Annotated in this window: 48 protein-coding genes (1 of these 48 only partly in view); 28 read left to right on the top strand and 20 right to left on the bottom strand. The window is 66.7% G+C overall.

The window, feature by feature from the left end; genetic code table 11:
* Positions 1-548, top strand: partial view of an OmpA family protein gene (locus GBZ48_RS08895; RefSeq protein WP_174470705.1) — the 3' portion only. 496 nt of this gene lie to the left of the window's left edge; only the last 548 of its 1,044 coding nucleotides appear in the window; the start codon falls outside the window, past its left edge; the stop codon is at positions 546-548.
* 169 nt (positions 549-717) lie between these two features.
* Positions 718-1,386 carry a response regulator transcription factor gene (locus tag GBZ48_RS08890; RefSeq protein WP_174470704.1) on the top strand — a complete coding sequence of 223 codons (669 nt, stop codon included), beginning with the start codon at positions 718-720 and terminating at the stop codon, positions 1,384-1,386.
* Between the two features lie 12 nt (positions 1,387-1,398).
* Here GBZ48_RS08890 and GBZ48_RS08885 read toward each other — a convergent pair whose 3' ends face one another.
* Positions 1,399-2,118 carry a hypothetical protein gene (locus GBZ48_RS08885; protein WP_174470703.1) on the bottom strand — a complete coding sequence of 240 codons (720 nt, stop codon included), beginning with the start codon at positions 2,116-2,118 and terminating at the stop codon, positions 1,399-1,401.
* Between the two features lie 194 nt (positions 2,119-2,312).
* The gene (locus GBZ48_RS08880) at positions 2,313-3,719 is read right to left on the bottom strand and encodes an aminotransferase-like domain-containing protein (RefSeq protein WP_174470702.1); all 1,407 of its coding nucleotides are present in this window, start codon (positions 3,717-3,719) and stop codon (positions 2,313-2,315) included.
* A gap of 204 nt (positions 3,720-3,923) precedes the next feature.
* Here GBZ48_RS08880 and GBZ48_RS08875 point away from each other — a divergent pair, with 204 nt between their 5' ends.
* Positions 3,924-4,619, top strand: coding sequence for a response regulator (locus GBZ48_RS08875; protein WP_174470701.1), 696 nt, complete (start codon positions 3,924-3,926; stop codon positions 4,617-4,619).
* Here the strand turns inward: GBZ48_RS08875 and GBZ48_RS08870 are convergent, their stop codons facing one another.
* The 4 genes from GBZ48_RS08870 to msrB form a co-directional block, all read right to left on the bottom strand.
* Positions 4,620-5,450, bottom strand: coding sequence for an alpha/beta hydrolase (locus GBZ48_RS08870; protein ID WP_174470700.1), 831 nt, complete (start codon positions 5,448-5,450; stop codon positions 4,620-4,622).
* Positions 5,451-5,590: 140 nt separating this feature from the next.
* On the bottom strand, positions 5,591-6,220 hold the full coding sequence (locus tag GBZ48_RS08865) for a hypothetical protein (RefSeq protein ID WP_109491109.1): 630 nt from the start codon (positions 6,218-6,220) through the stop codon (positions 5,591-5,593).
* A gap of 28 nt (positions 6,221-6,248) precedes the next feature.
* On the bottom strand, positions 6,249-6,812 hold the full coding sequence (locus GBZ48_RS08860) for a hypothetical protein (RefSeq protein WP_174470699.1): 564 nt from the start codon (positions 6,810-6,812) through the stop codon (positions 6,249-6,251).
* Positions 6,813-7,053: 241 nt separating this feature from the next.
* Positions 7,054-7,470: a peptide-methionine (R)-S-oxide reductase MsrB gene (msrB, locus tag GBZ48_RS08855; RefSeq protein WP_174470698.1), complete on the bottom strand. Its 417-nt coding sequence runs from the start codon at positions 7,468-7,470 to the stop codon at positions 7,054-7,056.
* 280 nt (positions 7,471-7,750) lie between these two features.
* Here msrB and GBZ48_RS08850 point away from each other — a divergent pair, with 280 nt between their 5' ends.
* Complete coding sequence (locus GBZ48_RS08850) at positions 7,751-8,944, top strand: pentapeptide repeat-containing protein (protein ID WP_174470697.1); 1,194 nt, start codon at positions 7,751-7,753, stop codon at positions 8,942-8,944.
* A gap of 7 nt (positions 8,945-8,951) precedes the next feature.
* Here the strand turns inward: GBZ48_RS08850 and GBZ48_RS08845 are convergent, their stop codons facing one another.
* Positions 8,952-9,947, bottom strand: coding sequence for a BMP family lipoprotein (locus tag GBZ48_RS08845; RefSeq protein WP_174470696.1), 996 nt, complete (start codon positions 9,945-9,947; stop codon positions 8,952-8,954).
* Between the two features lie 259 nt (positions 9,948-10,206).
* Between GBZ48_RS08845 and GBZ48_RS08840 the strand changes: the two genes are divergently transcribed.
* From GBZ48_RS08840 to GBZ48_RS08830, 3 genes are all read left to right on the top strand, one after another.
* Positions 10,207-11,433 carry a Bcr/CflA family multidrug efflux MFS transporter gene (locus tag GBZ48_RS08840; RefSeq protein ID WP_174470695.1) on the top strand — a complete coding sequence of 409 codons (1,227 nt, stop codon included), beginning with the start codon at positions 10,207-10,209 and terminating at the stop codon, positions 11,431-11,433.
* Positions 11,434-11,542: 109 nt separating this feature from the next.
* On the top strand, positions 11,543-12,625 hold the full coding sequence (locus GBZ48_RS08835) for an ABC transporter substrate-binding protein (protein ID WP_174470694.1): 1,083 nt from the start codon (positions 11,543-11,545) through the stop codon (positions 12,623-12,625).
* 5 nt (positions 12,626-12,630) lie between these two features.
* A complete protein-coding gene (locus tag GBZ48_RS08830; protein WP_211105681.1) occupies positions 12,631-12,933 on the top strand; it encodes a DsrE family protein in 303 nt (100 codons plus the stop codon).
* A gap of 52 nt (positions 12,934-12,985) precedes the next feature.
* Here GBZ48_RS08830 and GBZ48_RS08825 read toward each other — a convergent pair whose 3' ends face one another.
* Positions 12,986-14,026: a 4-(cytidine 5'-diphospho)-2-C-methyl-D-erythritol kinase gene (locus GBZ48_RS08825; protein ID WP_174470692.1), complete on the bottom strand. Its 1,041-nt coding sequence runs from the start codon at positions 14,024-14,026 to the stop codon at positions 12,986-12,988.
* A 74-nt stretch (positions 14,027-14,100) separates the two neighbouring features.
* Positions 14,101-14,619 (bottom strand): RBBP9/YdeN family alpha/beta hydrolase, encoded by a 519-nt coding sequence (locus GBZ48_RS08820; RefSeq protein ID WP_174470691.1) that lies wholly within the window; start codon positions 14,617-14,619, stop codon positions 14,101-14,103.
* A 167-nt stretch (positions 14,620-14,786) separates the two neighbouring features.
* Between GBZ48_RS08820 and GBZ48_RS08815 the strand changes: the two genes are divergently transcribed.
* On the top strand, positions 14,787-16,013 hold the full coding sequence (locus tag GBZ48_RS08815) for a methyl-accepting chemotaxis protein (protein WP_174470690.1): 1,227 nt from the start codon (positions 14,787-14,789) through the stop codon (positions 16,011-16,013).
* Here the strand turns inward: GBZ48_RS08815 and GBZ48_RS08810 are convergent, their stop codons facing one another.
* Positions 16,014-16,823 carry a methyltransferase domain-containing protein gene (locus GBZ48_RS08810; RefSeq protein WP_174470689.1) on the bottom strand — a complete coding sequence of 270 codons (810 nt, stop codon included), beginning with the start codon at positions 16,821-16,823 and terminating at the stop codon, positions 16,014-16,016.
* 54 nt (positions 16,824-16,877) lie between these two features.
* Here GBZ48_RS08810 and gloB point away from each other — a divergent pair, with 54 nt between their 5' ends.
* From gloB to GBZ48_RS08760, 10 genes are all read left to right on the top strand, one after another.
* On the top strand, positions 16,878-17,645 hold the full coding sequence (gene gloB / locus GBZ48_RS08805; RefSeq protein ID WP_174470688.1) for a hydroxyacylglutathione hydrolase: 768 nt from the start codon (positions 16,878-16,880) through the stop codon (positions 17,643-17,645).
* Positions 17,646-17,733: 88 nt separating this feature from the next.
* Positions 17,734-18,339: a glutathione S-transferase N-terminal domain-containing protein gene (locus tag GBZ48_RS08800; RefSeq protein ID WP_174470687.1), complete on the top strand. Its 606-nt coding sequence runs from the start codon at positions 17,734-17,736 to the stop codon at positions 18,337-18,339.
* 283 nt (positions 18,340-18,622) lie between these two features.
* On the top strand, positions 18,623-21,220 hold the full coding sequence (locus GBZ48_RS08795; RefSeq protein ID WP_246307076.1) for a methyl-accepting chemotaxis protein: 2,598 nt from the start codon (positions 18,623-18,625) through the stop codon (positions 21,218-21,220).
* Positions 21,221-21,420: 200 nt separating this feature from the next.
* The gene (gene pstS / locus GBZ48_RS08790) at positions 21,421-22,488 is read left to right on the top strand and encodes a phosphate ABC transporter substrate-binding protein PstS (protein ID WP_174470721.1); all 1,068 of its coding nucleotides are present in this window, start codon (positions 21,421-21,423) and stop codon (positions 22,486-22,488) included.
* A gap of 108 nt (positions 22,489-22,596) precedes the next feature.
* Entirely contained in the window at positions 22,597-23,580 is a 984-nt protein-coding gene (pstC, locus tag GBZ48_RS08785; protein ID WP_174470685.1) for a phosphate ABC transporter permease subunit PstC, read from the top strand.
* Positions 23,581-23,585: 5 nt separating this feature from the next.
* Positions 23,586-24,467 (top strand): phosphate ABC transporter permease PstA, encoded by an 882-nt coding sequence (pstA, locus tag GBZ48_RS08780; protein ID WP_098735252.1) that lies wholly within the window; start codon positions 23,586-23,588, stop codon positions 24,465-24,467.
* A gap of 2 nt (positions 24,468-24,469) precedes the next feature.
* The gene (gene pstB / locus GBZ48_RS08775) at positions 24,470-25,345 is read left to right on the top strand and encodes a phosphate ABC transporter ATP-binding protein PstB (RefSeq protein WP_281362387.1); all 876 of its coding nucleotides are present in this window, start codon (positions 24,470-24,472) and stop codon (positions 25,343-25,345) included.
* Positions 25,346-25,721: 376 nt separating this feature from the next.
* A complete protein-coding gene (locus GBZ48_RS08770; protein ID WP_174470684.1) occupies positions 25,722-26,966 on the top strand; it encodes a TCR/Tet family MFS transporter in 1,245 nt (414 codons plus the stop codon).
* A 217-nt stretch (positions 26,967-27,183) separates the two neighbouring features.
* Positions 27,184-29,298, top strand: a complete 2,115-nt coding sequence (locus GBZ48_RS08765) for a YgiQ family radical SAM protein (RefSeq protein WP_174470683.1) — start codon at positions 27,184-27,186, stop codon at positions 29,296-29,298.
* 187 nt (positions 29,299-29,485) lie between these two features.
* Positions 29,486-31,294, top strand: coding sequence for an ABC transporter ATP-binding protein (locus GBZ48_RS08760; protein ID WP_174470682.1), 1,809 nt, complete (start codon positions 29,486-29,488; stop codon positions 31,292-31,294).
* A 10-nt stretch (positions 31,295-31,304) separates the two neighbouring features.
* Here GBZ48_RS08760 and GBZ48_RS08755 read toward each other — a convergent pair whose 3' ends face one another.
* Genes GBZ48_RS08755 through GBZ48_RS08745 form a run of 3 tightly spaced genes read right to left on the bottom strand, consistent with a single transcriptional unit; the run spans position 31,305 to position 34,259 of the window.
* On the bottom strand, positions 31,305-31,706 hold the full coding sequence (locus GBZ48_RS08755) for a response regulator (RefSeq protein WP_174470681.1): 402 nt from the start codon (positions 31,704-31,706) through the stop codon (positions 31,305-31,307).
* Positions 31,703-33,598, bottom strand: a complete 1,896-nt coding sequence (locus GBZ48_RS08750) for a sensor histidine kinase (RefSeq protein ID WP_174470680.1) — start codon at positions 33,596-33,598, stop codon at positions 31,703-31,705. The genes GBZ48_RS08755 and GBZ48_RS08750 overlap by 4 nt, the downstream gene beginning before the upstream one ends.
* Positions 33,579-34,259 carry a chemotaxis protein CheC gene (locus GBZ48_RS08745; RefSeq protein WP_246307075.1) on the bottom strand — a complete coding sequence of 227 codons (681 nt, stop codon included), beginning with the start codon at positions 34,257-34,259 and terminating at the stop codon, positions 33,579-33,581. The genes GBZ48_RS08750 and GBZ48_RS08745 overlap by 20 nt, the downstream gene beginning before the upstream one ends.
* Before the next feature lie 377 nt (positions 34,260-34,636).
* Here GBZ48_RS08745 and GBZ48_RS08740 point away from each other — a divergent pair, with 377 nt between their 5' ends.
* Both GBZ48_RS08740 and GBZ48_RS08735 read left to right on the top strand, forming a co-directional pair.
* Positions 34,637-35,449, top strand: coding sequence for a DUF2076 domain-containing protein (locus GBZ48_RS08740; RefSeq protein WP_174470679.1), 813 nt, complete (start codon positions 34,637-34,639; stop codon positions 35,447-35,449).
* Between the two features lie 281 nt (positions 35,450-35,730).
* Positions 35,731-35,928: a hypothetical protein gene (locus tag GBZ48_RS08735; protein ID WP_174470678.1), complete on the top strand. Its 198-nt coding sequence runs from the start codon at positions 35,731-35,733 to the stop codon at positions 35,926-35,928.
* Between the two features lie 27 nt (positions 35,929-35,955).
* Here the strand turns inward: GBZ48_RS08735 and GBZ48_RS08730 are convergent, their stop codons facing one another.
* The 3 genes from GBZ48_RS08730 to GBZ48_RS08720 are packed head-to-tail and all read right to left on the bottom strand — an operon-like array spanning position 35,956 to position 41,289.
* A complete protein-coding gene (locus tag GBZ48_RS08730) occupies positions 35,956-37,086 on the bottom strand; it encodes an HD-GYP domain-containing protein (protein ID WP_174470677.1) in 1,131 nt (376 codons plus the stop codon).
* A complete protein-coding gene (locus GBZ48_RS08725; RefSeq protein WP_174470676.1) occupies positions 37,083-41,018 on the bottom strand; it encodes a PAS domain S-box protein in 3,936 nt (1,311 codons plus the stop codon). Before GBZ48_RS08725 ends, GBZ48_RS08730 begins: the two co-directional genes overlap by 4 nt.
* A 4-nt stretch (positions 41,019-41,022) precedes the next feature.
* A complete protein-coding gene (locus GBZ48_RS08720) occupies positions 41,023-41,289 on the bottom strand; it encodes an FIST N-terminal domain-containing protein (RefSeq protein WP_174470675.1) in 267 nt (88 codons plus the stop codon).
* Positions 41,290-41,624: 335 nt separating this feature from the next.
* Here GBZ48_RS08720 and GBZ48_RS08715 point away from each other — a divergent pair, with 335 nt between their 5' ends.
* On the top strand, positions 41,625-44,261 hold the full coding sequence (locus GBZ48_RS08715; protein WP_174470674.1) for a methyl-accepting chemotaxis protein: 2,637 nt from the start codon (positions 41,625-41,627) through the stop codon (positions 44,259-44,261).
* Positions 44,262-44,354: 93 nt separating this feature from the next.
* Here the strand turns inward: GBZ48_RS08715 and GBZ48_RS08710 are convergent, their stop codons facing one another.
* Positions 44,355-44,546, bottom strand: a complete 192-nt coding sequence (locus GBZ48_RS08710) for a hypothetical protein (RefSeq protein ID WP_109096229.1) — start codon at positions 44,544-44,546, stop codon at positions 44,355-44,357.
* A gap of 294 nt (positions 44,547-44,840) precedes the next feature.
* Positions 44,841-47,612, bottom strand: coding sequence for a phosphoenolpyruvate carboxylase (ppc, locus tag GBZ48_RS08705; RefSeq protein WP_174470673.1), 2,772 nt, complete (start codon positions 47,610-47,612; stop codon positions 44,841-44,843).
* On the opposite strand from ppc, the gene GBZ48_RS08700 reads away from it, so the two are divergent.
* Both GBZ48_RS08700 and GBZ48_RS08695 read left to right on the top strand, forming a co-directional pair.
* Positions 47,611-47,802, top strand: coding sequence for a hypothetical protein (locus GBZ48_RS08700; RefSeq protein ID WP_174470672.1), 192 nt, complete (start codon positions 47,611-47,613; stop codon positions 47,800-47,802). The genes ppc and GBZ48_RS08700 overlap by 2 nt on opposite strands.
* A 72-nt stretch (positions 47,803-47,874) precedes the next feature.
* Positions 47,875-48,819: a hypothetical protein gene (locus GBZ48_RS08695; RefSeq protein ID WP_174470671.1), complete on the top strand. Its 945-nt coding sequence runs from the start codon at positions 47,875-47,877 to the stop codon at positions 48,817-48,819.
* A gap of 330 nt (positions 48,820-49,149) precedes the next feature.
* Here GBZ48_RS08695 and GBZ48_RS08690 read toward each other — a convergent pair whose 3' ends face one another.
* Both GBZ48_RS08690 and GBZ48_RS08685 read right to left on the bottom strand, forming a co-directional pair.
* Complete coding sequence (locus GBZ48_RS08690; RefSeq protein ID WP_174470670.1) at positions 49,150-50,034, bottom strand: hypothetical protein; 885 nt, start codon at positions 50,032-50,034, stop codon at positions 49,150-49,152.
* A 148-nt stretch (positions 50,035-50,182) separates the two neighbouring features.
* Complete coding sequence (locus tag GBZ48_RS08685; protein WP_174470669.1) at positions 50,183-51,244, bottom strand: hypothetical protein; 1,062 nt, start codon at positions 51,242-51,244, stop codon at positions 50,183-50,185.
* Between the two features lie 630 nt (positions 51,245-51,874).
* Between GBZ48_RS08685 and GBZ48_RS08680 the strand changes: the two genes are divergently transcribed.
* The 5 genes from GBZ48_RS08680 to GBZ48_RS08660 all read left to right on the top strand — a co-directional run bounded on the left by GBZ48_RS08680 (position 51,875) and on the right by GBZ48_RS08660 (position 57,031).
* Positions 51,875-53,065 (top strand): extracellular solute-binding protein, encoded by a 1,191-nt coding sequence (locus GBZ48_RS08680; protein ID WP_174470668.1) that lies wholly within the window; start codon positions 51,875-51,877, stop codon positions 53,063-53,065.
* Positions 53,066-53,177: 112 nt separating this feature from the next.
* A complete protein-coding gene (locus GBZ48_RS08675) occupies positions 53,178-54,245 on the top strand; it encodes an ABC transporter ATP-binding protein (protein ID WP_174470667.1) in 1,068 nt (355 codons plus the stop codon).
* Positions 54,242-55,144, top strand: a complete 903-nt coding sequence (locus tag GBZ48_RS08670; RefSeq protein ID WP_098735235.1) for an ABC transporter permease — start codon at positions 54,242-54,244, stop codon at positions 55,142-55,144. Before GBZ48_RS08675 ends, GBZ48_RS08670 begins: the two co-directional genes overlap by 4 nt.
* 12 nt (positions 55,145-55,156) lie before the next feature.
* Positions 55,157-55,990 (top strand): ABC transporter permease, encoded by an 834-nt coding sequence (locus GBZ48_RS08665; RefSeq protein ID WP_174470666.1) that lies wholly within the window; start codon positions 55,157-55,159, stop codon positions 55,988-55,990.
* Positions 55,991-56,272: 282 nt separating this feature from the next.
* Positions 56,273-57,031, top strand: coding sequence for a GntR family transcriptional regulator (locus GBZ48_RS08660; protein WP_174470665.1), 759 nt, complete (start codon positions 56,273-56,275; stop codon positions 57,029-57,031).
* Positions 57,032-57,040 lie beyond the last annotated feature (9 nt).

Below are 57,040 nucleotides of genomic sequence, written 5' to 3'. Positions count from 1 at the left end.
CCTATGCGATCAACGACAATGTCGCGCTGACGCTGGATTACCGGTATTTCGCCACCGTCGATCCGGAGTTCGAACTGGGCCCGGTGACCTCCAAGGGCGAGTACCGCAACCACACCATCCTGGCCGGCCTGCGCTACACCTTCGGCGGTCCCGAGCGTGCGACGCCGATCGCCGCCCCGGCCCCGGCTGCCCCGCCGATGGCCGCCCAGCCGCAGAGCGAGTATCAGGTATTCTTCGACTGGGACAAGGCGGTCATCACGCCGAATTCCGACAAGATCATCGCCGATGCCGCCGACGGAGCCAGCCGGGCACGCGCCGTCCGCATCCAGGTGATCGGCCACACCGACACCTCGGGCGCGCCGTCCTACAACCAGAAGCTCTCGCTCCGCCGCGCCGAGGCGGTGCGGCAGGCCATGATCAAGCATGGCACGCCGGCCAACATCATCACCATCGAAGGTGTCGGCGAGAACCAGCTGATGGTCCCGACCGGTCCGAACGTGCGCGAGCCGTCGAACCGCCGTGCCCAGATCATGATCAAGATCTCCTGAACGGCAGAAGGGGGGAGGGGCGACCGCCTCTCCCCCGCGGGCGCCTGCAATCCTTCCAGGCATCGCGGCAATGGAACAAAGGTGCCGGATGTGCGAAGGAGGTAGCGCGGACCGTTGCGTCAGCGTATGACGATACGGTACCCAAGGCATCTTCGGTCCGAGACGTTACATGCAGGTTCTGATCGCCGACGATCATTCCATCGTCCGCAGCGGCTTGACCCATCTGGTGGGTGAACTGGACGAGCAGGCCACTGTGGTGGCCGCCACCAGCTTCAGCCAATTGAACGCCATCCTCGATGGCGCGATGCAGGACGGCGGGACCGCGTTCGACCTCATCGTGATGGATCTGCGCATGCCGGGTCTCGGCGGGCTGGAGGATGTCGAGGCGCTGGTCAAGCGCGTGGCGCCTGTTCCGGTCGCCATCTTCTCGATGATCGAGTCGCCCGATGAAATGCGCGCGGTGCTGTCGCGCGGCGTCCGTGCCTTCATTCCGAAATCGACCGACGATGTCCTGGTGGTGAACATCCTGCGGCTGGTGATGGCAGGCGGATCCTATGTGCCGCCGGTCTTGGGCATGCCGGGCGCACCGTCCCACGCGGCTGCCGGGACCCCGCGCGCCGTGGCTCCCAGCATCTTCGACGGGCTGACCCGCCGCCAGCTGGAGGTTCTGGACCTGCTGGCCCAGGGCCTGTCCAACCAGGAGATCGGCGGGCGGCTTGGCCTGAACCTGTCCACCGTGAAGACCCACGTGACCGGCGTGCTCAAGGCGCTGGGCGTCGGCAGCCGCACCCAGGCGGTTCTGCTGGTCAAGGAATCGGGGCGCGACCGTCTGGTCTGAGGCGCGCGGCGATCACAGGAGCGCGTTCAGCAGCGACCCGCGCCCGCCATAGCTGCCGCCGGACCCGCCCAGCAGCATCGCCGACGGGTTGAGCGAGGCGCTGCCCGCTCCCAGGATCGAGGCCAGACTTTGAAGTTTGGTGTTGCCGCCGAAGGGGTTGTCGCCCTTGGCCGGCTGCTTGGCGATGGTGTCGTAGTCCTTGCTGTAGTTGCCCATGCGCAGCTGGACGCCGTAGCTCTTGGCATCCTTGACCGGGACATCCTTGTCGCGGGCGACACGCAGGGTGTAGTCGCCCTTGTCCAGCGTCATCTGGCCGGATTTCAGCTTCTGGAAGGCGTCATAGCTAGCGCCGGCATCCTTGTTGCTGTCGGCGACGACCTTGCCGCTACGGTCCATCAGCTGAAGCCGGACGCCGGCATCGCCCACCGTCCCCAACGTCACGGCGCCGGAGGTGGGCACGTTGAACTTGTAGAAATCGGCCGGATCGTTGGAGGCCAGCGAACTGAAGACGTTCAGCCGGCTGGTGTCCTTAATCAGAGTGCCGATGCTTGTCGCGAAGGGTGCGGCATTCATCGCCGACTTGTTGACGGTCTGCTCGTACTCCTGGACCTTGCCGGTCGCGCCACCATTGCCCGTTGCCTGCTGCTGCACGCGCTTGACCGCGGCGTCGATCGACTGCTGCAGGCTCTGGGCCATGCTGCCGACATCGGCGTAACTGGACAGGCTGACCATGGTGCGCTCCCCTCGTTCCACATTCCCGTCAGGAAATGACAATCAAGGGGTGTGCAGGATGCGGGCCAGAGCTAAGTCATTGACTTGAAAGGGTCTATGACAGGCTCATCGGTGCCGGGCGGCAGGTTTGGACCGGCGGGGCGGCAGGATTTACCCAGCGGCGCTCACATATCGCCGCCGTGCCCGCGCCCCCGTCAGACGATGGACAGCATCGCAGCTGCAGGCGCGTCGATCGCATCGGCGAGGGCGCGCAGGCCGCGGGCGGCCTCGTCGCGGCTGCGCGGCATGCACAGGCCGATACGCACCGCATGGGGGGCACTGGCGCGGCCGACGGCGAAGGCGTCGGCACCGGTGACGATCACCCCGCGGCGGCGTGCTTCTCCGATGAAGTCCTCGCGCCGCCAGGGTTCGGGCAGGACCAGCCACAGATGCTGAGCCGCCGGGTGGCCATAGACGGTCTCGGCCGGCAGGATGGAGCGGGCGAGCCGCTGGCGCGCCAGATCCTCTTCCCGCTGGGTGGCGACGATGCGGTCGGCGGTGCCGTCCTGGATCCAGCGCGTGGCCACCTCCGCCGGCAGGGCGGGAGCGGAATATTGCAGGGCCCGGATGGCGGTCTCGACACGGGTGCGCAGTTCCGCCGGAGCCACGACGAAGCCCAGCCGCAGGCCGGCGGCGAGGCTCTTCGACACGCTGGACACATAGAGCGTGATGTCGGGGGCCATGGTCTGGATCGGCACGGCATCCGGCACCATGAAACCGAACACGTCGTCCTCGATCAGGATCACGCCATAGCGGCGAGCGATCTCGACGATCTCGCGCCGGCGGGCGGCGGGCATGACGACCGCCGTCGGATTCTGCAGGGTCGGCACCAGATAGGCCGCCTTCGGCCCCAGCCGGCGGCAGGCGCTGTCGAAGGCGTCCGGCACCAGACCATGCTCGTCGATGGCGACGCCTTCCAGATGATAGCCCTGGGTGGCGGCCAGCGCCTTGGTGCCGATGTTGGTCAGCCGCTCTGCCAGGATGACGTCGCCGGGACGGGCAACGGCGGCCAGTGCCACCGCCAGCGCGTTCTGCGCCCCGGTGGTCAGCAGCACCGACTCAGGCGTCGCCTTTACCCGGTGCTGGCGCTCCAGCCAGGACGCCGCGGCGGCACGGTGGTCGGGCAGGCCGGCATGAGGGCCATAGCCGATCAGTTTCGCCGCATGTCCCGATGCCGCGATGGCGGACAGCGTCTGGCCGAAGGTCTGCACCGCCACGGCATGTTCGGGATGGACCGTGGTCATGTTGACGATGGCGGGACCCGCCGAGATCTCTCCGGCAGGGGGCCAGCCGAGCGGCAGGGGGGTGGTTGGCGGACGTTGTCCCTGGACGAAGGTCCCGCGGCCGACCTCGCCGCCGATCAGCCCACGCTTCTCGGCCTCCGTATAGGCGCGCGTCACCGTTCCCACCGTCACGCCGAGGCGGAAGGCGAGGTCACGGTGCGTCGGCAGCCGCGTGCCGGTGGGCAGCACGCCCTCCGCGATGTCGTCGGCCAGCGCGTCGGCGATGACGCGATAAAGCGGGCCGGGACGGCCCTCCAGGTTCGGAGTCCAGTTTGTCATGGGGACAAATGTGGCATTGTCCCGACCTGCTGGCAAGATCGTCTGCGATTGTCCCTATCGGCCACTGTGGCGGGGTGGAACAATCCGCCAATGTCTGTCGCAGTTCCGTTACACTCCAGCTTGTGTCAAATTGCCGGAACCGATAGCTTCGGTGCTGGGTGTGGCAGACAATCCGCCACCCGTCTCAATCCGGTACGGGGGACAATGCACACCATCGCGGTGGTCGACGACGATCCCATCACCCGCGAGACCCTGAAGGCCTACCTGGAAGGGGAGGGCTATCGGGTGATGCTGGCGCGGGACGGCGACCAGCTGTCGGCGCTGCTGGCGCGTGGGCGGGTCGATCTGCTGCTGCTGGACATCCGGCTGCCCGGCAAGGACGGTCTGGCGGTGACGCGGGAACTGCGGGCGACCTCCAACATCGGCATCATCCTGATCACCGGACGGTCCGACCGCATGGACCGGCTGATTGGGCTGGAACTGGGCGCCGACGACTACATCACCAAGCCGTTCGAACCCCGCGAGATCCTGGCGCGCACCCGCAGCCTGCTGCGCCGCATTGTCAAGCCGACCAGGCCGGCCGGCGGGCGGGTGAAGCGGTTCGACGGGTGGGAGCTTCATCTGGACAAGCGCCGGCTGCGCGGTCCCGATGGGGAGGACGCGCGTCTCACCTCCGCCGAATTCGAGCTGCTCGCCGCCTTCGTCGAGAATCCGGGTCGGGTGCTGAGCCGCGACGACCTTCTCGACCTGACCTTGCGCGGCGATTCGGTGCCGTACGACCGCTCCATCGACCGGCTGGTCCGCCGCCTGCGCCGGGTGGTGGAGCACGACCCTGCCGACCCCACCCGCATCGTCACCGTCCATGGCATGGGATACATGTTCCAGGCTGTCGTGGATTGATCAGCTTCCGATTTGCGGCAGCGATTTCAGGAAACCATCGACATCGTCCAGCACCGGATTCAGCCAGCGCAAGGGCGCGGCCAGGGCGGCGACGATGCGGATGTGGCCGATATCGTCATACTCCACCGTGCGCACGCTTCCGCCGACCTCGCGGGCCTTGGCCGCCAGATTGCGGCTGTTGCGGGGCAGGACCGTCTCGTCGGCGGTGCCGGTGGCGAGGAGCAGGGGCGGCAGCGGGGCGGCGACATGGGTGATCGGCTGGGTGTCCGGCCGCGTCTTCTCCGGGCCGAACAGGTCCTTCAGCATGCCGCTCTGCAGGGGCAGGAAGTCGTAGGGCCCCGCCAGCCCCACCGCGGCGCGCAGGTCGCGGGCGGGGTCGAGCCCCTGTTCGGCAAGCCAGCGCCGGTCCACCGCCAACATCAGGGCGTTGTAGGCGCCTGCCGAATGGCCCATCACCGCAACCGGTCCGGGCTGGGCGCCGTGTTCCGCGCCGTGGCGCCGGACCCAGGCCACCGCTGCGGCGGAATCGCGCAGGAACTCCGGGTAGCGCACCTGCGGATAGAGCCGGTAGTCGGGGATGGCGACGCTGTAGCCGCGGCTGGTCAGCGCCTGGGCGACGAAGCGGTACATGCCCTTGTCGCCGGTCTCCCAATTGCCGCCATAGAAGAACACCACCGTCGGCGCCCCCGGCGCCGGCCGGTCGGGCCGGTAGAGATCCAGCCGCAGGCGCGGATCGTCGGCGAAAGGCAGGTCGGTAGTGACGGTGTAGCCTGACCGAGGGGTGAGCGCATCGACGATCTGCGGGCCGGAGCAGGCGCCCAGAAGCGGCATGAACAGGAGAGGGGCGAAAACCCAAGGGTTCGGTCTTGGTCGTTTCAGGGCACGTCTTGGCATGGCCCGACAGCAGATAGGGCGCAGCCGGCGACGGGAAAGGGCAACGAAAAAGGGAACGTTGGAAAGGGGAGACGGATTCAGGACTGGGCGGGCGAGGTCCGGCGTTGCGGGCGGGCGGCTGCTGCGCCGTCCTCCTCCGGCTTGGTCGGTTTGCGGAAGGTGCTGAGTTCGGAAATGCGGTTGACGGTCAGGCCGTTCAGGCGGCAGCCGGCGACCTCGACGATTTCGAAACCGGCCTTGCGGGGATAGCGGGCGGCGACCCGTTCGCGGGCCTCGCGCTCGCCGTCGGCGATCAGCAGGAAGCGGCGCACCCCGGTCCAGCCGCGATATCCGCGCTGGTCGGACAGGCTGACGCCGATAGGGTGGCAGCGCACCGCGACCTCCCAGAAACGGCCGGGGCGCGGCTCGTTCCGGTCGAAGACGACATAGCGCTGCATCGGGGCCGACTTCTTCTGGTCCAGTTCCAGAATGGCGGCCTGCATGTCGATCTCCGCCTTCTGGACGCGCTTTTCCATGTCCGCATAGTGGTGCGCCAGCTGGGCATAGTCGGAGGCGACGTCGGCGACCTCCTTGGTCACGTCCTCCACCTTCTCCTTCAGCTTGGACATGGCGATCCGCGTCACGACCAGCTGGCGGCGCCAGTAGCGGTTGGACAGGACGGTCAGCACCATCAGGCCCAGCGCGAAATACAACATCATGCCGGTCATGGCGCCGTCCCCCTCCTGCATCCCTCGATCATGCCGCGTCAGCCTCGACCTCGGGGTCGGGAGCGAGTGCCAGGGGGACCACGGGAGAGCAGATCACGCCGTTGCGCTGGGAAAAGCTGGTCCGCACCGTGCCATGGGCCAGTTCGGCGGACGGAGCGGTGATGTGGGCGACGTTGCGGTATTCCCAGATCTGGCGCGAGAAGACGATGTCCTTGCGATCCAACTCGTTGAAATTGGGACCGACCGCCAGCTGCGCCCAATAGATGTCGCCGTCGCTGTCCTGGTCGCCCAGTTCGTGGACCAGTTCGATCTTGGAGAATTCCAGGGCGCGCAGCTCGGTCAACGCCTTCTGGCGCCGGCCGTTGAATTCGGTCAGGCGGGCTTGCAGGGTCGTCAGATCGACGCGCTTGCGCTCCGTCTTCTGGCGCCATTCGGCGAGTGCGGCGCGTTTCTTGTCGTACTGGCGCTGGTTCATCGCCTCGCGGGTCTTTTCCGCGCTGACGCGGCCGACATCGACGACGATGGAAAGTCCGAGCGCGGCGGCGCTGGCGATCAGAAGCAGCATCCCCAGGAATTCGGCCGAAATGACCATTCGCCCTCCGCCAGCCGCACCGAATGCCTGCGCCGGTCCGTCGACGCATGGTGCCACGACCGGCGAAGGGCGGCGACGCCCTCGCGACAACCCGTCGCACGGAGCGGATCATACCATCGCGCTCCGTGCCGGGGTTGTCATTTTTAGCCGAAATAGGGGCAAACCCGCCTTTTTTATTAGGGTTTATGACCGGACGCCGAACAGGCGAAGGAAAGCCGGCGGCCGGTCATAGTTCTGCCGGTCAGCCGGACTTTTCTTCGGGCTCGAAGCTCATGGCGACGCCATTCATGCAATAGCGCTTGCCTGTCGGCCGCGGCCCGTCGTCGAAGACATGGCCGAGATGGCCTTTGCAGGATGCGCAATGAACTTCGGTGCGCGGATAGGCCAGCTTGTAGTCGGTGGAGGTTTCGACCGCTCCCGGCAGCGGCTCCCAGAAGCTGGGCCAGCCCGACCCGCTTTCGTATTTGGTGTCGCTGGCGTACAGCGGCTGGCCGCAGCCGGCACAGCGGTAAACGCCCTGGCGCTTCTCGTCATTCAGCGGGCTGGTGCCCGGATATTCGGTGGCGTGCTCGCGCAGAACCTTGAACTGGTTGGGCGACAGGTCCTGCTTCCACTCCTGTTCGCTTTTGGTCGATGCTGTCTTGTCCGATTCGGGCATGCCGCCGGTCTCCCATGCAGATGGTCGGTGTTCTGAGCCCACTATATTGGGTCGCCATTTCTCCTACCCAAGCCGTAGGGTGATCCGATCACGCGGTCGTGACCGGCGGGCCGGCCTATGTCGGACCGGAAATATCCCTGCAACCAAAGATTCTTGCCGATCCAGCGAAGGTGCGACGGCTGGCACCTTCCGGAATTCAACCGATTTCGGTAACATCCAGCACGCCAACAGTCCGGGACAGCGTGTCCGGGACGGGAATGCCGGGGCAACGACGCGCCGCATGATGGATGAACGCTACCTCCGGGCGGTTCGCGATGCGCTGGTGCGCCACCAGCAGTGGCTTCTGCGCGACCCGGCCGGGAAGGGGCGGCGCGCCAACCTCAGCTTCTACGATCTGGCCGGACTCGGCCTCAACCGCGTCAACCTGTCGGGCGCCAAACTGACCGGCGCCAGCCTCACACGGGCGCGGTTGGTCGGTACCCTGCTGTCCAAGGCGGATCTGTATGGCGCCGACCTGTCGAAGGCCGACCTGACCGGGGCGCAGTTGCAGGGGGCGGATTTGCGCGGCGCCAGGGTGGATGGCGCCAGGCTGCAGAACGCCAACCTCCAGGGCGCCGACCTCCGTCGCGGCATGGTTCTGGACAGCGGCGAGTTCCGGGCCGCCGGCAACACCGACGGCACCACCACCTTCGTCGGCTGCACCCTGTCCGAGGCGGTGCTGACCGATTGCCGGATGGCGCAGTGCGATTTCAGCGGCAGCGACCTGTCCGGCGCCGACCTCACCGGCAGCGACCTCAGCGGCGCCATCCTGATCGGGGCCGACCTGACCGGGGCGACCATGCGCAAGACGACGCTGGACGGCGTGCTGATGTGCGGCGCCCGGCTGAACGATGAACTGCGTACGGCGCTGGAGCGGCACGGCATCGATGTTGACGGCACCGGCCTGACCACCACCGCGGCGCGGATGAGCGAGCTGATCGCCGAGCATCAGATCTGGGTCGACAAACTCGGCAAGGGCGGCGACCGCATCCAGCTCCAGCGGGTCGATCTGCGCGGCTACAACTTTGCCAACCAGCTGCTGTGCGGGGCGGTGATGCGGTTCTGCGGGTTGCGCGGGGCCGATTTCTCAGGCGCCAAGCTGATGATGGCCGATCTGTCCTATAGCGACCTGCGCGACGCCGACTTCACCAGTGCCGACCTGTCTGGCTGCAATCTGGAAGGTGCCAATCTGGCCGGAGCGAAGCTGTGGCGCGCCAAATTCCGCAAGGTGGACCTCAGTGGCGACGGCAGCCGGCTGTGGCCGACCAGCTTCGCCAAGGCACGGCTGAACGGCGCCGACCTGCGCGACGCCAGCCTAGCCGGCGTGGTGCTGCGCGGCACCGACCTGACCGCGATCAAGACCAGCTTCGCCACGCTGAAGGGCGCCGACCTGACCGGCGCCCGCGGCTGGCAGCCGTTCGAGGCGCCGGCATAATCGTGGTTCAGCTTCCGTCGGCCACCGGGATGCGGCCGGAGACGATGCCGCGGCGGGCGGCCTCCACCGCCTCCACCATCGCGGTCGTCACCAGATCGCGGTTGTTTTCGTCGAGCGCGTAATCGACCGCGGACTCGGCAAGGCCGAGCGCAACCGTGCCGGCGGTCCATCGGCCCTGGCGGGCGGCCTCGAAGCTCGATTCCACGGCCAGATCGACCCGCTTCAGCATCGAGGTCAGGATCGAGCCGGGATAGAGGTAGTTCTGGTTGCTGTCGACGCCGATGGCCAGCCGCCTTGCCTCGTTCGCCGCGGCGAAGATACCGAAGTTGGAGACGCCGGCCCCGGCGAACACCACGTCGGCGCCGCGCTGGAACTGGCTGCGCGCCACCTCGGCCCCGCTGGCCGGATCGTTGAAGGCGGCCGGCGTGGTGCCGACGAAATTCACCAGCACCTTGATGTCGCCGCGGGCATGGCGGGCGCCCTGCTCGTAACCGGCGATGAATTTGCGGATCAGGGGGATGTCGAGTGCGCCGATGAACCCGACGGTCCCGCTTTTCGACGCCAGCGCCGCCAGCACGCCGACCAGGAACGATCCCTCCTGCTCCTTGAAGGTGACGCAGCGGATGTTCGGCCCCTCCGCCACCGCATCGATCAGCGTAAAGCGGACCGCCGGGTGCGCCGGGGCCAACCGCGCCAGCGGTGTCGCGTAATAGAAGCCGATGGCGACCAAGTCGGTCACCCCGCGCCGCAGCAGCGAGGCCGCCGCCTGATCGAACTGTACGGGCGTGGCGGGCAGATATTCGCTGACGGCGATGCCGGTGGCGTTCCTGAACCGCTCCGCCCCGGTGAAGGCGCCCTCGTTGAAGCTCTTGTCGAATTTCTGCCCGGCGGCATAGACGAGTCCGGGCTGGATGGCCGCGGCATGCGCGTGGTGCGGAAACAGCGCCAGGGCGGTGCCGGCGGCACCGAGGGACAGGACCGACCGGCGGGTGGGGTGCGGCATGGCGCGGCCTCTGGCTGAGTGGAAGCCTGTGATCCGGTTTCAATGTTAGGCATGGATCACAGGGGCGAACCAGAATTTTATTGCGCTGTGACTTCGGTGATTCGACCAGAACCCAGATTGTCGCGGCGTCGTTACGTCGCGGCTTACTCAAGGCTGCCATGCCGAGACAGAACTTTGCGTCGAGCAATGAAGGGATCAGCTTAAAAGCTGCGGATTCCGTCCGGCCGACTCCCCCATTCATTCATATCCGGATTTCCCGATGCTCGCGCGCCTTGCCGCCGTCCGTTCCCGTTCGCCTGCCGAAAGCCCGTTCTTCATCGCCGCGCTGGGCGTGCTGATGTCCTTCGGGCCGATGGGCACCGACATGTATCTGCCCGGCATGCCGGCGATCGGCCGGGACCTGCATGCGGCGCAGGATCAGGTGCAGTGGACCCTGTCGGCCTTTTTCCTGGGGTTCGGCGTCGGGCAGTTGCTGTGGGGGGCCTTGAGCGACCGGTTCGGACGGCGGATTCCGGTGGCGACCGGCATCCTGCTTTACGCCATCGGCTGCGTCGGCTGTTCGCTGACCGTCGATGTCGGCCATCTGGCGGCATGGCGCTTCGTGCAGGCGGTGGGGGCCTGTGCCGGGCCAGTGCTGGTCCGCGCCATGATCCGCGACGTCTTCGAGCGCGACCGGGCGGCCAGCGTGCTGTCGATGATGATGCTGGTGATGGGTGCCGCCCCGATCATCGCGCCGCTGATCGGCGGCCAGATCCTGGTGTGGGCGAACTGGCGCTGGATCTTCTGGGCCCAGGCCGCCTTCGGCATCGTCGCTTTGCTGGCGCTTGCCAGCCTGCCGGAAACCCATCCCGACTCGCGGCGCACCAGCCTGCGCCCGATGGTGCTGGGAGAAGCCTACCGCAAGCTGCTGACCGACCGCCGTTACCTGGGCTATGCGGTGGGATCGTCCTTCATCTATGCGGGGATGTTCGCCTTCATCTCCGGCTCGCCCTTCGTTTACATCGAGCTGTTCGGCGTGCGGCCGGAGAATTACGGCTTCCTGTTCGGGCTGAACATCGTCGGCATGATTATCGTCAACACGCTGAACAGCCGCGCCGTGATGCGCTTCGGCTCGGACGTGATGCTGCGGATCGGCGTCTGGCTGGCCGCCGCCACCGGCATCCTGCTCGTCGCCTGCGTGCTGGGCGGCTGGGGCGGGCTGTGGGGGCTGGTCGGTTGCCTGTTCCTGTTCATGTCGGTGACCGGGTTCTGCTTCGCCAACTCCATGGCCGGAGCGCTGCAGTCCTTCCCGCAGATGGCCGGCACCGCGTCGGCGCTTGCCGGCATGCTGCAATTCAGCACCGGTGCGCTGTCGGGCTGGGCGGTCGGGTTGATGGCCGATGGCACCGCCATGCCGATGGCTGGGGTGATCGGTGGTGCTGCGCTGGTCAGTCTGGCGCTGAACCTGTGGCTGATCCGCCCGGTCCGTCGCCGGTTGCCCGCCTGACGGTAAAACAAATGTGCAGTGTTGAATCGGGGTTCTTCCTGTCGGGACTGGCCGTGAATTGAAATTTGCGGCCGGTCCCACTAGGCTGGCGCGGCAAAAGGAGACCGTGATGCCGCAGATCCCGCCGAGCCAGTTTATCGATTCCGACCGTCCGACCGCCCCCGACGTCAGCCGGCGCGAGCTTCTGCTGGGTGCGGCGGCCTTGGGCATCGCCACCGTTGCAGCGTCGCTGCCGCTACCGGCCTTCGCGGCCACGGGGCTGCGGGTCGGCTACATCCCGATCATCCCGATGACGCAGCTTTATGTGCTGACGGGCGAGGGCTGGGCCGCGGATGCCGGGCTTGCTCTGCAAACCACCAGCTTCCAGTCGGGGCCGGCGATGATCCAGGCGCTCGCGTCCGGGACGCTGGACGTCGCCTATGTCGGCATCGGCCCGGCGATGATCGCCCGCTCGAAGGGGGTGAAGCTGAAGGTCGTCGCCGCCAACGTCATCGATCAGGTGGCGCTGATCGGCCGTGGCCCGCTGGTGAAGGCGATGGCCGGCGTCGCCAGCCCGGCCGAGGGGGTCAAAGCCTTCCGCGCCGCCAACGGCCGGCGGCCGAAGATCGGCTCGCTGCCCGCCGGATCGGTGCCGGACACGGTGCTGCGCTATTGGATGGCGGAAATCGCCCGCATCCCCGCGGAAGACATCGAGATCGTCGGCATGGGCGAACAGCCCTTGCAGCAGGCGCTGCTGACCGGTGCCATCGACGGCGCTTCGATCCTGGAGCCGATCCTGACGCTGGTGCAGTCGCGTCTTCAGGATGCCGCCATCATCGCCAAGGCCGGCAGCATGTTTCCCAAGCAGCCGGGTGCGGTGCTGGTGGTGACGGAGGACGCCATCGCCAAAAACCGCGACGCGGTGGCCGAGCTGGTCAAGCTGCACATCCGCGCCACTGCCTTCGCCAAATCCAACCCGGACCGCACGGCGGAACTGGTGACCGACATCATCGGCAAGGGGCTGGTCGAACGCGACGTGATGCGGGCGGCGCTGACCTCGGACGCGACGACCTTCGTCGACGACCCGCGGGTGATCCTGGACTCCACCAAGCAGATGCAGGCCTTCCAGCAGACGCTGGCCCAGATCACCGAACCGGTGGATGTCGATGCGCTGTTCGACTTCACCTTCCATGATGCGGCGAAGAGGAAGTGACGGACATGACGTCTCCCCTGCGGCTGGTCATCCATGCTCCCACCCCGGCCGCGCTGGAGCGGGCGCGGAACAATGCCCGCAACCTGCTGAAGGCGCGGCCCGATGCGGAGGTGCGCATCGTCGTCAATGCCGGTGCGGTCGCCGCGGCCCTCGACAGCCCGGATGATGAGACCGACCGGCTCCTGCGGGTCTGCGGCAACACGCTGGCGAAGACCGGCCGGAGCGCGGAGGGGCTGACGGTGGTCGCCGCCGGCGTCCTCGACGTCGCCGAGGCGCAGGCGGACGGCTGGGGCTACATGCGGGCGTAAGCCCTCGGGAGCCCTGGGGGGAGCCCTGGGGGGAGCCCTGGGGGAGCCCTCCTCAGCCCACGCCCCAGCCGCCGGTGTCCGGAAAGGGGACTGGGGGCGGCGGGACGGCTGCCGCCGGATCGGCGACGATGCCGCTCGGCAAGGCGGGGGCGCCGGCCGGGGTCGGGAGCAGGCGGGTCGGCTTGACCCACCAGCCGGGCGATGCCACGGCGATGGACTTGGCCGCGGAGTTGGCGGCTTCCGCCGTAGCGTAGAGGCCGAAGCAGGTCGCGCCGCTGCCGGACAGGCGGGACAGCAGGCAGCCGGCGCTGTGCTCCAGCGCCACCAGAACGTCGGCAATCACCGGCGCCACCGTCAGGGCCGGGGCGGTCAGGTCGTTGTTCCGCTCCAGCAGCAAGGCCGCGAGGTCGGCCGCGTCGGCCGGTTTGCGGGTGAAGCGGGCAGGGGCGGAGAAGGCGCCGCCGCTTTCGGCGCGGGCGGCGGCCATCGCCTTGAACACCGCCGGGGTCGGCACCGGGACATTCGGATTGACCAGGACCACATGGGTTTCCGGCAGGTCCGGCGCCTCGTCCAGCTCATCGCCGATGCCGCCGAAATAGCAGCTTCGCCCGGCGACGCAGACCGGCACGTCGGCGCCCAGCCCGGCGGCCACCGCGAACAGCGCCGCGTCGTCCGGCGGTACTCCCCACAGCCGGGCGAGCGCCCGCAGGCAGGCGGCGGCGTCCGCCGATCCGCCGCCGATTCCCGATGCGACCGGCAGCGCCTTGGTCAGGGCGATCATCACGTCGGCCTCGCGCCCCAGCCGGACGGCCAGGGCATGGGCGGCGCGCATCACCAGATTGGTGGCGGGGTTCTCGCCCATCAGGGCCGGGCCGAAAGGACCGGCGATGGCCAGACGCGGGCCGGCCGGCGGCAGGTCGGCACCGCGCAGGGCGACCCGGGCCGCAGCCGGCGTCAGGGCGATGCTGTCGCCGAACTCGGCGAAGGCGACGAGACTGTCCAACTCGTGATAGCCATCGGCGCGCCGGCCGGTGACATGCAGGTAGAGGTTCAGCTTGGCCGGGGCGGCCTCGACGATGGGAAGACCGGTCATAAGCTCCAATCCGCTGGCGGGCGCGCGACGACGCCCCTGTGTCGCACCCTTTCGCCCGCAGCGGCAAGGGGAGGTTAGATCTGGGCCAGCATGTCCTTCAGCAGCGTTTCTCCCATCGGCCACGGACCATGGCCGCTGGCACCGTTGATGTGGCCGACCTCGCCCGCGTCGATGAAGTCGGCCCCCCACAGCGCGGCGAAGCCGCAGGCGCGGGCGGCGGTGCAGTAGGGATCGCTGCGGCTGCCGACCACCACCGCCGGGAAGGGCAGGGGATCGGTCGGCACGGTCCGGGGCGATTCGACGTCGGGCGGGGCGACCAGCAGGGCGGCGGCGACCGTCTCCGTCCTGCCTTCGGTGGCGGCCCAGCGGACGACGAGGATGCAGGCAAGGCTGTGTGCGACCAGCACCACCGGACCGGGGGCGGCACGGACCGCGGCGTCGAGCCGCTCCACCCAGCGGTCCGGCTCCGGCGCGTCCCAGTCGCCCAGATCGACGCGGGTCAGGGCCGGCAGACGGCCTTCCAGCCAGCTTTGCCAGTGATCGGGGCCGGAGTTGCCCAGACCGGGAAGCACCAGAACGGTCGGCTGCGTCATTCTTTCAACTCTTCGTTCGTAAGTGTTGTGTGTACTGTCTGGAGATTGCGTGTGGGCGGAGCGGTGCTCTCCACGCGGTAGTCGGACGGCCGGCATATCCCGTCATGGCGGGGCGTGCCGTAAGAATCCAATTGAAAACCATAATCGGGAAGAAGGGGAGAAGCGTCTTGGACATCAGCGCCACCATCGCACAGGATCTCTGCGACTCCATCGGCCGGGAACTGGACTCCGTCGTCTCCATCGCCGGCAGGAGCGGTGCCGTCATCGCCTCAACCGCGCGGGAGCGGATCGGCACCAGCCATCCGGTCGCCGGCGACATCGTGGCCCGCCGGCTGGACGAGCGCGCCGTCACCCGCGATGAGGCCGCCAAGTCGGGCGGCACGATGCGCGAAGGCTATGCCATTGCCATCGACCTGGACGGAGAGCGGGTCGGGGCGCTCGCCATCGCGGCGCCGGCCGATCAGGCCCGCCGGTTCGCCCGCCTCGCCCGCCATTGGGTGCTGGCGACCCTGCGGGCCGAAACGGCGGAAACGCGCCGGGTCGCCCTGATGCGTGAGTTGACGGAGCGGGTCGAGCGCGAAGTCGGCGGGTTCGCCACCGAGCTGGCCGATGCCGGCCGCAAGCTGGAATCGGCGGTCGCGGCCGTCCGCTCCGCCGGGACGGATGGGTTGCGGCAGGCCGCCGACGCCGCAGGGGCGGCACGTGCCGTGGATGGCTCGGTCAGCGCCATCGCCGGCATGCTCGACAGGTTGGCCTCCACCTCCGATCAGATTTCGGGGGACACCAGCAAGGCGCGGGAGATCAGCCTTGCCGCGGCGTCGGACAGCGACCGCGCCACCACGGTGATGAACTCGCTGCGCTCCGCCGCGGAACAGATCGCCAGTGTGGTCAAGCTGATCAACGCCATCGCCAGCCAGACCAACCTGCTGGCGCTGAACGCCACCATCGAGGCGGCGCGGGCGGGGGAGGCAGGGCGGGGCTTCGCCGTCGTCGCCAACGAGGTGAAAGCGCTGTCGCGCCAGACCGCCGACGCGACCAAGCAGATCGCCGATCAGGTCGCCAATCTGCAAAAGGAAACCGCTGCGGTGGACGAGGCGCTGGGCCGCATCCATTCCACCATTGGCTCGATCCAGGCGATCAACGGTACCGTCGCCGCCGCCATCGACGAGCAGGCAACCCTGACCTCGGACGTTGCGCGGTCGCTGGACCGCTCGCGTCAGGACGCCATGGCGGCGGAACAGCGGATCGGCGACGCCGAACAGACGCTGGGGGGCGTGACCCGCAATCTGGAGGAACTGACGGCGCTGAGCCGCAGCATCGCGGAGCGGGCCGGCAGCTTGGGCAGCGGTCTTGCCGGCCGCGTCACCGACGTGCTGCGTCAGGTTCGTAATTAATCAGGTCCGGGGATAAGGCTGCTGGCAATCGACGGAGTCGCCGCCGACAATGGTGGTGCGGGGACTGCCGCTTCGGGCGGCGGGGGCCGCACCACCCGGCAGCGGCACGATCAGCCGGCGCTTCACCGGCTGTTGCGCCGCCCGGCGCGACACGCCGGCGAAGATCTGTTTCGATGCCTCGATCATCGTCACCCCGGCAAAGGCCTTGAACCAGCGCCCGCCGACCTCTTCCCAGGCGGGTGCCGTCTTTTGCAGGAAGTGCGAGCGCAGGGGCGGCATGAACAGGGCGTGGCGGGTGCGTTCCGGCACGAACATGGTGTCGCGCAGCACCTGCTTCAGCTGCGAGGCGGAATAGGGGAAACCGTGGCCGAAGGGCGTCCAGTCGGCGCGCGCCCACAGGCCGCGGCGGTTCGGCACCACCGCCAGCACCCGTCCGCCGCCGGCCAGCACCCGCCAGATCTCTCGCATCATCGGGCGCAGCTGCTCGGTGCCCTCGAGCCCATGGACCAGAAGCACGCGGTCGATGGTGTTGTCGCCGAAAGGCAGGTCGGCCTCGTCGCCCAGCGCGACCATGCCCGGTCCTTCCGCCGGCCAGAAGCTGACGCCCTGGCTGGCCGGCATCACCGCCACAACCCGGTCGGCCTCGCCCATGAAGGGGCGCAGATAGGGTGTGGTGTAGCCGACGCCCAGCACGATCTGGTCGCGCACGTCCGGCCAGATCGTGCGGATGCGGCGGCGGATCATCCGCTGGGCGGTGCGCCCCAATCCGGACTCGTAGAACTCCCTCAAATCGACGATATCTGTGTACATGGTATCCCAAGCGTAACACGGGTTTCGTATCGCAACAGCAGGGAGTCCGCTGCCGTGGAGGTCATTCTCGTTCCGGCTTTCGCCGACAACTATATCTATGTGCTGCGCGACGCGGCATCCGGCAAGGTCGGTGTGGTCGATCCCGGCGACGCAGCCCCGGTGCAGGCCGAACTGGACCGGCGCGGCTGGTCCCTGACCCACATTTTCCTGACCCACCATCACGACGACCATATCGGCGGAGCGGCGGCGCTGAAGGAGCGCTATCGCGCCAGCGTGGTCGGTGCCCGCGCCGACGCCCACCGCATTCCCGGCATGGACGTGGCGCTCAGCGACGGCGACCGGACGGTGTTCGGCGAGCAGACGGCCCGCGTCTTCGCCGTGCCCGGCCACACCAGCGGCCACATCGCCTTCTGGTTCGAGGCGGCGGAAACCCTGTTCAGCGGCGATACGCTGTTCTCGCTGGGCTGCGGCCGGCTGTTCGAAGGCACGGCGGCACAGATGTGGGACTCGCTGCAAAGCCTGCGGGCGCTGACCGACCAGACCCGCGTCTATTGCGGCCACGAATACACCCAGTCGAATGGCCGCTTCGCCCTGACCGTCGATCCCGCCAATGCCGCCCTGCACCAGCGGATGGAGGAGGTTGCGGAGCTGCGCGAGCGGAACCGGCCGACGCTTCCCACCACCATCGGCATGGAGCGGCGCACCAACCCCTTCCTGCGCGCCGACGATCCCGGAGTCCAGGCCGCCATCGGCATGGACGGCGCTCCGCCGGTGGAGGTGTTCGCCGAACTGCGCCGGCGCAAGGACCATTTCCGCGGGTGAGCGGTGCAGGCCGGCCGGCGACCTGGACCGACGCTGGCCTGTCCTGGACTGTTCGGAAGCGGCCAATCAGACGTAAAAAGGAAAGCCCATGTTGAAGCTGCGCTGGAGCCCCACCTCGCCCTACGTGCGCAAGGTGATGATGGTCCTGATCGAACGCGGGCTGGAGGATCGGGTGGAGCGGGTGACGACCGATCCCTGGTCGGCCGACACCGACCTGCCGACGGACAATCCGCTGGGCAAGGTGCCAGCATTGACGCTGGAGGACGGCACCACGCTGTTCGACAGCCCGGTGATCGTCGAGTATCTCGATTCGCTGGACGGCCGGGCGCCGCTGTTCCCGCCGGCCGGCCCGGCGCGCTGGACGGCGCTGCGCCAGCAGGCGATTGCCGACGGCATCTGCGACGCCGCCATCCTGCGCCGGCTGGAATCCATGCGTCCGGATGGCGAGAAGTCGGCCAACTGGATGGAGCGCCAGCGCAAGGCGGTTGCCCGCTCGCTCGACCTGCTGGAGGCGGAGGCCGCGTCGCTGGAGGGGGAGATCACCATTGGCAGCCTGTCGGTGCTGGTGGCACTCGGCTACCTCGATTTCCGGTTCGGGCACGAGGATTGGCGCGAGGGGCGTCCGGCGCTGACCGGCTGGTTCACCAAGGCCTCTGACCGTGACAGCCTGCGGCGGACGGCGCCGCCGGTGTAACATCGGCGCTCCTTCCAGATTTTACGCGGTATGCGTGCAGTAACGCGGCGCCCGACCCAGTCGGGCGCCGCTATTCGTTTCACGCGCTGTTTACGTTCGATTCACCATGACTGCCCGCGCGACCGATGATTTCCGGCGCGCAGCAATCTTTCGATTGTGCGTAGCGAAAACTTCATCCAACCGTCACCGATTCATCCAACCAGAAGGGCTACCCATGGCACCGGCCGGCTTGCGGAAAACCGCGGGCGCGGTACGGACAACCTCCAAGCCACGGGTGGCCCATATGGCAAAGCCTATCGACCAGCGCCGGCGGTCCGGCATCAAGTCGAAGATGCTGATCGCCTTCGGAACCGTGGCGGCGCTGCCCTGCATCGCGGCGGTGGTCGGCTGGATGTCCTACGGCGCCGTCCGCGGCCATGTCGCCGACATCACCGGCACCCAGGTGCCGGTGCTCAGCGCCGCCCACGGCCTCGCCACCACCACCGCACGGGTGCTGGCGCTGGGGCCGCTGATCGACGCCGCATCCTCCGAGGAGGATCTGCTCCGGCTGCGCAACGCGGCGGGCGAGCAGCGCCGGGCGCTGGACGGTCAGCTCGCCCAGCTGGCCGTTGGACATGGTGATGCGGCCCGCGTCTCCGAACTGACCGGCACCGCTCGCTCGCTGCTCGGCACCATCGATGCGCTGGGAACGGCGACCGGACGGCGGCTGAGCCTGCAAGAGCAGCGCAGCGGCCGGCTGGCGGAGTTGAGCGATGCCCACGCCCGGCTGCTCGCCGCGCTGAAGCCGGACATGCAGGCCTCGCGCGAGCAGCTGGCCCAGGCGATTTCCGCGATGGTGCAGGCGACCTCCGAGTCCTCCGCGGTGATCGGCGCCGAGCTGGGGCAGACGGTGATCCCGCTGTTCCAGCTGCGCGGTGCCGAGGCGGCCCTGGCAAAATCGCTGCTGATCGGTGCCTTCGAGACCAACCGGTCGAAGGTGATGTCGCTGTCCACCGACTTCGACTCCGCCCTGTCCGACCTTCAGGGTGCGCTGCGTCCCCTGGCCAAGAGCGAGGCGGCGGCCCCGGTGGTGGCGACGATCAACGAGCTTGCCGCCTTCGGCGACGGCGATGCCAGCGTCTACACCCGCCGCGTCCGCCAGCTCACCCCCGGCATTCCGGAGGCGGAGGCGCAGAAGCTGGCCGAATCGCTGGCCGCCGGAGTCGACGACATCGTCCGGCTGGACCGCGACGCCAACGCCCGCATGCTGCCGCTGATGCTGAACTCGCGCGGCCGCATCGCCGAGGCAGGCAACGCGATCGCCGAGCGGATGCAGGATCTGTCCACCAACACGGTCCCGGCGGCCCAGCAGCGCTACACCGTGCTGAGCGGCCTGATGGCCGACGCCAATTTGCTGGCCGGCAAGCTGGCGGAAGCCGGCAATGCCGAGACGCCGGCCCGTCTGGCCGCCGCACGCCGCACGCTGGAGCCGCTGGCGGCAACGATCCGCGGCACCCTGACCGCTTCCGGGGACGATCTGGGCGCCGAGGTCCGCCGGCTGGCGGATCGGCTGCTGGCTCTCGGCTTCGCCGACGATGGCATCCTGGCGCTGCGGGCCGGCGAGCTGGCGGCCTATGCCGAGAATGCCGCGCTGATCGACAGCAACCGCAGCACCGGCGCCGCCCTGACCGCCATGGTCGATGGGCTGGTCCAGGCGGCTGAGAAGGCGACCGCCGACGGGGCCGCCGCCGCCCACGAGGCGCTGGAGCGCACCAATCAGGTCCAGATCCTGCTGGCGACCGCCGGCGTGCTGCTGGCCGGGCTGATCGTCTCGCTCTATGTCGGGCGCCGCGTCGTCGGCCGGATGGAGGCGCTCGCCGATGCCATGCGCCGGGTTGCCGACGGCGACCTGACGGTGGAGCAGAAGGCCGACGGCAATGACGAGATCACCGACATGGCCCGCGCGCTGTTCGTCTTCATCGCCAACGCCCGCGCCATGGAAGAGGCGCACGAGAAGGTGGAGATCGAGCGCCGCAACGCCGCGTCGGCCCGCCGCACCAGCATGCTTGAGATCGCCGACCAGTTCGAACGCAACGTGCTGAGCAGCGTCGAAACGCTGGCCGAGGCCGCGCGCCAGATGGCTGCCCGCGCCCGCTCGCTGACCGACATCGCCGCCAACGCCAACGACCGTGCCGAGGCCGCGATGCAGCTGTCCGGCGAGATGGCGGCCGGGATCCAGCAGGTGGCGACCGCCGCCTCGGAAATCTCCCAGTCCATCGCCGAGATCAGCAAGCGCACCGGCGAATCGGCCCGCATCATCGGCGACACCGCCGCAGGCGCGGAGCAGGTGAAGGCCACCGTCGCTGACCTGTCGAGCACGGCGGGAGAGATCGGCACCGTCGTTGGGCTGATCGACGAGATCGCCGGCCAGACCAACCTGCTGGCGCTGAACGCCACCATCGAGGCGGCAAGGGCAGGGGAGATGGGCCGCGGCTTCGCCGTGGTCGCCGGAGAGGTGAAGGCCCTTGCCGGCCAGACCGCCCAGGCCACCGCCGAGATCGCCCGCCAGATCGCTGCGACCCAGGCGGCCAGCCGCGAGACGGCGGAGGTGGTGGCGGCCATGGCCGGCAGCGTCCAACGCATCGAATCCAACGCTTCGGCCATCGCCGCGGCGGTGGAGGAGCAGGCGACCATCACGTCGAGCATCGTCGACAGCTCCCACCGCGTGGCGGTCGGCACCCAGGCGGCGTCGGACCATGTCGCCGGCCTGTCGGAGGCCGCGGCCAAGGTGCGCGCCCAGGCCGGCGACGTGCTGCTGGTGGCGGAAGGCCTGTCGCACGAGGCGACCAGCCTCGGCTCCGCCGTGCATCTGTTCCTCCAGGAAATCCGGGCCGCGCGATGAGCCTTCCCAGGACTCCGCGGTCCCGGTCACGAACGGGTCGGTTTCATAAAACTGACACGTAAACAAAACAAACCCGTCACCGGCGGCGGCTATGGTCACCGCGACGAAGAAGGCGGGTTCCGACATCCGGCCAAGGCCGGGCTTTTCCGAAAAACCCAACCAAACCGTCCAAACCTATCGGGAGTTTAGCCGTGAAAACCATGACCTCGGCGTTCGTTCGCTGCGCCGCCTTCGGTGCCCTGGCCGCTCTGTCCGTGTCGGTCGCCCCGCTGTCGGTCGCCTCGGCCGCCGACATCTCCGGCGCCGGCGCCACCTTCCCGTACCCGATCTATGCCAAGTGGGCCGACGCCTACAAGAAGGAGACGGGCACGGGCCTGAACTACCAGTCGATCGGTTCGGGCGGCGGCATCAAGCAGATCAAGGCCAAGACGGTCACCTTCGGCGCGTCGGACATGCCGCTGAAGCCGGAGGAGCTGGAACAGGCCGGTCTGATCCAGTTCCCGATGATCATGGGCGGCGTGGTTCCGGTCGTGAACCTGAAGGGCATCAAGGCCGGCGAGGTCAAGCTGTCGGGCACCGTTCTCGCCAACATCTACATGGGCGAGATCACCAAGTGGAACGACGCGCAGATCAAGGCGCTGAACCCCAACGTCAACCTGCCGAACACCGCTATCGCCCCGGTCTACCGCTCTGACGGGTCGGGCACCAACTTCCTGTTCACCGACTACCTGTCGAAGACCAGCCCGAAGTTCAAGACCCAGATCGGCGCCAACACCTCCGTCCAGTGGCCGGCCGGCATCGGCGCCAAGGGCAACGAAGGCGTGGCCAACATGGTCAAGCAGACGGACGGCTCGATCGGCTACGTCGAATACGCCTACGCCAAGCAGAACAACATCACCCACCTCGACCTGCAGAACAAGGACGGCAAGACCGTCTCTCCGAAGATCGAGGCCTTCCAGGCTGCCGCCGCAAACGCCGACTGGGCCAACAGCAAGGGTTACTACGTCCTGCTGACCGACGAGCCGGGTGCGGAGAGCTGGCCGATCACCGGCGCCAGCTTCATCCTGATGTACAAAGCCCCGCAGGACGTGGCGTCTTCGGCCGAAGCGCTGAAGTTCTTCGACTGGGCCTACAAGAACGGCTCCAAGATGGCGACCGAGCTGGACTATGTCCCGATGCCGGACGCCGTGGTGTCGCTGGTCCAGAAGACCTGGTCGCAGACCATCCAGGCCGACGGCAAGCCAGTCTGGACCGCGTCGGCCAAGTAACGACGGCCAACCGACCCCGGGCGGGCCGCTGGTTGGCGCGCCCGGGGGCATGATCGCCGGAGGGGATGGAAATTGCGCCGTCCCTTCCGCACGCCTCACGGAGCGGCCATGACCGAGATCGCGCTGACCTTGACCGACGCACACGCCTCCACCGCCCGACGGGCCCGCCGCCAGCGCCTGCAGGATGCGGCTTTCCGCAACGCCACCCTCGCATTCGCGCTGCTCGTCCTGCTGATTCTGGGCGGCGTCACGGTTTCCCTGATCGACGGCGCGCTGCCGGCACTCCGCGCGTTCGGCTTCGGATTCGTTGCAACCGAAGTCTGGAACCCGGTGTCGGAGGAATTCGGCGCGCTCGCCCCCATTTACGGCACGCTGATAACGTCGGTCATCGCCATGGCTGTCGGCATTCCCGTCAGCTTCGGCATCGCCCTGTTCATCACCGAGATGTGCCCGGCCTGGCTGAAGCGCCCGCTCGGCGTCGCCATCGAGCTGCTCGCCGGCATCCCCAGCATCATCTACGGCATCTGGGGCCTGTTCGTCTTCGCCCCCTTCATGCAATCGACCATCCAGCCTTTCCTCATCAACACGCTGGGCCAGATCCCCGGCATCGGTAACCTGTTCATGGGCCCGCCCTACGGCATCGGCATCCTGACCGCCGGCCTGATCCTGGGCATCATGGTGCTGCCCTTCATCACCTCCATCACCCGCGACGTCTTCGAGACGGTGCCGCCGATGGTGCGTGAATCCGCCTATGGGCTGGGGGCTACCACCTGGGAGGTGGTGTGGAACGTGGTGCTGCCCTACACCCGCACTGGCGTCGTCGGCGGCGTGATGCTGGGCCTGGGCCGTGCGCTCGGCGAGACGATGGCGGTGACCTTCGTCATCGGCAACGCGCACCGCATCAGCTCTTCGATCATGGCCCCGGGCACGACGATCTCGGCCTCCATCGCCAACGAGTTCACCGAGGCGGTAGGCGACGTCTACACCTCCTCGCTGGTGGCGCTCGGCCTGATCCTGTTTCTGATCACCTTCACCGTGCTGTCGATCGCGAAGCTGATGCTGCTCCGCCTCCAGCGCAAGGCCGGAGTCTGAGGCCCATGACGATGTCCAATTCCGCGACGCTGGCGACCCCCATCGGCGGGCTCTATCACCGCCGGCGCATCGCCAACAAGCTGGCGCTGTCCCTGGCGCTGGGAGCCGCCGGCTTCGGCCTGTTCTGGCTGGTCGCCATCCTGTGGACGCTGCTCTACAACGGGCTGTCGGCCATCAACCTCAGCCTGTTCACCGAGAACACCCCGCCGCCGGGCGGCGAGGGCGGCCTGCTGAACGCCATCTTCGGCAGCGTCGTCATGACCGCGGTCGCCACCGCGGTCGGCACTCCGGTCGGCGTCATGGCCGGAACCTACCTGGCTGAGTTCGGCCGCAACACCAAGCTGGCCGAGGTTGTGCGCTTCATCAACGACGTGCTGCTGAGCGCGCCGTCGATCATGGTCGGCCTGTTCGTCTACGAGGTGCTGGTCGTCCGAATGGGCCATTTCTCGGCCTGGGCGGGTGCCATGGCGCTCGCGGTGCTGGTGATCCCGGTCGTCGTCCGCACGACCGAGGACATGCTGAAGCTGGTGCCCAACAGCCTGCGCGAGGCCGCCGCCGCCCTGGGTGCTCCGCAATGGAAGGTGATCACGATGGTCGCCTACCGCGCCGCCCGCAACGGCATGATCACCGGCATGCTGCTGGCCGTCGCCCGCATCAGCGGCGAAACCGCACCGCTGCTGTTCACCGCCCTGAACAACCAGTTCTGGAGCGCGGACATGAACGCGCCGATGGCCAACCTGCCGGTGGTCATCTTCCAGTACGCGATGTCGCCCTATGAGGATTGGCGCCAGCTGGCCTGGGGCGGCGCGCTGCTGATCACGGTCGCCATCCTGCTCCTCAACATCGGCGCCCGGCTGCTGGCCGGTCTCGGCACGACGAGAAAGTAACCATGACGATGACCCACATGGACGCCAACAGCCCCACCCACGGCAGCCACCAGATGCCCCCTGGCATGCTTGCCGGGACCGCCACCGGGACCGCCGCAGAGCGCGCCATCGCCGGTGCCGGTCTGCCCGAGAAGATCAGCGTCCGCAACCTGGACTTCTTCTATGACGGCTATCGCGCCCTGAAGAGCATCTCGCTGCCGCTTTACGACCGTCAGGTCACCGCCTTCATCGGCCCGTCGGGCTGCGGCAAGTCGACCCTGCTGCGCATCCTGAACCGGATGTACGACCTCTACCCCAAGCAGGTCGCCACCGGCGAGGTCATGCTGGACGGCGTCAACATCCTGTCGCCCAAGCAGGACCTGAACCTGCTGCGCGCCCGCGTCGGCATGGTGTTCCAGAAGCCGACGCCGTTCCCGATGTCGATCTACGACAACATCGCCTTCGGCGTGAAGCTGTACGAGAAGCTGTCCCGCGCCGACATGGACGAGCGGGTGGAGTTCTCGCTGCGCCGCGCCGCCTTGTGGGACGAGGTGAAGGACAAGCTTCGCCAGAACGGCATGAGCCTGTCCGGCGGTCAGCAGCAGCGCCTGTGCATCGCCCGCGCCATCGCGGTGAAGCCGTCGGTCCTGCTGCTCGACGAGCCGACCTCGGCGCTCGACCCGATCTCCACCGCCAAGTGCGAGGAGCTGATCGACGAGCTGCGCTCCGACTACTGCATCGCCATCGTCACCCACAACATGCAGCAGGCGGCCCGCATCTCCAACTTCACAGCCTTCATGTATCTGGGCGAACTGATCGAGTTCGGGAACACGGAAGAGATCTTCACCAACCCGACCAAGGAAAAGACATCCGAATACATCACCGGCCGTTTTGGCTGACATAATCGGCGCCGTGTTCGGCGAACGCGAAAAGCTCCTGTCACCAGCCGGTGACGGGAGCTTTTTGTTTTTCCCTCAACCAGGATTCGACAGGCTATGAAGCAGTGGAAGCTTATCCGGTCTTTCAGAAAATTTCCATAATCGAACTTATGTGTTTTCTATCTGTAGGCGCATGTAGGCGCAAAGCTAAATTGTCAGCGCTCTGATAGAACGTCGCAACAAAGCATCCGATGGCGGAAATATTCCGCTTCCAAATCGCCTTCGCTTCCTCTATGATCCGCCCCAACTTCGCGATGCCGTCCGGCCCGCCGATTCCGGCCGGGGCACGCCCGCGCCCCTTTTGGGCGCTTACATCTTTCGATTCCAAAGGTCTTCCATGTCGTCCGTTCGTCCGCGCAAGGCCGCGATAGCCTTCATTCTTGTCACCGCCGCACTCGACATCGTGGCAATGGGCATCGTCATTCCGGTGCTGCCGGCGCTGATCGAGGAATTCGCCGGGGCCGATGCGCAGGCCGGCACCATCAACGGTGCGCTGGTGGCGCTGTGGGCGCTGATGCAGTTCTTCTCCTCGCCGGTGATCGGGTCGCTGTCCGACCGCTTCGGCCGGCGGCCGGTGATCCTGTTGTCGGCGCTGGGTCTGGCGGCGGACTATGTGCTGATGGCGGTGGCGCCGAATTTGTGGTGGCTGGTGGTCGGCCGTGCCGTTGCCGGCATCACCTCCTCCAGCTTCACCACGGTCTTCGCCTATATGGCCGACGTGACGCCGCCGGAGCAGCGGGCGCGCGCCTATGGCCTGATCGGCGCCGCCTTCAGCGCCGGCTTCATCGCCGGACCGCTGCTGGGCGGAGTGCTGGGCGAGATCTCGCCGCGGGCACCCTTCTGGGGTGCCGGCCTGCTCAGCGGGCTGGCCTTCCTCTATGGTCTGGTGGTGCTGCCGGAATCGCTTCCGCAGGAAAGCCGCATGGCCTTTTCCTGGCGCCGGGCCAACCCGTTCGGAGCGTTCCAACTGCTGCGCTCGCACCCGGAACTGTCGGGTCTGGCCATGGTCAATTTCATGCTGCACGTCTCCCACCAGGTCTTCCCCGCCGTCTTCGTGCTTTATGCCGCGCACCGCTATGGCTGGAGTGCGTGGGACGTCGGGCTACTGCTGTCGATGGTCGGTGCGCTCGACATGGTCATGCAGGGGCTGGTGGTGTCGCGCGTGGTGAAATGGCTGGGCGACCGCGGCACGATGATCGTCGGCCTGTTCGGCGGGGCCGTCGGTCTGGCCTGCATGGGGCTGGCGCCGGATGGCGGCTGGTTCGCCTTCGCCATCGTGCCGAACGCGCTGTGGGGATTGGCGATGCCGACCATCCAGTCGCTGATGACGCAGCGGGTCAGCCCGTCCGAACAGGGCCAGTTGCAGGGCGCCAACATGAGCGTGGCGAGCGTCGCCGGCATCCTGTCGCCGGTCTTCTTCGGCACGGTCTATTCCGCCTCGGTGGGCAGCGATCCGCTGTTCCCGCATCCGGGGGCTGCCTTCCTGATCGCGGCCCTGGTAATGCTGGTGGGGGCGCTGATCGGCTGGGTGGTGGCGCGGCGCAACGGCCGGGCGGGAGAAGCGGGCGGCGTTGCGGCCTGACGCCACCGCCGGCGCCACCATCCTGCCCTGCCCTCTCCCGTGGCCTGCTCCCTGGCCGACCCTTGCACCGGCTGTGGGGCGTCCCACATAGCTGTCGCGCCACGCCGCACAATGTCCCATTGCTCCGCTGCGTTATCAGCGGTGGGAATTTGCCGGCCGACAAGGTAAGACTGTCGGCTTATCCATCCGCATTGTTGATTGAGATCCGGAGAACGCGATGCTCGCGGCCCCCAACCTGTTCGCCCACCGCCCGGACCGGAGCGTGCGCCCCAAGGCCGCACCCTTCCTGCCGATGTCGCGCGCGGAAATGGACCGGCTGGGCTGGGACCAGTGCGACGTGATCGTCGTCACCGGCGACGCCTATATCGACCATCCCAGCTTTGGCATGGCGATTATCGGCCGGCTGCTGGAATCGCAAGGCCTGCGCGTCGGCATCATCGCCCAGCCGGACTGGAGCAGTGCGGAACCGTTCAAGATCCTGGGCAAGCCGCGGCTGTTCTGGGGGGTGACCGGCGGCAACATGGATTCGATGGTCAACCACTACACGGCTGACCGCCGCCTGCGCCACAACGACAGCTACACGCCGAACGACGAGGGCGGCAAGCGGCCGGACCGCGCCGTCATCGTCTATTCCCAGCGTTGCCGCGAAGCCTTCAAGGACGTGCCCATCGTCCTTGGCGGCATCGAGGCCAGCTTGCGCCGCATCGCCCAGTACGATCATTGGAGCGAGAAGATCCGCCGCTCCGTCCTGGTCGATTCCAAGGCGGACATGCTGGTCTACGGCAATGCCGAACGCGCCATCATCGAGATCGCCCAGCGTGCGCTGAAGGGCGAATCGCCCAAGGCGATGACCGACATCCGCGGCACCGCCATCATGCGCTCGTCCCTGCCGGACGGCTGGACGGTGGTGGACAGCAGCTCCATCGACGATCCGTCCGCCCCGGTCTCGCCGCGCGCTGCCGGCGCCGACCGCATGGCGGTGCGGCTGCCCAGCTTCGAGCAGGTGACGGCCGACAAGGTGCTCTACGCCCATGCCAGCCGCGTGCTGCACCAGGAGAGCAATCCCGGCAACGCTCGCGCGCTGGTCCAGCGCCACGGCGACCGCGACGTCTGGCTCAATCCGCCGCCGATCCCGCTCGAAACCAACGAGATGGACGGCGTCTACGACCTGCCCTATGCCCGCGCGCCGCATCCGTCCTACGGCGATGCGCGCATCCCGGCGTGGGAGATGATCCGCTTCTCGGTCAACATCATGCGCGGCTGCTTCGGCGGCTGTTCCTTCTGCTCGATCACCGAGCATGAGGGGCGCATCATACAGAGCCGGTCGGAAGGGTCGATCCTGCGCGAGATCGAGCATATCCGCGACAAGACCAAGGGCTTCACCGGCGTCATCTCCGACATGGGCGGGCCGACCGCCAACATGTATCGACTCGCCTGCAAGGACAAGGAGACGGAGTCGGTCTGCCGGCGCCCGTCCTGCGTCTTCCCCGACATCTGCAAGAACCTGAACACCGACCATTCCTCGCTGGTCCAGCTCTACCGCAAGGCCCGCGCGGTACCGGGGGTGAAGAAGATCCACATCGCGTCGGGCCTGCGCTACGACCTCGCCGTCCGCAATCCGGAATATGTGAAGGAACTGGTGACCCACCATGTCGGCGGTTACCTGAAGATCGCGCCGGAACACACCGAGCCGGGGCCGCTGGGCAAGATGATGAAGCCCGGCATGGGAGCCTACGACGAGTTCAAGCGGATGTTCGACAAGGCCGCGAAGGAGGCCGGGAAGAAGCTTTACCTGATCCCCTACTTCATCGCCGCCCACCCCGGCACCACGGACGAGGACATGATGAACCTCGCCTTGTGGCTGAAGCGGAACGGCTTCAAGGCGGATCAGGTGCAGACCTTCCTGCCCTCGCCGATGTCGCTGGCGACCGCGATGTACCACAGCGAGCGCAACCCGCTGCGGCCGGTGCGCCGCGTCGGATCGGAAATCGTTTCGTCGGCGAAGGGGTTGAAGCAGCGCCGCCTGCACAAGGCCTTCCTGCGCTACCACGATCCGGAGAACTGGCCGATCCTGCGCGAGGCGCTGAAGCGCATGGGCCGCGAGGATCTGATCGGTCCGGGCGAAGAACATCTGATCCCGGGCTGGCAGCCGGTCGGCGCCACCGCCAAGCCGCGGGAGAAGGGGGGCAAGACCTTCTTCACCCAGCAGGCCGGCCAGGGCCGCCGTGTGGTGCCGCCGGTGGGCAAGGCGCCGGGGGCGAAGCCGGCCGCCGGGGCTGGCGGCAAGCCGTCCGGCATGAAGCCTCGCCAGACCAATTTGAAGGGTCGTTAAGAGTTGGCGTAGCCCTCTGAACTGCCCTCTCCCGAGGCTCTCAGCGGATCTTCGATCCGCCTGACGCCGTCAGCACAAACGAAGCTTGTGCGAGAGGCGGGAGAGGGACTTCAACACCGCATTTCCCAATGGCTCCTTTGGCGGGGCCGCCGCCCGTATGGCCGGCCCCTGCCCCGGTGGGATTCCCATGGCACAGTCGAAACGCGCCCCACGGCCGAACGCCATCCGCAGCGTTCTGGCCTTCACCTTCCGTCACTGGCGCCGCCAGACCCCGCTGGCCGTCGGCATCGCCGGCGCCATCGCCCTGTCGACGCTGGCCGACGTCTTCATGCCGCTGTTCGCCGGCCGGCTGGTCGATGCCCTCACCATGCTGCCGGGCGACCGCGACGCGGCGCTGCATGCGGCTCTGACCGCCTTTGGTGCCATGGTGGCACTCGGCGTCGGCATGGTGGTGATGCGCCACATCGCCTGGAGCGGCGTCATCCCCTTCACCCTGCGCATCATGGCGGATGTCGGTCAGGACAGCTTCCACCGCATCCAGCGCTTCTCCACCGACTGGCACGCCAACAGCTTCGCCGGGTCGGTGGTGCGCAAGATCACCCGCGGCATGTGGGCGCTCGACACGCTGGATGACACGCTGCTGCTGGCGCTGTGGCCGTCGCTGGTCGTGCTGATCGGCACGATGGTGACATTGGGGCTGCATTGGCCGGCGATGGGGCTGGTCATCGCGCTCGGCACCGCGGTCTACATCGCGATGACGGTGCTGTTCTCCACCCTCTACATCGCGCCGGCTGCCCGGCTGTCGAATGCCTGGGACACCAAGCTGGGCGGGACGCTGGCCGACGCCATCGGCTGCAACGCCGTGGTCAAGGCCTTCGGCGCCGAACCGCGCGAGGACGACCGCCTGTCCACCGTCGTCGGCAAATGGAGCCGCCGCACCCACCGCACCTGGACCCGCCACACCCGCCACAGCACCGTGCAGCTGGTGGTGCTGCTGCTGATCCGCAGTGCCGTGGTCGCCACCGCGCTCTGGCTGTGGTGGCGCGGGCAGGCGACGCCGGGCGACGTCGCCTATGTGCTGACGACCTATTTCGTCGTGCATGGCTATCTGCGCGACATCGGCATGCACATCAATCACCTCCAGCGCTCCGTCAACGAGATGGAGGAGCTGGTGGCGATCCATGCCGAGCCGCTGGGGGTGGAGGACCGGCCGGACGCCATTCCGATCCGCATCCGGGCGGGTGAGGTGCGCTTCGATCACGTCACCTTCCAGTATGGCGGCCACACCACGCCGCTCTACCGCGACCTGTCGCTGACCATCAGGGCGGGCGAGCGGGTCGGGCTGGTCGGGCCGTCGGGGTCGGGCAAGACCACCTTCGTCAAGCTGATCCAGCGTCTCTATGACGTGACCGACGGCCGGGTGCTGATCGACGGGCAGGAGGTGGCGGGGGCGACGCAGCACTCCCTGCGCTCCCAGATCGCCATCGTCCCGCAGGAGCCGATCCTGTTCCACCGCACGCTCGCGGAGAACATCGCCTATGGCCGCCCCGGCGCGTCGATGGCGGAGATCGAGCGGGCAGCCAGGCTCGCCAACGCCCATGATTTCATCGTCCGCCTGCCGAAGGGCTATGCGACGCTGGTCGGCGAGCGCGGCGTCAAGCTGTCGGGCGGCGAGCGGCAGCGGGTGGCGCTGGCCCGCGCCTTCCTGGCCGACGCGCCGATCCTGATCCTGGACGAGGCGACATCCAGCCTGGATTCGGAATCGGAGGCGCTGATCCAGGAGGCCATCGAACGGCTGATGCAGGGTCGCACCGCCATCATCATCGCCCATCGCCTGTCCACCGTGCGCACGCTGGACCGCATCCTGGTCTTCAACCAGGGCCGGGTGGTGGAGGAAGGCAGCCACGCCGTCCTGCTCCACCGGCCGGGCGGGCTCTATCGCCGCCTGTTCGAACAGCAATCTGCGCCGGAGCCGGTCCGGCGGATCGGGGGCTAAAGTCTGCCCCTCACACGAACAGTTCCATCGTCTGCGGCACGTTGCGCGGCGTCTCCCCCGCCAGGATGGCGCGGGCGACGTCAACGGCGGCGAGCAGGCCGCTTTCGGTGAAGGGCTTGGGCAGGCAGCCGATGCCGGTCAGCGGGCCGTCCTTCTTCAGCTCGTCGCGGAAAGAGGTGATGAACAGGCAGGGCACGCCCAGCTTGGTCAGTCCCCGCGCGGCGTCGATGCCGTTGGTGCCCATGCCCAGATGCACGTCGACCAGGGCGAGATCCGGCTTGTCGTCCGCGGCGATTTCCACCGCTTCCAAGGCTGTGACTGCCGGGCCGATGACGCTGTGGCCGACATTTTCCAGATAGAGCTGCTGTTCGAGCGCGATCAGCACCTCGTCTTCAACCAGCAGGATCTTCATCCCGAGATCTCCTCTGGCGAAGAAGTCTCCAGCAGCGGCACCTCGTCCGGCACCGGCAGCTCGATGCGGAAGGTGGTCCCCTGCGTGGCGGTGTCGATGTCGACGCTGGCCCGGATCTGGCCGGCGAGGCTGGAGATCAGGCGCATGCCCAGGCTGCGGCTCTTGCGGATGTCGAAGTTGGACGGCAGGCCGGGACCGCGGTCCGAAACGGTCAGGGCGAGCTTCTCGCCTTCGCGCCGGAAGGTGACCGTCACCCGCGCCGCGCTGTTGCCGCGATGCTTGACCGCGTTGGTGATCAGTTCGTTGGCGATCAGGCCGAGCGGGGCGGCATGGTCGATGGGCAGGTCGACCACGTCCGACCGCACGGCGATGTCGCACATGCTGTCGCCACCGGATGCCCGCGCCAGATCCTCGCACAGCTCGTTCAGGTAGGTGCCGAACTCGATGGTCTGGAACTGGTCGGCCTGATAGAGCCGGTTGTGGACGCGGGCAATCGCCTCGATGCGGCTGCGGGCATCCTGGAAATGCACCCGCACCCCCTCGTCGGGCAGGCTCAGCGTCTGCAGGGTCAGCAGGCTGGATACCAGCTGCAGACTGTTCTTGACGCGGTGGTTGACCTCGCGCAGCAGGGTCGATTTCTGGCCGACCAGCTTCCGCAGCGCCGCCTCCATCGACTTGATCTCCGTCACGTCGATGTGCATCAGCACGGTGCCGCCGAAGGGGCCCGCCGGCATCGGGGCGGCGAGGCAGCGGAACCAGTGCTGGTTGTTGGTGATATATTCCGCCGACACCGGCGGCCCGCCTTCGCTCAGCAGCCTGCGCAGGCTGTCCATCACGGTGTCGGCGCGCGGGTCGGCGGTCTCGCCCCGGCCGCAATGGTCGAGATAATCGTCGCCGACGATGCAGCCCTGGCCGAGGAAGGTCGTTTCCGGCCCGGCTTCGGCCCAGGCGCGGTTGACCGAGACGATGTGGCCGGAGCGGTCGAGCACCGCGATGAAGGCCGGCAGCGCGTCCAGCGTCGCCTTGGTCTGCTCGGCAAGCTGGCGCATGGCAAGCGCGCTGGTCCGCAGCTCCTCCCGGGTGCGGCGGCGTTCGGTGATGTCCCGCAGGATGCCGGTGATGAAGCTGCGCCCTTCCGATTCCCAGCGCGCCATCGACAGTTCCAGGTCGATGTGGCTGCCGTCGCGGCGCCGGCCGGACAGTTCCACCGGCTGGGCTGCGGTATCGATGCCGGCAGCCCCCGGCCCACTGCCCTCCGCCATGGCGATCCAGTCGGGAGCATCCTCGCCCAGCAGCACGGCGACGCTCTGTCCGATCAGCTCGTCCGGGCGATAGTCGAACTGACGCGTGGCGGTGCCGTTCATCCACTGCACCATGCCGCGGGTGTCGGTGGTGATGATGGCGTCGGGCGCCGTGTCGACGATAGCGCGATAGCGTGCGTCGCGCTGTTCGCGCAGCACCCGTTCGCGGTTCACCGACGCGGTGACATCGGTCACCTGGATCAGGCAGCGCGCCTCGTTGCCCGCGGATTGCGAATGGGGCGAGGATGCATGCGTCGGCAGCGGGCGGATCACCACATTGTGGACCATCCGTCGCCCGTCCGGCAGGCGCAGCGGGAACAGCATCGGGTTCAGCGTGTGCGACAGCACACCGGGCGCGCCAGTGGCCAGCGTGTCGCGCACGGCGATGTGCAGGCGCGATTCCCGCAGGTTGGGCAGGGCATCGAACAGGTCGTGCCCGAGGATCTCCCTGGCCGTCAGGGTGGAGGCCTGCTCCATCCAGCCGTTCCAGTAGAGAACGCGGCAATGGCGGTCCAGAAGCAGGATGCCGGCATCCAGCGCGCCGAGGACATCCAGTGCCCAGGTGGGTTGTTCAGGCAATCTGGGAGCCATGAGACGACGTTCCAGCGGATGTGGGTTCTTCGGCGGCGATGCCTTCGATGAAGGCGTGGATCAGTTGCTTCAGGGACTGCAGGGACGAAACCCCCATCAGCAGGGCAATGTAGCCGCGGATGCTGCGGCTGCGGATGGTGAAATCGATGTAGAGGAACAGCACCAGCTCATCGCCGCCGCCGACCTTGTCCTTGAGGATGTTGGCGCCGTCGCCGCGCAGCACCGCCGGCAGCGAGATGGTCAGCCGGTCCTTCAGCGCGTTGGCGACCACCACCAGGCAACCGTTCAGGATGATGTTGCCGATCTCCGCCAGGGCGTCCTGCTCCAGATCGACGATTTCCGCCAGGGTCAGGTCGCCGCCCAGGACCGCGCGGGCCAGTTCCAGGCTGTTGGCCTCCGGAAAGATCAGCATGGCGCGCCCGTCGAAGGAGCCCTGGAACTGCTGCTCCACCGCCACCAGCCCGCTGCGCTCGCGCGCAGACAGGAAATCGGACGCCTCCTGCCGGCTGACGATGTCCACGGTCGGCACGGACAGCAGGACCTGGTCGTTGACCATGCGGCTGAGATGGGTGGCGGCTCGGCCGACCCCCATATTCACCAACTCGGTCAGCGCATCGCGCTCCAGGTCGGTCAGTTCCACCATCTCTCGGCGCCTGTTCATCTTGGTCTCGGCTTCTCAACCGGCGCCGCCGGGCGGTCGCGTCACAAATGTGGCCTATCGATGGGAAAAAAGGCACCCCCGTCAATGTCATATGTTAATCCCGCGACGCCATAGCCGATATAGCCGCCCACTTCCCACAATGGTCAGCCCGACAATCCACCATCCAAAGACCCAAGTTCGGAACCTTTGGCAAGTCGCTGGAATTTTTGCGCAATATTGCTTAAGACGCGAAACTAAATGACCGGCGCGGTGTTGTGGAGCGGGACAGTCTTTCAAGGCGGGAACACCTCACAAGGGACTTGTCCTGCGGGGGATGGCGACTCCACATGTAGAGGAGGCGTCCCCTTGCGATGGGCGCCATGTCTTAGGAGACGTCGATGACCCCCGAGGAACGCACGCTTCTGTTCGACCTGTTCCGCCGCCTGCGCGATGTGGAGTCCCAGCAGACCTCCCAGCCGCGCGACGCCGAAGCGGAGGACTTCATCCGCCGGTCGGTGCAGGACCAGCCGCTGTCGTCCTACTACATGGCGCAGACCGTCTTGGTGCAGCAGCAGGCGCTGGCCGCGGCACAGACCCGGATCGAGGAGCTGGAGCGTCAGCTGCGCGAACGTCCGGCCCAGCCGGCCCAGTCCGGCGGCAGTTTCCTGTCCAACGCGCTCGGCATCGGACGCAGCCCGTGGGGCCGTGGGGCCGAACCTCGCCCTGCCCCCTCCTATCCGCAGGCGCCCCAGGGGCAGCCACAGGGCCAGCCGCAGCAACAGCCTGCTGCCGGCCGCAGCCCGTGGGGGGCGGCGCCGGGTGCCGCCTATCCGCAGCAGCAATACAGCCCCTCCCCTTTCCCGCAGCCGGGCATGGCCCCGCGCGGCGGCGGATTCTTCGCCGGTGCGGCGCAGACCGCGGCGGGCGTGGCCGGCGGCATGCTGGCGGCGAGCGCCATCTCGTCCCTGCTGCACCATTCGCCCGGCCCCTTCGGCACGGCGATGGCCCAGCCCATGGCCGGCGAAACGATCAACGAGACGGTGATCACCAACAACTATTACGGTGACGACCAGGGCCCGCAAAGCGATGCGGGCGGCGACACGGCGCAGGATGCCGCCTATGCGCCCGATCCGCCGCCGGCCGACGATGCATCGTACGACGATCCGTCCTTCGACGATGGCGGCAGCGGCGGGGACGATTCCTGGGTCTGAGCCTACGGTTACGGACAGGTTCGGACCGGCTCGCGATTCTGCAGTCTGCGATTGCCTGTTGCGTCGCAGAATGCAGAGTCGAGGGATGGCATCCTCCTGACGATCCGAGCCATGGTTAACAGGCACGCGGCCGTGACGGGTGGAGGGGGCCGATCACGGCCGCGTGCCGCTACAATCTTCCGCACACATAAGGTCTTTCCCTGATCGAGAGCTTTACCGTCCTGCTTTGGTATGAGCCTTGCTCCCTTGGTCGCGGTTCAGTTCAAACGGAAACACCCTCCATGGCCATAACCGTCACCATCGCCCCCTGCCGCGCCGACCGGTCGCCGAATGGCCGGATGCGGTTGCCGCTTCAACTGCTTGAGATCGCCCAGGCGATGTCGGACGATTGCGACGGGGATCCAATCCACATTCTGGACTCGGACGGTCAGGAGGCTGCGGTGATCGGCCGGCGCGAGGTCGAGATCGAGCTGTTCTGAGAATGGGCGCGACATGGCGCCCGATCCTCACTCCTCGTCTTTATAGCGGCTGGCAATGTCCCTGAACTCGTCCTCCAGTACGCTGAAGGCGGCGACCACGGCGGGATCGAAATGGCTGCCGCTGCCTTCGCGGATGATGGAGGCTGCCTTTTCGTGCGGGAAGGGCGGCTTGTAGCAGCGGCGGCTGATCAGCGCATCATACACGTCGGCAACCGCCATCAGGCGGGCCGACAGCGGGATCGCCTCCCCTGCCAAGCCCTGGGGATAGCCGGTGCCGTCCCAGCGCTCGTGATGGCCATGGGCGATCTCGCGGGCGATGCGCAGGAACGAGTTTCCGCCGGCAATGGCGGGTTCAGCCTGCCCTTCGGCGGCGAAAATGGCATCATGCCCCAGGGTCGCGTGGGTCTTCATCACCTCGAACTCCTCGTCGCTGAGCTTGCCCGGCTTCAGCAGGATCGAGTCCGGAATGCCGACCTTGCCGACATCGTGCAGCGGCGCCGATTTGTAGAGCAGCTCGATGGTTTCCTCGTCCAGCTGGCCGGCATAGCGCGGGTCGCGGCTGAGATGGAGGGCGAGCGCCAGCACATAATTCTGGGTCCGCCGGATGTGGTTGCCGGTTTCGTTGTCGCGGGTTTCCGCCAGCGAGGCCATGGCGCGGATGGTGGCGTCCTGGGCGCGCAGCAGGTCGCGGGTGCGCTCCGCCACACGATCCTCCAGCTGCCGGTTCTGGTCGGCGAGCGCGCGCTGCGCCTCGCGCAGGGCGATGTGGGTGCGGACGCGCGCCAGCATCACCGGCGGTGAGATCGGCTTGGTGATATAATCGACCGCACCCACCTCGAACCCGCGGGTCTCGTCATGGACCTGTCCCATGGCAGTGATGAAGATCACCGGCACGCCGCGGGTTCGAACATCGCCCTTCAGCCTCCGGCAAACCTCGACCCCGTCCATGCCCGGCATCATCACGTCCAGCAGGATCAGGTCGGGCAGCGGATCGCCGGCCAGACGGGCAAGCGCCTGCGGGCCGTCCTTCGCCACGATCAGGCCGTAGCTGTCGCGCAACAGATCGGCCATGACCTTCAGGTTGATCGGCTCATCGTCGACGATGAGGATGCGCGGCTTGTCGCCGTTCGGCTGTCTAACCGGGTGCGGCAAACTCATGTCGCGGTCTCTCTCAAATCGCGCAGGCGGTCGCGCAGGTCGGTCAGGGCAGTGGAGGCGTCGTCGAAATCGAAGGCGCCGGCATGGCGGTTCACCCGCTCGGCCAGGGACGTCACCGGGCTGCCGGCCAGCAAGCGGGCAAGCGCGTCGGCCAGATCGCCCGCTTCCGGATCTCCGGCGATCAGTAGACCGCCCAGCCGGTCGGACAGCGATTGCGCCGCGTGCAGCATGTCGCGTGGAAGGCTGGTCGGTATCCGCGGTTCGGGCTGCGGGGTGACGTCCGCAACCGGCCGGCCGAGCGTGCCGATTCCCTCGACCACCCGCGCAAGGGCATCGGCAAGCCGGTCGAGCAAGCCGTCCTCGACGGCCGGCGGGACCGTCATCGCGCCGGCTTCCACCCGGCCCGCCAGACCGGACAACTCCATGGCGCCGATGGTGGCCGCGGTGCCCTTCAAGGTGTGGGACAGCCGCAGCACGTCCTTCCAACGCTCCTCACGAATGGCGGTGGACAGACGCACCGCCTCTGCCTCATGGGTGGCGGCGAAATCGATCAGGATTCGGCGCAGCAGGGCGAGGTTGCCGTTCACATTGCGCCGGGCGACCGCGAGGTCGAGCGCCGGCAGGCTGTCGGGCAGCACCTGGGCGGCCGTTACCGCGGAGACCGTCGGCATCGCGGCATTTCCGGTGGCCGCCGCCGCGCCGCCGCCGAGTCCGCGCACCGGCTTCAGCCAGCGGGCGAGTGCGGCATAGAGCGCCTCCGGATCGATCGGCTTGGAGACATGGTCGTTCATGCCGGAATCGAGGCAGCGCTCGCGGTCGCCAGCCATGGCGTGGGCGGTCATGGCGACGATCGGCAGGCTCGACAGCTCCAGCTTTCGCCGGATCAGCCGCGTCGTCTCGTAGCCGTCGAGGCCCGGCATCTGCACATCCATCAGCACGAGATCGAACTTCACCTCGCGCAGGCATTGCAGGGCCTCCTCGCCGCTGCCGACGACGGTGGCCTCGATGCCGACCAGCTCCAGCAGGCCGCAGGCGACCTGCTGGTTGACCAGATTGTCCTCCACCAGCAGCACGCTGCGGCCGACCAGCGCCGAAAGCTCTGTCGACTGGGCCGGATCATGCACGCGGCGCGCGGACTCGGCAGGCCGGGCCGCAGCCCTGCCCAAGGCCATCATCACCGAATCGAACAGGGCGGACGGCGTCACCGGCTTTTCCAGCACGGCGGTGACCGGCCGGTCGGGACCGGCCTCGCTCGTGTTCTTCAGCGCGCCGTCCAGCGCCCCCTGCACCCCGTCGGCGCCATAGGCGGTGGTCATCACCACAGGCGGCTGGGCGCCCGGCAATGCGCGCAGGCGGCGCAGCGTCTCCACCCCGTCCAGTTCCGGCATGCGCCAGTCCAGCACCACCAGTTCCACCGGCGGCTCGATGCCGGCCTGCCCCTCCTCCAGCCGGCGCAGCGCCGACAGGCCGTCGCCGACCGATTCGACGGTCAGGCCGAAGCGTTCCAGCATGTCGGTCAGAATCGAGCGCACGGCGTCGCTGTCGTCCACCACCAGCACGCGGCGATCCATCAGGTCGCGCGGCAGCCGGTTGTCGGTGGTGTCGCCGGCGGCCACGCGGCAGCGGATGGAAAAGCGGAAGATGCTGCCTTCGCCCGGCCGGCTTTCCACCGACACGGTGCCGTCCATCAGCTCCACCAGCTGCCGGCAGATCGCCAGTCCCAGCCCGGTGCCGCCGAAACGCCGCGTGGTGGAGCTGTCGGCCTGGGTGAAGGGGCGGAACAGGGCGGCGGCCTGTTCCGGCGACATGCCGATGCCGGTGTCGCAGACCTCCACCTCCAGCCGGTAATCGTCGGCGGTGCCGATGCGCCCGCCGACCGTCACCACCACCTCGCCCCGTTCGGTGAACTTCACGGCGTTGGAGACGAGGTTCAGGATGACCTGACCCAGCCGCAGCGGGTCGCCGACCAGCGTGCCCGGCACCCCGCCATGCAGGTCGACGATCAGTTCCAGCCCCTTTTCCCGCACCTTGGGCAGGACGACGGTCGCCACCTCCTGCAACACATCGCCGATGTGGAAGGGGATCGTCTCGATCGTCAGCTTTCCGGCCTCGACCTTCGAGAAGTCGAGGATGTCGTTGATGATGCCGAGCAGACTGCGCGAGGAGGCGTGGATCTTGTCGAGGTAATCGCGCTGGCGTGGCGTCAGCTCCGTCTTTATCATCAGGTGGCTGAGACCGATCACCGCGTTCATCGGCGTGCGGATCTCGTGGCTCATGTTGGCCAGGAAATCGCTCTTCTGCCGGTTGGCGCGGTCGGCCTCCTCCTTGGCGCGGGCAAGCTCGTCCTCGGTCCGCTTGCGGTCTGTCACATCCTTGTGGATGCCGGTGATGCGGGTCGGCAGCCCGTCGGCGTCGCGGTCCGTCACCTTGCCGGCCGACAGGATCCAGACCCAGGCGCCCGATTTGTGGCGCATGCGGAACTCGACCTCATAGACCGGGGCGCGGCCGGACACATGATCCTCCAGCGTCGCCAGCACGCGATCGCGGTCGCCCTCGTGCAACAGCGCCAGCCAGGTGGCGCCCCTGCCCGGCAGTTCGCCGGGCGCATAGCCGAGCATGCCGAGCCAGAGATCGGAGAAATAGGCATGGTCCGTCACCGGGTTCCAGTCCCACAGCCCGGTGATGGAGGCGTCCAGCGCCACCGTCAGCCGCTCCTCGCTTTCCTGCAAGGCGGTCAGCATGCGCTGGCGCTCGGTGATGTCCTGGAAGACGGTGACGGAGCCGACGATGCGGCCATCCTCGCGCAGCGGCACCGCGGTGATGGCGATGGGGAAGATCGTGCCGTCGCGCCGGACGAAATGATCGGTTTCCGAGCGATGGATCTCGCCGCGCCGGACGCTGTTGAGGACGGTGCAGTCCTTGCCGGCGACCGGCCGTCCCTGCCCGTCCTTGTAATGCACGGCGTCATGGAGGGTGATGCCACGAAGATCCTCCAGCGACCAGCCGAGCAGCCGTTCGGCCTCAGGATTCAGGAAGGTGCAGAAGCCGTTGCGGTCCAGCGAGTAGACGCCCTCGCCCATGCTGTCGGTGATGCTCTGCAGGAAGCGGCGGCTGTCCTCAAGCTCCGCCTCCATCCGCTTGCGCTCGGTGATGTCGGTGCGGATGGCGACGTACTGGTGCGGTTGGCCGTCGGCGGTCAGCTGCGGGACGATGGTCGCCGCCACCCAATATTCCTCGCCCGCCTTGGTGCGGTTGCAGATCTCGCCGTGCCAGACCTGCCCGTCCATGACGGTGTGCCACATCTCCGCGAAGAAGCCGGAGGGGTGGTGGCCGGAATTGACGATGCGATGCGACCGGCCGAGCAGCTCTTCGCGGGGGAAGCCGCTGATCTGGCAGAATTTGTCGTTGGCGTAGGTGATGATGCCGCGGTGGTCGGTGATGCTGACGATGGCATGCTGGTCGAGCGCGAATTTCTGCTGTTCCAGTGCCCGTTGCGCAGCGGAGCGCTCCTCCACCAGCCCTGCCATCAGTTGGCTCAGCCGTTCCAGGCTGTCGGTCGGGCTGCTGTCTGCCGCATCCGGCAGTTCGGGACGGTCGTCCGCCCGCAGCAGGCTGTTGGCGATGCCGCGCAACCGGCGGATGGCATGGGCCTGCGCCCCCGCCTCGCGCCGCAGGCGCTCGTTGGTGTCGACCAGTTCCTCGGAACTCAACTGCAGGCTGCTTGCGCGGAGCGTCAGGTCGCGGTCGGCCTGCTCATAGCTCTGGCCGATGCGGGTGAACAGCGCCGGCAGCGTCTCCAGCATCCGCGCCGCCTCCGCCGACAGGCCGGCGGTGCCGGCAAGCGCCTTCAACTCCGCCAGGACGGAGTCCGCCGCTTCGGCGGTCGGCAGGCCCAGCACCCGTTTGAACTGGCTTTGCAGCGGGCTGTGCATGCGGTCAGCATTCCGTCAGGAGGGCGACCGTCATAGCGCCGTGACTGGCGGCGGCGGTGGCGATGCAGGAACCGTCGAGGACGCTGTCCTCCGCGATCTCACCCGCCGTGCTGCATCCCACCGTTTTCGCGTCGGGGCAGGCGGCCGTCAGCCGGGTGGCGAAGCCTGGACTGTCGAAGATGTCAACGGAGCCGAAGACCAGGACGAGATCGGCGGACTGCGGAGACAGCTCCGCCCCGGGAGGTGCAAACGCCGATTGCCAGACCCGCATGCCTCTCCCCAAAGTCGATGACTTCCAGTCCGAGACTATCATGCGGCTGGGAACGGGAAGAGACACTATAACGTTCGTAAGCTGCGGATGGTCATAATGACGCATGCCGAAATCACCATCCGAACAGGCTGTGACGATTCGGTTATGACCGGTGAAGGCAGAAAATGAGAGTTCCCCCGTAAGGATCTGTCAACCACACTGCGGTATGGTTGGCCTGCCAAGCAGTGTGGATCGGAACAGTCCCTGGGAGCGGGGGAGCGGTTTGCAGCCGGCAGCAACGAACAAAACGGGCAAAAAGCCCAGAGCGGATGCACTTTCCGGGGAGCAGGACGCATATGACGATGAACGCGCGTGACGAGACCTCGATGCCCCACCACCCAACCGGTGCCGCAGGCGGCCGCAGGCTGGGCGTGCGCGGCAAGCTTCTGCTCGCCTTCGCCGGCATGGCCGGCATGACGGTCGCCGCCAGCATGGTCGGGCTGACCTCCTTCTCGGCGGTGGAACGGCCGCTGACGCAGATCGTCGGTACCGGCCTGCCGGAGATGGAACTGGCGAAGCGCCTGTCCGGTGAGAGCAGCGGCATCGCCGCGGCCGCTCCGGTGCTTGCCGCCGCCGAAAGCCAGAACGAGCGCGAGCGCGTCTATGGCGAGATCATGGGCAACGGCAAGGCGCTGGGTGTCCTGGTGGAGGAACTGGCAAGCCACCGCTCCGGCGACCCGCGGATCGGCGAATTGCGCGCCAAGACCCAGGGGCTGATCGCAACGCTGGAACGCGGCAACGCCGCCGCCAACCTGCGCCTGTCCGTCCGCGGCACGCGCGAGACGATGGCGGTCGATCTGGCCAAGTCCTACGACGCCTTCCTCGCCAACCTCGCTCCGCTGACCGAGTGGGCCGGCGCCACACTGCGCGGCAAGGGCGAGACGCTGGACAGCAGCACCGAGCGCGATATGAATTTGCTGGGCGACGCCATCCGCTCGCTGATCACCATGTACGAGGTGCGCGGCGACCTGGGGCTCGCATCGGAAGCGCTGACGCGCGCCGGCGGCGCCGAAACCGCCTTCGCCGTCACCCAGTTCCAGCAGAATTATCTGGAAGCGGCCGCCCGCATGGTCAGCGCCACCGCCCAGGTCGGCAGCCGGCTGAGCAAGGAGACCTCGGACGGGCTGGATGCCTTCTTCCTGCTGGGCGACGGCGCCGACGGCGTCTTCGACATGCGCCGCAAGGCGCTGGAATCGCCGGCCGGCAGCGCCGAGCGCGACGCCATCCGCCAGAAGACGACCGAGGTCCTGGCCGATGCCGCCCGCCGGCAGGCCACTCTGCTGGACCAGATGGAATCGCCGCTGATGCGGCTGAAGGCCGAGATCAAGCTGTCGAGCGTCAACATCCGTTCGCAGACCCGTGACTCGATGCAGGATCTGCTGGGCGACGGTCTGGCCCGCTTCCGCACATATCTGGAACTGTCGACCTACGCCGCCGCCACCGTCGGCGCGCTGAACGAGGCGACGCAGGCGCCCAGCGCCGACCGGCTGGCTATGCTGGAAACCCGCTTCACCACCGCCGCCAAGGCGATGGAGGAGCGGCTGAAGGCGCTCCAGGCAGCCGGCGACGACGGGCTGCCGAAGCTGGTGAAGAGTGCCGAACTGCTGGCCGGCTTCGGCAAGGGCGACAACAGCCTGTTCAAGCTGCGCCGCTCCGAACTCGGCGCCGCCGCCGAGAACGAGAAGGTGCTGGCGGAGAACCGCCAGATCGCCCAGCAGTTCGCCGGCATGGTCGACGGCCAGATCGCCGCGATGAAGCAGGAGGCGGACACCGCCGCCGCCGGGGCCACCGACGCGCTGTCGGCCGGGCGCAAGATGCTGATCCTGTTCGCGGTCGGCAGCCTGATCGGCGCCGCGGCGCTGGCCTGGTTCGTGGTCGGCCGCAACATCGTCGCGCGCCTCAGCCAGCTGTCCGACGCCATGCGGGCGATTGCCGCCGGCAACCTGAACGCGCCGATCCCCGCCGCCGGTTCCGACGAGATCGGCGACATGACCCGTGCCCTGATGGTCTTCCGCGACACCGCCAACGAGGCCAGTGCCGCCAATGCGCGGGCCGAGACCGAACGCAGCCGTGCCGCCGGCGAACGCCGCCGCGCCATGGTCGAGATGGCCGAGAATTTCGAAAGCAGCGTGCGCGGCGTGCTGGACCGCGTTGCCCGCGCCGCCGGCGAAATGCAGGACATGGCCCAGCGGATGAGCCGCAACGCCGAGGCCACCACCGGCGAGGCGGCGACCGCCGCCAGCACGTCCCAGCAGGCCGAAGGCAGCGTCAAGGCGGTCGCCGCCGCAACCGAGGAGTTGTCGGCCTCCATCCAGGAGATCGGCAGCCAGGTCCACGCCTCCAGCCAGATTGCCCGCAAGGCGGCGACCGAGGCGGAGCGCACCGATCGCACGGTGGAGGGCCTGTCGCAGTCGGCCAACAAGATCGGCGAGGTGGTACAACTGATCAACGACATCGCCACCCAGACCAATCTGCTGGCGCTGAACGCCACCATCGAGGCGGCCCGCGCCGGTGAAGCCGGCAAGGGCTTCGCCGTGGTGGCGAGCGAGGTGAAGAGCCTCGCCAACCAGACCGGCAAGGCGACGGAGGAGATCTCCAGCCAGATCCAGGCGATGCAGGCGGTGACCCAGGATGCGGTGGACGCCATCCGCTCCATCGCCGGCACCATCCGCGAAATCAACGAGATCGCCGCCACCGTCGCCGCCGCGGTCGAAGAGCAGAGTGCGGCCACCCGCGAGATCGCCCGCAATGTCGGCGAGGCGGCGGACGGCACACAGCATGTCCGGCGCAACATCGATTCCGTCGCCCGTGCCGCCGCGGAATCCGGCGAGTCCGCCACCCGCGTGCTGACCGCCTCCTCCACCGTCGCGGACGAGGTGCGCTCGCTGGGCTCGCAGGTCGACAGTCTGGTCAACCGCATGCGGGCGGGTTGACCGGGCCACTTAAAACCAAAAACAGAACCGAAAGAAAAAAGCCCCTCTCCCGTCAGCGGAGAGGGGCTTTTTTCATGCGAAGACCGTCGCTGGTCAGCGCCGGGTCCCGACCGTGATCGGGCGCCAGATCACCGCGGCACCGGCACCGGCACCGCAGGCGCCGCCGCAGAATTCCTCATGGGTGTCGGTGGCGCCGCCCTGGGTGCCGCGGTTGCCCTGGGTACCGGTGGCCGTCCGCTCTTGATGCGGTTGGGCCATTTGCTGTTGCTGTGACTGAGTGGTCATACCATTTCTCCTCTCGGGGAGGCATGAGGTATCAAAATACTCATCGACGATCAACTGTGATTTTAGGCAGATCTGTCGTGACTTATTTTGGCCTCAACACCAACGGCCGAGCTTTGTTTTGCGATGCCGAAGAGTTGAGCGTGCATCGCACAAGAAAAGGACAAGACGGACCAAGCCGTTCGTCCGCAAACATAAAACGCCCTTCCTCGCGGCGGAGGAAGGGCGTTTTTGTCGGCAACCATGCGGCGGAACGTCGCCTGCCGCTGCGCTGCGGCAAGAAAAACGGCGGGGAGATCAGCCGCTGTTGCGCAGGCCAGCGGCGATGCCGTTGATGGTCAGATGGATGCCGCGGGCGATCTGCTCGCCGCTGTCACTGGTGCGGTGACGCTTCAGCAGCTCGACCTGGACGTGGTTCAGCGGGTCCAGATAGGGGAAGCGGTTGCGGATCGACCGTGCCAGCAGCGGGTTCTTCTCCAGCAGGGCCGATTGCTCGGTGATTGCCAGCAGGGCGTCGATGCTGTCCTGCCATTCCGCCCGGATGCGGGTGAAGATCGCGTCGCGCAGTGCCGGGTCCGACACCAGCCCGGCATAGCGCGATGCGATGGCGATGTTCGACTTGGACAGCACCATGTCCATGTTGGACAGCAGCGTGCTGAAGAAGCCCCAGTCGCGGTGCATGGCGCGCAGCCGTTCCATCCCGTCGGGATGCTGGGCCAGATAGGCCTTCACCGCCGACCCGAAGCCGTACCAGCCCGGCAGCATCAGGCGGCACTGCGCCCAGCTGAACACCCAGGGAATGGCGCGCAGATCCTCGATGCTGGTCGATTTCTTGCGCGAGGCCGGGCGGCTGCCGATGTTGAGGTTGGCGATTTCGCCGATCACCGTCGATTCCCAGAAATACTTCTCGAAGCCCTCGGTCTCGTAGACCAGCCCGCGATAGGCCCTGAAGGCGTGCTCCGACAGCTCTTCCATGGTCTGGAGGAACTGGTCGGTGCAGGGGGCGGCCGATTCCGGATGCAGCAGCGTGGCTTCCAGCGTCGCCGCGGCCAGCGTTTCCAGGTTGCGGCGGCCGACCTCCGGGTTCGAATACTTGCCGGCGATGACCTCGCCCTGCTCGGTGATGCGGATGGCGCCCTGCACGGCGCCGGCCGGCTGGGCCAGGATCGCCTGATAGCTGGGGCCGCCGCCGCGGCCGACCGAGCCGCCGCGGCCGTGGAACAGCCGCAGACGCACGCCATGCTTGGCGAACACCTCGACCAGCGCGATCTCGGCCTTGTACAGTTCCCAGCCGGAGGTGAGGAACCCACCGTCCTTGTTGCTGTCCGAATAGCCGAGCATCACCTCCTGCAGATTGCCGCGGCTCTCCAAGAAGCGCCGGTAGGCCGGGATCGACAGCAGCCGGTCCATGGTCGCGGCGCAGTTGCGCAGGTCGCCGATGGTCTCGAACAGCGGGGCGATGTTCAGGTCCAGCGCCTTGTCCTTCGGCCTCAGCAGCCCGGCTTCCTTCAGCAGGACGGCGACCTCCAGGATGTCCGACACGCCGTCGGTCTTGGAGATGACGCAGTTCACCACCGCATCGGTGCCGAAGCGGACGCGGGCTTCGGCGGCGGTGCGCAGGATGTCCAGCTCGGAACTGGTCTCTTCGGAATATTCGGCGTAGCTGGAGGCCAGCGGGCGGTTGGTGTCCAGCTCGCGCACCAGGATCTCGATCCGCTCGTCTTCCGACAGCGCCGTGTAATCGACGCCGGCGTCGGCGAAGGACAGCAGCTCCGCCACGGAACGCTCATGCACGTCGGAGTTCTGGCGCAGGTCGATGCTGGCGAGATGGAAGCCGAACAGATCGACCGCGCGGCGCAGGTGACGCAGCCGGCCCTTCGCCAGTGCCGCCGAGCCGTTGACGGTCAGAGAGCGGTCGATGATGTCGAGGTCCGCACGGAATTCCGCCGGGGTCTGGTAGGGCGGTGCGTCGCCCACGGCGTGGCGCGGCGCCTCCAGCCCATCCAGCGTCCGCAGCGTCGCGGCGACCCGCGCATAGATGCCGGAAATCGCGCGGCGGTAGGGCTCCATCTTGCGGTGCGGCGACGGGTCGGGCGAGCGTTCGGCCAGCTGGCGCAGCGGTTCCGACACGTCGATGACGCGGGTGCTGAGCGACAGCTCCGCTCCGAGCGCGTGCAGCTCATCCAGATAGAATTGCAGGGCGCGGGTGCTCTGCATCCGCATCGCCTGGCGCAGCACGGGGGCGGTGACGAAGGGGTTGCCGTCGCGGTCGCCACCGATCCAGCTGCCCATCCGCAGGAAGGACGGAAGCTCCGTCGTCGTCCAGGACGGGTCGGTCTTGCGCAGATGGTCTTCCAGCTGGGCGTAGAAGCGCGGCATCTCGCGCAGGAAGGTGTAGTCGTAGAAGGTCAGTCCGTTGGCCACCTCGTCCGTCACCGCCAGCTTGGTGGCGCGCAGGATCGCGGTCTGCCACAGGGTCAGCACGGCGCGCTGGAGCGATTCGAGGTTGGTGTCCTCCTCCTCCGGCGTCATCGGCCCATGGTCGCGCTCGGCCAGCAGCTTGGCGACCTGCATCTGCACGGTCAGGATGCTCTTGCGCTGTACCTCGGTCGGGTGGGCGGTCAGCACCGGGCTGACCAGCGCGCCGTCGAAGAACTCCTTCAGCTGCTGGGTGGTGACGCCGGCCTTCGTCGCCTCGTCCAGCGCATGGGCCATGGTGCCGTCGCGCGCGGCCGACCCGGCGAGCGCATGGGCGCGGGTGCGGCGGATGTGGTGCTGGTCCTCCGCGATGTTGGCGAGGTGCGAGAAGAAGCTGTAGGCCCGCACCACCCGCGCCGTCTGCGGCGGCGACAGGCTGTTCAGGATCGCCTCCAGTTCCTTGCGGGCGCCCTGGTCCTCTTCGCGGTGAAAGCGGATCGAGGTCTGGCGGATGCGCTCGACGATGTCGAACACCGCCTCCCCTTCCTGGCTGCGGACGGTGTCGCCCAGGATGCGCCCCAGCAGGCGGATGTCTTCGCGGAGCGGCTGGTCCTTCGTCTCGGAACTTTCCTGCAGCAGGATGGCGGACATGGGCGACGGTTTCCTGGTCGAGGATGGACGGGTACGGGTCGATGCGCGAACGAGGATGATCATTTTTCGGGCAGGAGGCACCCCCTGCACGCGAAGTGGTCAGACCATCGGCGACAGCATGCCGATTCTGTCGGAAGTTTCAACCGTCCGTGTGCTGGTGCGAGATAATTTCCATAAGTCGCAGCGCTGAGAAATGCGACGTCGCATATCCCATGTCCGCCTCATCTCTCTCCCCTGCCGGAGGACACGGCTCGATTGGGCGGTGTGCCGTCGCCAAGCCAATGAATTCCCTATCAATGGCCGGCGTCCGAACAATACTATGAGGCCGACGGGAGTCCGCTGTTCCCGTGCCGCCGACCTACAGACCGCAGAGCCAAGGCAAGCGATGAAACCCGTTCCTCCCTTCAAGGTCGCCGGGTTGTTCGTCTGTCATGTCCGTTCCGAACGGATCGAGCGGCATTTCCGGCGTCTCGTCGATCAGACCGGGCACATGATCGACTGGCATTTCATGTTCAATCCGGACAACCGGGCGGAACCGCAAGTCGATTTCGCCTATCGGCCGCCGGACTCCTGCATGCCGGCACGGTATCGGGAGATGGCTGCGCATGGCGGCGTGCAGCGGGGCTACCTGGACGTGGCGATCATTCCCTGCGTCCTGTCCCTCGACGCCGATTTCGTCTGGATCGTCGAATACGACGTCGATTATTCCGGCGACTGGGCGCAGCTTTTCGACCAGTTCAGCCGGAACGCGTCCGATCTCCTGACGACGACCGTCCAGCCGCTCGCCGCAAGTCGCGATTGGTATTATTGGCAGTCGGCAGCGATGCCGGCGTCGGTCAGCCCCGACCTCGCCCACCGGGCGTTTCACCCGATCATGCGCCTGTCCCGCCATTTCGCGCGCACCTATGGGCTGATCATGTCCATCGCCGGCTGGCGCGGCCATTACGAGTTCACCCTGCCGACCGTCGCGCTCGCCGGTGGTTTCACCGTCGAAGACATCGGCGGGCAGGGTCCCCTCTGTCCACCCTCCCGGTGCGGAACCAATTACGAGAACACGCCGCAGGACGAATGCCTGCAACCGGGCACCCTGATATGGCGCCCCTCCCGCCCGCGTTATTTTGCCGAGGATCCAAGCGGCTTCGGCCGGAGCAACATGATCCATCATCCGGTAAAGCCGGACGTTGCGGATTGGGACATGCCTGCGTGACGGGAATGCCGTCACAAATTTCCGCCCAATCCACAGGACACAATCTTGACGGGAAGGTCTGGAGCAATGATTATCATTGCCTCGAAGGATGTTCCCGCTCAGCCTTCGTTTGAAATGACCCTATAACTTAGGAATGGAAAGCATGCCTTTCTCCATCGAAACCGATCTGCCTCTTGGTCCGCCCCCGCCGCCGCCGCCCCCTTCGCCGCTTTATTCTTGATAATACCGCCTTCTGACCTGTCACGCCTTGCCGTTGCAGGTTGAGGTTGCGGGCCATGGCTTGCCATGGCCCCGCCATCTGAATGCAAAGCCAATTTTTTCAACCTTTGTTCAGCACGGCGTGTCGATCGATTGCATCGCCTCGCTCCAGCGCTGTCTCGCCAGCATCTGAGTGTCACGACGTTTCAGCCAGGGGTCCGGCACATAGTTGCCGAGAAACGGGTTGGTGTTGATCTCGAACACCACCGCTCCATCCGGTGTGGCGGCATGGTCCGCGCGACCATACTCGATCCCGGCGGTCTCGAACGCCGGCTTGAGCAGGGGTTCGAACCGATTGGTCGATACGGCGTCGAATTCGTCGGAGACGATGTCTTCCGTAAGACAGTCGTGCCGGCCATACTTGACCATCCACCGGTCTTCGACGGCAATATGCTCCACGACGATCCGGTCCCCGATCCGCCAACTGCCCCATTTGGCCCACAGGGTGCCATTGTACTTCGCATCGACCTTTTCCAGGACGAGAAGGCCACGCAAAGGCACTCCATCCCGGCGTTGGGCGGCAAGAGCCTCGTCGAGTTCGCTTTGGTTGTGATAGAGGGCGTCCGACGGCATCTCATGCTCGTCTTCAAGGCGCAGGAAGACGGGAAAACGCGATGGCCTGGGACGCATGTCCGCCCGATGGACCTCGATGGGATTGCCGGTTTTCTCGCTGAGATTGGTCAGGAGTTCCACGCGGCTCATCGCGCAGGCCGGATCGTTCAGGCAGCGCACGCCAAGATCGCGCAATTTCCGGTACAGGTCGGCGGCTCGTCTCAAGCGGGATGCAGAAAGCCGCTCGAGATCCGCGAAAACATAGGTGGCTCTCGGCACCGTGGATGCCGCAAGAACCTGATCGTAAGTCAGGCTCCTGATGTCCGGAACCGGCACGCCGAACTGGCCTTCGGCAATGCTGCGAAGTGTGTATTGGTGTTCCGGGGTCGTCAGGAGAATGATCATGGAAAGGCCATCGCTGCGTGCGGAAGGTCATCTGGAATCATGACGCCGTGGCAATTACGTACCCTTCGAGTCGAAGGCTGTATATTGATGCCACGGCTCCAATCATCTTGCCAAAAAGCAAGTCGATATTCGTAGGAATTTACCAAATTCATGTCAAGTATATGTGAATACCGTTTTCGAAGTCGATTCGAACTTTTGAGAACGCTGTGCCCGGGCGGAACAGGCTGACCAGTCGATCTATTCTGTTGCGCAATCCGTGATTGTCGCGAGCGAACCGATGCCTGCGCACCACACCTTGTTTGCCGTCCCGATCGAACAGCTTCAATGCGCGGGTGTGGGCATCCGCAATGCCTTCGACGGAATAGCTTTCCATCCGGACGATCGGCAAAAAGTGTTGATCGTGTCGTGAAAACACCAGATCAAGATCAGGAAACTCAGGCGGAACGATGGGTATCAGGCCACATGCCAGAGCATCGAACAACCGTTGCGAAATGTCATTTCTTAAGGGAAGAATTACACTGACCTTGTAGGAAGCCCAATCGAGCAATCTTTGCTCCTGGCTGAATGAAAAATATGCTGGTCTTTTATCGAGTGGGAGAGTGAATACATGCTCATTGGGATATCGTTCCCGATACGAGGCGATCAGTCCATTCCTTTCTCTTGCATCCGCATGGTTGAAGAAGCCGCCATATAATTTGTCGCATCGCCCGGCAGCAACGATTCTCTCCTCCATCGATGCCAGGAAGACGCTGCTCCATTGCGTTATGCAAAGCGGAAGGTGCGGCGCTATGAGGGTGGCCGCATTTGCCATGTCTTCATGTGCGAACCAATGAGCAGGAAACACTGCATCGGCGATCATAGCCGCCCGGCTGTTGAGGATGGGCTCATGATGATTGTCCCATGCCCACAGGGCAACAAAAGGCCGCCTCGGCATATTTTGCAGCTTCCAGGCGAGTATCTCTTCGCTCTTTAGGTGACCGCACAGAATTACGATGTCAAAATCAAAATTTTGATTATCAAAAATTGACTGACTGTACGAAATTACAAATTCATAAGAAGATCTCCCAAAATCTTTATCAAAATCTTCAGGGAAAAGAAAATCATTCTCCGTAAAGAAAAGAACCTTTGGTTCTTTTCTTTCAAGAATGGCGTTCAGTTTTTCAAGTGATCCATCTATTTTTTCTTTGAATATTTTCGGTATCATTGCCATTCATACCATCCAAACCATCAAGATCCGATCTGCGCTACCAATGGAATGGGGAGCGCACGGAAAGATACGAGCCCTATCGCAGCATGGATAATCGTCTAGATTTTGGAAAATCGGAAATCTATATCTCAATTTTTCTTTCATTTTATTCGTATTTCGACAGGTTTATCAAAGAGAAGACTCTGTATTTGCTATAAAGCTCCATCGGTAAACATTTTGGGATTTATACATTGCCATTGAAGCGATACAGAGACTCGGCCGATATCAAGCCATAGCACACCGGCAGATGAATTTGGAGCGCTCATACGCCGATGCGCAATCGCTTCCACAGCTTGACATTGTGACGACGGGCCGTTGCAGCAGACAGCGACACTCAACGGCCATCGGACAGGACTTGCGCTCTCCCCCGCCATAACCCGACACGACGAGCTACTACCATACGAGTTTCCGCTTGCGGAGCCGGGACTACCATACTAGCATTCGGCCTAGGAACAAATTATCCGTATCTTCCGCGACCCTGCTCTCCGACCGGTCCTGTCAGGCAAACCGCCATGGCTTCCCGGCCGCTTCAGTATGTCCGCCGCAGCTCGAACCACCGCAATTTGAAAAATGCGTAGAAACGGGAGGAAACCTATGATTGACCACGGGATTTCACGACGCGGCTTCCTCGCGGCGTCCGCCGGGACCGCCGGGCTTCTGGCGACCGGCCGGCCGGTGTTCGCGGCCCTGCCGAAGCCGGCGAGCCCGGTCACGCTGAATGTGGTGGACGTCGCCGGCAATCTGGCGCTGACCCAGAAGGCCATCGAGAATTACCGCAAGGCCAAGCCCGACTGGGCTTCGCGCATCGTCTTCTCCAAGGCGCCGGCGCCGGAACTCCCCGGCAAGCTGAAGGCGCAACAGGACGCCAACCGGGTCGACATCGATCTGGTGCTGACCGGCACCGACGTGCTGTCCGCCGGCATCGACCAGAAACTGTGGGTCAATCTGCTGCCGGACCGCGCCGGCGACCTGCCGAAACTGTCCGACATCTATCTGGAGCCGGCCGCCCGCATGCAGGGTCTCGCCGAAGGCCAGGGCGTGGTCGTCACCTACTACCCTTCCGGACCGCTGTTCGAATATGCGCCGGAACGGGTGAAGCAGGTGCCGAAGACGGCGGCGGAGCTGCTGGCCTGGGCGAAGGCCAATCCGAAGCGCTTCGCCTATGCCCGCCCGGCCAACTCCGGTCCCGGCCGCACCTTCCTGATGGGGCTGCCCTACATCCTGGGCGACAAGGATCCCAAGGACCCGGTCAATGGCTGGGAAAAGACCTGGGCTTACCTGCGCGAACTGGGCGAAACCATCGAGGCCTATCCGGGCGGCACCACGCCGACCATGAAGGCGCTGGGCGAAGGGTCGCTCGACATCATCGTGTCGACCACCGGCTGGGACATCAATCCGCGTGTGCTCGGCGTTGTGCCGAAGTCGGCCGAGGTCTTCGCGGTGGAGAATTTCCGCTGGGTCGCCGACGCCCATTACATGTGCATCCCCAAGGGCGTGTCGGCGGAAAAGCTCGCCGTCCTCCTGGACCTGATGAACCATCTGCTGACCCCGGCGCAGCAGGCCTACACCTATGACGAGGGCTATTTCTATCCGGGCCCGGCGGTGAAGGGCGTGACGCTCGCCATGGCGCCGAAGGAGAGCCAGGACGCCATCGCCGAGTTCGGCCGCCCGACTTACGACAAGCTGATCGCCGACCACCCCATCGAACTGCCGCTCGCCGCCGACAAGCTGGTACAGGCCTTCCGCCGCTGGGACGAGGAGATCGGCGCGCGCAAGGGCAAGTGACGGGCAAGTGACCGCGCACCCGCCGACGACGTGAAACGGAGGGTCCCTCCGCCCGGCACCGGGCGACGGGGCCCTCCGAAGACAGCGCCCCATCCAGCCACAGGACCCCGGAATGACCGTCGGAGCCACCACCTTCAAGCAACTGCACCTTCAGGGAGTGAGGCGGGAGTTCGACGCCTTCACGGCGCTGAAAGGGCTGGACCTCACCATCGAGCGGGGCGAGTTCATCGCCCTGCTCGGCCCGTCGGGATGCGGCAAGACAACAGCGCTGAACTGCATCGCCGGCCTGCTGCCGGTCAGCGGCGGTCGCATCATGCTGGACGACCGGCGGGTCGACGTGCTGCGGCCGGAAGAACGCGGCTTCGGCATGGTCTTCCAGAATTACGCCCTGTTCCCGCACATGACCGTGCGCAAGAACATCGGTTTCGGCCTGCGCATGCGCGGCGTGCCGAAGCCGGAACTGGAGAAGCGGGTCGACGCCGCCCTGGCGGCGGTGCGGCTGGAATCGCAGGCGGAGAAGCTGCCGGGCCAGTTGTCGGGCGGCCAGCAGCAGCGCGTCGCCATCGCCCGCGCCATCGTGGTCGAGCCGCCGCTGGTGCTGATGGACGAACCGCTGTCCAACCTGGACGCCAAGCTGCGGCTGGAGATGCGCCAGGAAATCCGCCGCATCCACCAGTCTCTCGGCTCCACCACCATCTACGTCACCCACGACCAGGAAGAGGCTCTGTCGCTGGCCGACCGCATCGTCGTCCTGCGCGACGGCGCCATCCGGCAGGTCGGCACCCCGGCGGAGCTTTACGCCCTGCCCGCCCATCTCGACGTCGCCGACTTCATGGGCTTCCGCAACCGCGTCAACGGCGAACTGGTCGGGATGGAGGGCGAGGACGCCCTGCTGAACATCGAAGGCACAGTGATCCGCGGCCGGATGCGTGCCGCTTCCGCGGGCAAGGCGGCCGTCGCCGCGATCCGCCCCGACGATCTGGAGCCGACCGGCACCGACAGCGGCATCCCGGTGCGGGTGGAGGCGGTTGAGTATCGCGGACGCGGCTTCCACGGCGTCGGTGTCACCGCGTCGGGCACCGAGCTGCATTTCGCCTCCCCCTATCCGTTACAGCGGGGCGCCGCCGTCCGGCTCGGCGCCGATGCCGGCCGCGTGCTGGTGTTCGGAGACGCGCGATGAGCGCCGTCCTGGAAGGCCGCGCCGAGGGGCCGACCCTGCGCCAGCGGCTGGCCGCCCGCGGCATCGACGGGGCGACCCTGCTGGTGCTGCCCTGCGTGGCGCTGATCCTGGGGCTGTTCATCTACCCGTTCCTCTACGGGCTGATGCTGTCCTTCGAGCCGAAGGACGGATCGCTGTTCGGCAATTACGCCCGGTTCTTCAGCGATCCCTTCCTTTACGGCACCATCTTCAAGACGCTGCGTCTGGCTTTCCCGGTCACGCTGCTGAATTTGCTGATCGCCATCCCCATCGCCTTCCGCGTGCGGCTGATGCGGCGACAGCGTCTGCTGACCACCCTGCTGGTGCTGCCGATCACGCTCGGCACCGTTCTGGTGGCCGAAGGCATGCTGTTCTATTTCGGGCCGCAGGGCTGGTTCAACCGCGCCCTGATGGCGGTTGGGCTGCTGTCCACCCCGATCTCCGTGCTGAACGGCTATTGGGGCGTCTTCATCTCGCTGGTGCTGACCGGCTTCCCCTTCACCTTCCTGCTGACGCTGTCCTACGTCACCGGCATTGACCCGTCGCTGGAGAATGCGGCGGCGACGCTGGGCGCCGGCCCGGCCGCCCGCTTCCGCGAGGTCTTCCTGCCGCTGCTGATCCCCGGCCTCGCCATCACCTTCTGCCTGTCCTTCGTCCAGGCCTATTCGGTGCTGCCGTCGGCGGTGCTAGTCGGCGATCCGGCCGGCGCCACGCGCGTCATCTCCATCGCCGCCTATCAGGCCGCGTTCGAGGAGTACGACTACTCCATGGCCTCGGCCATCGCGATGATCATGGGGGCGGTCCAATTGCTGGTGGTCGTTGCGGTTCTCGGCTGCCGCTCGCTGTTCTACCGCGGCCCCGCCGCGGGCGCCAAAGGCTGAGGAGAGGCGGCAATGCAGAAATCCATCATGTCCCGCCTGTGGGTCTTCGCCGTCTGGGCGGTGATCGGGCTGTTTCTGATCAATCTGTTGGGGCTGATCGCCTCGGTGGTGACCTCGTCGGTGGCGACGCGGTGGCTCGGCACCTGGCTGCCGGCGGGCTTCACCACCCGCTGGTACTTCGCCGCCTGGGACGAGTTCCAGTTGGGCGACGTGTTGTGGGTCACCTTCCAGGCGGTCGGGGCGGTGGTCCTGCTGTCCGGCCTGCTCGGCGTCCCGGCCGCCTATGCGCTGGCGCGGCGCGAGTTTCCGGCCAAGCGGGCGGTTATGCTGTTGCTGCTGCTGCCCCTGCTGGTTCCGCCGATCACCTACGGCATCCCGCTGGCAACGGTGCTCTACAAGGCGGGGCTGGGCGGTACGTTGACCGGCGTCATCCTGGCCAATCTGGTGCCCACCGTGCCCTTCGTGGTGCTGGTGATGATCCCCTTCATCGAGCAGATCGATCCTCGGACCGAGGCGGCGGCACGCGTCTTCGGCGCCAACATCTTCCAGATGTTCGTCCATGTGCTGGTGCCGATGCTGATGCCGGGTGTGCTGGCGGCGCTGCTGCTGGTGCTGGTCCGCACCATCGGCATGTTCGAGCTGACCTTCCTGGTCTCCGGACCCGGCAGCCAGACCCTGGTGGTGGCGCTCTACTACGCTGTGTTCGCCTCCGGCGTCCGGGCGGTGCAGTCGATCGACGCCATGGCGGTCATCTATATGGTGACCACGCTGGTCTGGCTGATCGTCGCCCTGCGCTTCGTCAATCCGACCCAGATCGTCGGCCGCGGCAAGCGTCCGGCGGCATAATTCCGCTGTCCATGCCTGCCCCGTTCAAGGCTGCGATGCCAACATCGTGATCCTGAACGGGGTTCCCGTAATTTCCGCCTAAACAGCCCGGCAGTTTGTTTTTGGAACTCTGAGGAGGTCTTTTTGATCCGAACGAGCTTTCGTTGAGAAATCCGCACCGCACCAAGCAGTGTCGGCGGGAAATACTCTTGTCGACCGCTTGGTATGGTAGTATCCTGATAGACCAGTTTTCGCTCCGGCCCTTTGGGCAGGTTTCGAGGCGCCATAAACCATGACGTGCCGATGCTGAACAAGATCGACGTGGAATCCGGCGAGCCGATCGCGCGGCGCGTGTACCGGGTGCTGCGCCAAGCCATCGTGACGATGCAGTTCCGCCCCGGCCAGGCCCTGTCGGAGCAGGAGATCGCCGACCAGCTCGGCGTCAGCCGCCAGCCGGTGCGCGAGGCCTTCATCAAGCTGAGCGAAGCCGGCCTGCTGACCATCCGGCCGCAGCGCGGCAGCTTCGTCGTCAAGATCTCGGTCAAGCAGGTGCTCGACGCCCGCTTCGTGCGCGAGGCGGTGGAAACCGCCGTGGTGCGCAAGGCCTGTGAGACCATCACGGCGGCCGGCATCGCCGAACTGCGCGACCTTTTGAAGGCCCAGTGGGACATCGCCGACGAACCGGTGCCGGTGCGCTTCCTGGAACTGGATGAAGCCTTCCACCGCGCCATCGCCATCGGGGCGGAGTGCGACTATGCCTGGCGCATCGTCGAGGAGACGAAGGCGCAGATGGACCGCGTCCGCTATCTCAGCGTTCCCTACGCCACGCCGATCCGCCGGCTGATCTCTCAGCATCAGGCGGTGCTGGAGGCGATTGTCGACCGCGACCCGGTCAAGGCGGAGGCGGCTATGGGGCTGCATCTGCGCGAGATCCTGACCTCGCTGCCCGAACTGGAAGGCAAGTTCCCCGACCTGTTCACCCTTGATGAGGCCGGAACTCAGCCGGCGCCCAGGACGACCTCCAGAAGCAGCGGCCGGTCGCGGGTTGCCGCCCTGCGCTGATTGGCACGG

Origin of the sequence: Azospirillum melinis (genome assembly GCF_013340935.1) — a bacterium.
In the GTDB taxonomy this organism is placed as follows: domain Bacteria; phylum Pseudomonadota; class Alphaproteobacteria; order Azospirillales; family Azospirillaceae; genus Azospirillum; species Azospirillum melinis.
The sequence above is the reverse complement of the archived record's forward strand: the minus strand, read 5'-3'. Positions and strand labels throughout refer to the sequence as shown.

Coding starts and splice junctions, on each gene's coding strand:
- GBZ48_RS08735 (WP_174470678.1), top strand. CDS start 35,731: ATGGCCATAACCGTCACCATCGCCCCCTGCCGCGCCGACCGGTCGCCG.
- GBZ48_RS08825 (WP_174470692.1), bottom strand. CDS start 14,026: ATGACCGGTCTTCCCATCGTCGAGGCCGCCCCGGCCAAGCTGAACCTC.
- GBZ48_RS08810 (WP_174470689.1), bottom strand. CDS start 16,823: ATGTACACAGATATCGTCGATTTGAGGGAGTTCTACGAGTCCGGATTG.
- GBZ48_RS08760 (WP_174470682.1), top strand. CDS start 29,486: ATGGCACAGTCGAAACGCGCCCCACGGCCGAACGCCATCCGCAGCGTT.
- GBZ48_RS08865 (WP_109491109.1), bottom strand. CDS start 6,220: ATGACCGGCATGATGTTGTATTTCGCGCTGGGCCTGATGGTGCTGACC.
- GBZ48_RS08830 (WP_211105681.1), top strand. CDS start 12,631: ATGACGTCTCCCCTGCGGCTGGTCATCCATGCTCCCACCCCGGCCGCG.
- GBZ48_RS08670 (WP_098735235.1), top strand. CDS start 54,242: ATGAGCGCCGTCCTGGAAGGCCGCGCCGAGGGGCCGACCCTGCGCCAG.
- GBZ48_RS08850 (WP_174470697.1), top strand. CDS start 7,751: ATGATGGATGAACGCTACCTCCGGGCGGTTCGCGATGCGCTGGTGCGC.
- GBZ48_RS08680 (WP_174470668.1), top strand. CDS start 51,875: ATGATTGACCACGGGATTTCACGACGCGGCTTCCTCGCGGCGTCCGCC.
- GBZ48_RS08710 (WP_109096229.1), bottom strand. CDS start 44,546: ATGACCACTCAGTCACAGCAACAGCAAATGGCCCAACCGCATCAAGAG.
- GBZ48_RS08800 (WP_174470687.1), top strand. CDS start 17,734: ATGTTGAAGCTGCGCTGGAGCCCCACCTCGCCCTACGTGCGCAAGGTG.
- GBZ48_RS08820 (WP_174470691.1), bottom strand. CDS start 14,619: ATGACGCAGCCGACCGTTCTGGTGCTTCCCGGTCTGGGCAACTCCGGC.
- GBZ48_RS08725 (WP_174470676.1), bottom strand. CDS start 41,018: ATGCACAGCCCGCTGCAAAGCCAGTTCAAACGGGTGCTGGGCCTGCCG.
- GBZ48_RS08880 (WP_174470702.1), bottom strand. CDS start 3,719: ATGACAAACTGGACTCCGAACCTGGAGGGCCGTCCCGGCCCGCTTTAT.
- GBZ48_RS08690 (WP_174470670.1), bottom strand. CDS start 50,034: ATGATCATTCTCCTGACGACCCCGGAACACCAATACACACTTCGCAGC.
- GBZ48_RS08885 (WP_174470703.1), bottom strand. CDS start 2,118: ATGGTCAGCCTGTCCAGTTACGCCGATGTCGGCAGCATGGCCCAGAGC.
- GBZ48_RS08765 (WP_174470683.1), top strand. CDS start 27,184: ATGCTCGCGGCCCCCAACCTGTTCGCCCACCGCCCGGACCGGAGCGTG.
- GBZ48_RS08835 (WP_174470694.1), top strand. CDS start 11,543: ATGCCGCAGATCCCGCCGAGCCAGTTTATCGATTCCGACCGTCCGACC.
- GBZ48_RS08715 (WP_174470674.1), top strand. CDS start 41,625: ATGACGATGAACGCGCGTGACGAGACCTCGATGCCCCACCACCCAACC.
- GBZ48_RS08675 (WP_174470667.1), top strand. CDS start 53,178: ATGACCGTCGGAGCCACCACCTTCAAGCAACTGCACCTTCAGGGAGTG.
- GBZ48_RS08840 (WP_174470695.1), top strand. CDS start 10,207: ATGCTCGCGCGCCTTGCCGCCGTCCGTTCCCGTTCGCCTGCCGAAAGC.
- msrB (WP_174470698.1), bottom strand. CDS start 7,470: ATGCCCGAATCGGACAAGACAGCATCGACCAAAAGCGAACAGGAGTGG.
- GBZ48_RS08660 (WP_174470665.1), top strand. CDS start 56,273: ATGCTGAACAAGATCGACGTGGAATCCGGCGAGCCGATCGCGCGGCGC.
- ppc (WP_174470673.1), bottom strand. CDS start 47,612: ATGTCCGCCATCCTGCTGCAGGAAAGTTCCGAGACGAAGGACCAGCCG.
- GBZ48_RS08870 (WP_174470700.1), bottom strand. CDS start 5,450: ATGCCGCTTCTGGGCGCCTGCTCCGGCCCGCAGATCGTCGATGCGCTC.
- GBZ48_RS08875 (WP_174470701.1), top strand. CDS start 3,924: ATGCACACCATCGCGGTGGTCGACGACGATCCCATCACCCGCGAGACC.
- GBZ48_RS08845 (WP_174470696.1), bottom strand. CDS start 9,947: ATGCCGCACCCCACCCGCCGGTCGGTCCTGTCCCTCGGTGCCGCCGGC.
- GBZ48_RS08750 (WP_174470680.1), bottom strand. CDS start 33,598: ATGGCTCCCAGATTGCCTGAACAACCCACCTGGGCACTGGATGTCCTC.
- GBZ48_RS08730 (WP_174470677.1), bottom strand. CDS start 37,086: ATGAGTTTGCCGCACCCGGTTAGACAGCCGAACGGCGACAAGCCGCGC.
- GBZ48_RS08795 (WP_246307076.1), top strand. CDS start 18,623: ATGGCAAAGCCTATCGACCAGCGCCGGCGGTCCGGCATCAAGTCGAAG.
- GBZ48_RS08685 (WP_174470669.1), bottom strand. CDS start 51,244: ATGGCAATGATACCGAAAATATTCAAAGAAAAAATAGATGGATCACTT.
- pstA (WP_098735252.1), top strand. CDS start 23,586: ATGACGATGTCCAATTCCGCGACGCTGGCGACCCCCATCGGCGGGCTC.
- GBZ48_RS08890 (WP_174470704.1), top strand. CDS start 718: ATGCAGGTTCTGATCGCCGACGATCATTCCATCGTCCGCAGCGGCTTG.
- pstS (WP_174470721.1), top strand. CDS start 21,421: ATGACCTCGGCGTTCGTTCGCTGCGCCGCCTTCGGTGCCCTGGCCGCT.
- GBZ48_RS08755 (WP_174470681.1), bottom strand. CDS start 31,706: ATGAAGATCCTGCTGGTTGAAGACGAGGTGCTGATCGCGCTCGAACAG.
- GBZ48_RS08860 (WP_174470699.1), bottom strand. CDS start 6,812: ATGGTCATTTCGGCCGAATTCCTGGGGATGCTGCTTCTGATCGCCAGC.
- GBZ48_RS08720 (WP_174470675.1), bottom strand. CDS start 41,289: ATGCGGGTCTGGCAATCGGCGTTTGCACCTCCCGGGGCGGAGCTGTCT.
- GBZ48_RS08700 (WP_174470672.1), top strand. CDS start 47,611: ATGGGCGACGGTTTCCTGGTCGAGGATGGACGGGTACGGGTCGATGCG.
- GBZ48_RS08745 (WP_246307075.1), bottom strand. CDS start 34,259: ATGAACAGGCGCCGAGAGATGGTGGAACTGACCGACCTGGAGCGCGAT.
- pstC (WP_174470685.1), top strand. CDS start 22,597: ATGACCGAGATCGCGCTGACCTTGACCGACGCACACGCCTCCACCGCC.
- GBZ48_RS08770 (WP_174470684.1), top strand. CDS start 25,722: ATGTCGTCCGTTCGTCCGCGCAAGGCCGCGATAGCCTTCATTCTTGTC.
- GBZ48_RS08740 (WP_174470679.1), top strand. CDS start 34,637: ATGACCCCCGAGGAACGCACGCTTCTGTTCGACCTGTTCCGCCGCCTG.
- GBZ48_RS08665 (WP_174470666.1), top strand. CDS start 55,157: ATGCAGAAATCCATCATGTCCCGCCTGTGGGTCTTCGCCGTCTGGGCG.
- pstB (WP_281362387.1), top strand. CDS start 24,470: ATGACGATGACCCACATGGACGCCAACAGCCCCACCCACGGCAGCCAC.